This is a genomic window from Micromonospora sp. NPDC005710 (genome assembly GCF_040630995.1).
In the GTDB taxonomy this organism is placed as follows: domain Bacteria; phylum Actinomycetota; class Actinomycetes; order Mycobacteriales; family Micromonosporaceae; genus Micromonospora.
The window spans coordinates 1-57,671 of the sequence record NZ_JBEXYP010000029.1; the positions used below are offsets into that span (position 1 = coordinate 1).

At 70.0% G+C, this 57,671-nt stretch carries 32 protein-coding genes (1 of these 32 running past the window's edge); 24 read left to right on the top strand and 8 right to left on the bottom strand.

What is annotated here, in order from left to right:
* Positions 1 to 165 precede the first annotated feature (165 nt).
* Entirely contained in the window at positions 166 to 2,247 is a 2,082-nt protein-coding gene (locus tag ABZ406_RS27985) for a beta-galactosidase (protein ID WP_357767792.1), read from the top strand.
* Between the two features lie 151 nt (positions 2,248 to 2,398).
* Here the strand turns inward: ABZ406_RS27985 and ABZ406_RS27990 are convergent, their stop codons facing one another.
* The 6 genes from ABZ406_RS27990 to ABZ406_RS28015 form a co-directional block, all read right to left on the bottom strand.
* Complete coding sequence (locus ABZ406_RS27990) at positions 2,399 to 3,850, bottom strand: ricin-type beta-trefoil lectin domain protein (RefSeq protein WP_357767795.1); 1,452 nt, start codon at positions 3,848 to 3,850, stop codon at positions 2,399 to 2,401.
* Positions 3,851 to 3,993: 143 nt separating this feature from the next.
* Positions 3,994 to 5,112, bottom strand: a complete 1,119-nt coding sequence (locus ABZ406_RS27995) for an RICIN domain-containing protein (protein ID WP_357767798.1) — start codon at positions 5,110 to 5,112, stop codon at positions 3,994 to 3,996.
* An 83-nt stretch (positions 5,113 to 5,195) separates the two neighbouring features.
* Positions 5,196 to 6,353: a ricin-type beta-trefoil lectin domain protein gene (locus tag ABZ406_RS28000; protein WP_357767801.1), complete on the bottom strand. Its 1,158-nt coding sequence runs from the start codon at positions 6,351 to 6,353 to the stop codon at positions 5,196 to 5,198.
* Between the two features lie 604 nt (positions 6,354 to 6,957).
* A complete protein-coding gene (locus ABZ406_RS28005; RefSeq protein ID WP_357767804.1) occupies positions 6,958 to 8,424 on the bottom strand; it encodes a lectin in 1,467 nt (488 codons plus the stop codon).
* A 44-nt stretch (positions 8,425 to 8,468) separates the two neighbouring features.
* Positions 8,469 to 9,848 carry a glycosyl hydrolase gene (locus tag ABZ406_RS28010; RefSeq protein WP_357767807.1) on the bottom strand — a complete coding sequence of 460 codons (1,380 nt, stop codon included), beginning with the start codon at positions 9,846 to 9,848 and terminating at the stop codon, positions 8,469 to 8,471.
* Between the two features lie 539 nt (positions 9,849 to 10,387).
* Positions 10,388 to 11,524 carry an ROK family transcriptional regulator gene (locus tag ABZ406_RS28015; protein ID WP_357767810.1) on the bottom strand — a complete coding sequence of 379 codons (1,137 nt, stop codon included), beginning with the start codon at positions 11,522 to 11,524 and terminating at the stop codon, positions 10,388 to 10,390.
* A gap of 101 nt (positions 11,525 to 11,625) precedes the next feature.
* Here ABZ406_RS28015 and ABZ406_RS28020 point away from each other — a divergent pair, with 101 nt between their 5' ends.
* Positions 11,626 to 13,830 carry an alpha-galactosidase gene (locus ABZ406_RS28020; RefSeq protein WP_357767813.1) on the top strand — a complete coding sequence of 735 codons (2,205 nt, stop codon included), beginning with the start codon at positions 11,626 to 11,628 and terminating at the stop codon, positions 13,828 to 13,830.
* Here ABZ406_RS28020 and ABZ406_RS28025 read toward each other — a convergent pair.
* Entirely contained in the window at positions 13,820 to 14,851 is a 1,032-nt protein-coding gene (locus tag ABZ406_RS28025) for a LacI family DNA-binding transcriptional regulator (protein ID WP_357767816.1), read from the bottom strand. The genes ABZ406_RS28020 and ABZ406_RS28025 overlap by 11 nt on opposite strands.
* 448 nt (positions 14,852 to 15,299) lie before the next feature.
* Between ABZ406_RS28025 and ABZ406_RS28030 the strand changes: the two genes are divergently transcribed.
* From ABZ406_RS28030 to ABZ406_RS28080, 11 genes are all read left to right on the top strand, one after another.
* Positions 15,300 to 16,508 carry an extracellular solute-binding protein gene (locus ABZ406_RS28030; protein WP_357767819.1) on the top strand — a complete coding sequence of 403 codons (1,209 nt, stop codon included), beginning with the start codon at positions 15,300 to 15,302 and terminating at the stop codon, positions 16,506 to 16,508.
* Positions 16,509 to 16,576: 68 nt separating this feature from the next.
* A complete protein-coding gene (locus ABZ406_RS28035; protein ID WP_357767822.1) occupies positions 16,577 to 17,536 on the top strand; it encodes a sugar ABC transporter permease in 960 nt (319 codons plus the stop codon).
* Complete coding sequence (locus tag ABZ406_RS28040) at positions 17,533 to 18,393, top strand: carbohydrate ABC transporter permease (protein ID WP_355008324.1); 861 nt, start codon at positions 17,533 to 17,535, stop codon at positions 18,391 to 18,393. The genes ABZ406_RS28035 and ABZ406_RS28040 overlap by 4 nt, the downstream gene beginning before the upstream one ends.
* Positions 18,394 to 18,416: 23 nt before the next feature.
* Positions 18,417 to 19,946: an alpha-N-arabinofuranosidase gene (locus tag ABZ406_RS28045; protein WP_357767826.1), complete on the top strand. Its 1,530-nt coding sequence runs from the start codon at positions 18,417 to 18,419 to the stop codon at positions 19,944 to 19,946.
* 307 nt (positions 19,947 to 20,253) lie between these two features.
* The gene (locus tag ABZ406_RS28050; protein WP_357767829.1) at positions 20,254 to 21,546 is read left to right on the top strand and encodes a glycoside hydrolase family 43 protein; all 1,293 of its coding nucleotides are present in this window, start codon (positions 20,254 to 20,256) and stop codon (positions 21,544 to 21,546) included.
* A gap of 21 nt (positions 21,547 to 21,567) precedes the next feature.
* Positions 21,568 to 23,208, top strand: coding sequence for a ricin-type beta-trefoil lectin domain protein (locus ABZ406_RS28055; protein ID WP_357767832.1), 1,641 nt, complete (start codon positions 21,568 to 21,570; stop codon positions 23,206 to 23,208).
* A 219-nt stretch (positions 23,209 to 23,427) separates the two neighbouring features.
* On the top strand, positions 23,428 to 24,429 hold the full coding sequence (locus ABZ406_RS28060; RefSeq protein ID WP_357767834.1) for an arabinan endo-1,5-alpha-L-arabinosidase: 1,002 nt from the start codon (positions 23,428 to 23,430) through the stop codon (positions 24,427 to 24,429).
* Positions 24,430 to 24,448: 19 nt separating this feature from the next.
* On the top strand, positions 24,449 to 25,918 hold the full coding sequence (locus tag ABZ406_RS28065; protein ID WP_357767836.1) for a family 43 glycosylhydrolase: 1,470 nt from the start codon (positions 24,449 to 24,451) through the stop codon (positions 25,916 to 25,918).
* A gap of 77 nt (positions 25,919 to 25,995) precedes the next feature.
* Positions 25,996 to 27,576, top strand: coding sequence for a ricin-type beta-trefoil lectin domain protein (locus ABZ406_RS28070; protein ID WP_357767838.1), 1,581 nt, complete (start codon positions 25,996 to 25,998; stop codon positions 27,574 to 27,576).
* Positions 27,577 to 27,851: 275 nt separating this feature from the next.
* Complete coding sequence (locus tag ABZ406_RS28075; RefSeq protein ID WP_357767841.1) at positions 27,852 to 29,036, top strand: RICIN domain-containing protein; 1,185 nt, start codon at positions 27,852 to 27,854, stop codon at positions 29,034 to 29,036.
* 172 nt (positions 29,037 to 29,208) lie between these two features.
* The gene (locus ABZ406_RS28080) at positions 29,209 to 30,336 is read left to right on the top strand and encodes a LacI family DNA-binding transcriptional regulator (protein WP_357767845.1); all 1,128 of its coding nucleotides are present in this window, start codon (positions 29,209 to 29,211) and stop codon (positions 30,334 to 30,336) included.
* Positions 30,337 to 30,658: 322 nt separating this feature from the next.
* Here the strand turns inward: ABZ406_RS28080 and ABZ406_RS28085 are convergent, their stop codons facing one another.
* Positions 30,659 to 31,906, bottom strand: a complete 1,248-nt coding sequence (locus tag ABZ406_RS28085; RefSeq protein WP_357767848.1) for an MFS transporter — start codon at positions 31,904 to 31,906, stop codon at positions 30,659 to 30,661.
* A 438-nt stretch (positions 31,907 to 32,344) separates the two neighbouring features.
* Between ABZ406_RS28085 and ABZ406_RS28090 the strand changes: the two genes are divergently transcribed.
* The 11 genes from ABZ406_RS28090 to ABZ406_RS28140 form a co-directional block, all read left to right on the top strand.
* Positions 32,345 to 33,106, top strand: a complete 762-nt coding sequence (locus tag ABZ406_RS28090) for a response regulator transcription factor (RefSeq protein WP_357767851.1) — start codon at positions 32,345 to 32,347, stop codon at positions 33,104 to 33,106.
* Entirely contained in the window at positions 33,103 to 33,942 is an 840-nt protein-coding gene (locus ABZ406_RS28095) for an aminoglycoside phosphotransferase family protein (protein WP_357767853.1), read from the top strand. The genes ABZ406_RS28090 and ABZ406_RS28095 overlap by 4 nt, the downstream gene beginning before the upstream one ends.
* Before the next feature lie 165 nt (positions 33,943 to 34,107).
* Complete coding sequence (locus ABZ406_RS28100; RefSeq protein ID WP_357767857.1) at positions 34,108 to 37,335, top strand: amino acid adenylation domain-containing protein; 3,228 nt, start codon at positions 34,108 to 34,110, stop codon at positions 37,333 to 37,335.
* A complete protein-coding gene (locus ABZ406_RS28105) occupies positions 37,328 to 39,583 on the top strand; it encodes a beta-ketoacyl synthase N-terminal-like domain-containing protein (RefSeq protein WP_357767860.1) in 2,256 nt (751 codons plus the stop codon). Before ABZ406_RS28100 ends, ABZ406_RS28105 begins: the two co-directional genes overlap by 8 nt.
* Positions 39,583 to 39,849, top strand: a complete 267-nt coding sequence (locus ABZ406_RS28110; RefSeq protein ID WP_357767862.1) for a phosphopantetheine-binding protein — start codon at positions 39,583 to 39,585, stop codon at positions 39,847 to 39,849. Before ABZ406_RS28105 ends, ABZ406_RS28110 begins: the two co-directional genes overlap by 1 nt.
* A complete protein-coding gene (locus tag ABZ406_RS28115) occupies positions 39,849 to 43,262 on the top strand; it encodes an amino acid adenylation domain-containing protein (protein WP_357767865.1) in 3,414 nt (1,137 codons plus the stop codon). Before ABZ406_RS28110 ends, ABZ406_RS28115 begins: the two co-directional genes overlap by 1 nt.
* The gene (locus ABZ406_RS28120) at positions 43,259 to 46,141 is read left to right on the top strand and encodes a type I polyketide synthase (RefSeq protein WP_357767868.1); all 2,883 of its coding nucleotides are present in this window, start codon (positions 43,259 to 43,261) and stop codon (positions 46,139 to 46,141) included. The genes ABZ406_RS28115 and ABZ406_RS28120 overlap by 4 nt, the downstream gene beginning before the upstream one ends.
* Entirely contained in the window at positions 46,138 to 48,126 is a 1,989-nt protein-coding gene (locus ABZ406_RS28125; protein ID WP_357767871.1) for an amino acid adenylation domain-containing protein, read from the top strand. The genes ABZ406_RS28120 and ABZ406_RS28125 overlap by 4 nt, the downstream gene beginning before the upstream one ends.
* Before the next feature lie 257 nt (positions 48,127 to 48,383).
* Positions 48,384 to 51,572, top strand: coding sequence for a hypothetical protein (locus ABZ406_RS28130; RefSeq protein WP_357767873.1), 3,189 nt, complete (start codon positions 48,384 to 48,386; stop codon positions 51,570 to 51,572).
* Between the two features lie 3 nt (positions 51,573 to 51,575).
* On the top strand, positions 51,576 to 55,436 hold the full coding sequence (locus ABZ406_RS28135; RefSeq protein ID WP_357767876.1) for a hypothetical protein: 3,861 nt from the start codon (positions 51,576 to 51,578) through the stop codon (positions 55,434 to 55,436).
* A 5-nt stretch (positions 55,437 to 55,441) separates the two neighbouring features.
* A protein-coding gene (locus ABZ406_RS28140) for a hypothetical protein (protein WP_357767879.1) crosses the window boundary here: on the top strand, positions 55,442 to 57,671 show its 5' portion. It continues 1,628 nt past the right edge of the window; 2,230 of the gene's 3,858 nt are visible here — the first part of the coding sequence; it begins with the start codon at positions 55,442 to 55,444; its stop codon lies beyond the right edge, outside the window.

A 57,671-nucleotide genomic window follows, 5' to 3' on the forward strand; every position in this document is an offset into this window, starting at 1 on the left:
GCCAGCGCCGCGAGCGCTGGCCGACCGACGGCTCACCCACCCGGATCCGAGGGGATGGCATGCGCACGGAATTTCAACTGGTGTTTCCGGTGGTAGCCGGTGCCACACGGCTGGTGTACGGCGTGCGGCGGTCGAAGCTGTCGACCGCGGGTGTGGAGGTCGGCGATGTCTGACCTCCCACCGCGGGTGCTGTTCGGTGCGGCGTACTACCACGAGTACCAGCCGTACGACCGGCTCAAGACCGACCTCGACCAGATGGCCGCGGCCGGATTCACCGTCATCCGGGTCGGTGAGTCGGTCTGGTCGACCTGGGAACCGGAGGACGGCCGATTCGACCTCGGCTGGCTTCAGCCGGTCCTCGACGGCGCCCACGAACGGGGGATCAGCGTGGTCCTCGGCACACCCACGTACTCGGTGCCCCCATGGCTGGCTCGCCGGTACCCGGAGATCGCCGGGGAGCTACGCACTGGTGAGCGGATGGGATGGGGCGGCCGGCAGGAGGCGGACTACACCCATCCCGCCTTCCTGTTCCACGCCGAGCGGGTGGTTCGCGCGGTCACGGCCCGGTACGCCGACCATCCGGCCGTCATCGGGTTCCAGGTCGACAACGAACCCGGCCTGTGGCTGTTCCGCAACCACGGCGTCTTCCAACGGTTCGTCGACGAGTTGCGCCGCACGTACCAGAGCGTCGAGACGCTGAACCGGGAGTGGGGTCTGGTCTTCTGGTCGAACCGGCTGTCGACCTGGGAGGACCTGTGGCGACCGGAGGGCAACACGCATCCCCAGTACTCGCTGGCGTGGCGGCGCTTCCAGGCGCGACTGACCACGGAGTTCATCGCCTGGCAGGCCGGCATCGTGCGCGAGTACGCGCGCGCGGAGCAGTTCGTCACCACATGCATCGACTACGGGCGGCCGGCTGTCGAGGACGAGGAGTTGGCCGGTCGGCTCGACGTGACGGCGGGTAACGCCTACTACGAGGTGCAGGACGCACTGGCGCTTCCCGACCCCCGAACGCCCAAAGACAGGTTGGAGGACGGGGCCTGGACGATCTCCCAGCGCGCCGACCGCATGTGGAGCTCACGCCAGGAGCCGTTCCTGGTCACCGAGACGAACGCCAACCACCGGATCTCCCCGCACAGTCGCCCCGCCTACGACGGGCAGTGGCGACAGGCCGCCTGGGCCCTCGTCAGCCGCGGTGCACAGATGATCGAATACTGGCACTGGCACACCATCCACGCCGGCGCGGAAACCAGTTGGGGCGGCATCATCCCGCACAGCGGGCGACCCGGACGTACCTACCGGGAGATCGCCCGCATCGGTGAGGAACTCGCCACCGCCGGCGACCTCGTCGCCGGGCTGATCCCCGACGCCGATGTGACCCTGCTGCACTCCTCGCCGAGCAGGTGGCTGATGCAGGAACACCCGCCGCTGGCCCGGCAGGACGGCAGCGGCGACCGCGATTCCTACCACGCGTTCTTCGACGTCTTCCACCGCGGGGCGTTCGACGCCGGACTGCAGACCCGCATCGTTCACGCCAGCCAGCTGACGGCTCAACCCGTCGAGCAGGCTGTCGAGGACCATCCGGTGCTCGTGGTGCCGGGGCTCTACGTCGCCGAGGACGCCATCCTGGACTGGCTGAAGGCGTACGCGCACGCCGGCGGGCACCTCGTTGTCGGCCCGCGCACCGGCTACAGCGACGGCGAGACGCGGGCGCGCCTCGACGTGCAGCCCGGGCGCCTCGCCGACGCCGCCGGAGCGTGGTACGAGGAGTTCTCCAACCTGCTGACCGACGTGCCGGTGATCGCACGGGACAGCGGACTGACCCTGGACGGGCAACCGGCCGCGACCCGCTGGCTGGAATGTCTGATCGCCGAGGACGCGACGGTGGTGGCCGGCTACGACCACCCACACTTCGGGCAGTGGGCGGCCGTCACCACAAGGGTGGCCGGACGCGGACGAGTTACCTGCGTCGGAGCGCTGCCAAACGTCGACCTCGCCCGCGCCATCATGCGTTGGCTCGGCCCCGCACGATCACCCGAGTGGTGGGTCACGCCCGAATCCGTGACCAGCACCGGAGCGACCGCGCGCACCGGGCAGCGGCTGAGGTTCCTGCACAACTGGTCGTTCACACCGGTGGACGTCCGGATCCCGGTCGCGGTCACCGACGTGCTCGACGACACCGCGTACGCCCCGGGAGACGATCTGCGGTTGGGGCCCTGGGACGTGCGCGTCCTCGTCGAGGACTGACAATTCCTGCGGACCGAATCGCCCCGGGTCGGTGGTTTCCCACCAGAACCGGGGCGATTCGGCAGCTACACGTGTGGTGGGGCGGGTCGACGGGTGACGACCGGGGGCCGGGTGCCGCGCCGACGGCACCCGGTCCGGCGTCACCGGCGAGTTACTGTCGGGTCCACTTCTGGTTGTTGCCGCCAGTGCAGTTCCAGGTCTGCACTGTGGTGCCGTTCGCGGTGCCCGCGCTGGTCACGTCCAGGCAGAGCCCGGACTGGCGGCCGACGACCGATCCGTTGCTGTTGAGGGTCCACTGCTGGTTGGCGCCGCCGTTGCAGTCCCAGATCTGCACCTTGGCGCCAGCGGTGGTGGATTGACCGGGGACATCGAGGCATTTGTTCCCGTACACCTGTAGGGCGCCGTTGGGCAGCGCTACCCAACGCTGATTGCTTCCGCTGTTGCAGTCCCAGATCGCCACCTGCGTGCCGTTGGTGCTGCTGGCCCCGGGTATGTCGAGGCACCTGTTGGATCCGACGCCCCGCAGCACGTTACCGGAGCCGGTGGGCGGCGTCGTCGGGCCGTCGAGTCCCCAGCCGTGCCGGAGCCGGTCGAGCCCGGACTGGTTCGTGATGGTCAACGACAGGTTGGTGCCGCTGCCGGTCAGTGACGTGATGGCGCAGGAGGCGTTGAAGCAGGGGCCGGGGCCCTGGGTCTGGTTGGCTTCCTTGACGCCGGTCCAGAGCAGCGAGCCCATGCCCAACTCTCGCACCGTGTCGGTGAGCGCGTAGAAGTACGACACGTTGTTGTTGCCGTCGCGGGGGCCGTTGTAGTTGACGCCGGTATTCATCGGCACGCCGAACTCGGTGAGGATCGCCCGGTCGGCGTACCCGCACAGGCGGGCCTTGAAGCTGTTGATCCACTCCGCTGCGGTCGGGTGGGTCTCGCCGCCCAGCGTGTACATGTGGATCGACAGCAAGGTTCCGTTCAGCCGGGAGTCGGCGCCCACGGCGCACAGGTCGATGTCCGACCAGAGCCCCGGCACCACGATCCGACCGCGCGGGATGCTCGAGTAGCGCTGCAGGAACGCGGCCGCGAGGTTGGTCAACTCGGTCGCGCTGTACCCCCACGGTTCGTTCACGATGTTGAAGTAGAACCGGCTGTTGCTGCCGTACTTGGCGATGACCGTGTCCCACATCGTGTAGAACGCGTTCATGTCGCTGATCCGGCCGCCGCTCGGAGGCCAGGGTGCGATCATCACGTTCATGCCCATCGCGCTGGCCGCGTCGTACGCCGCTGTCAGGCTGCCCCACCACGGCGACGACGTGGTCTGTGGGTTGATCCCGAATCGGACCGTGTTCGAGCCGAAGCTCTGGAATCCCCTGAGGATCGCGGTGGCCTTCGTATAGGTCGTCGCGTAGTTGTCCGACTTGGACAACCCGATCGGGACGTTCTCGTCGTACAGGAAGTTGTCCCTGGTGTCGGCCCAGTTGACCCCGCGGAACTGGCTGGTGGCCGCCTGCGCCGGTGCGCTGGGCGCTACGTAGAGACCGAGTGATCCCAGCAGCACGGTGGCAACCGCGCCGATCGAAGCAAGACGCCACAGGCGTCTCCGTACAGTCATGTCATCCTCCAAGTCGGTAGCCAACTTCACCTCAGGCTCGGCACCATGTCGCGGGTCACGACGGAGACGCTGTGGTGGCCCTGAGGGGGTTTCGTGCGGCTGGTGATCCAGCCGATGAGTGGCACCGCTGTCGCGGGCGGCGCCTATCCGAGGCGCCATTGTTGGTTGGTGCCGTTGTTGCAGGACCAGAGTTGGGCGAGGGTGCCGTTGGCGGTGGAGCCGCCGCTGACGTCGAGGCAGAGGCCGGATTGGGCGCCGGTGATGGTGCCGTTGGTGTTGACGTTCCATTGCTGGTTGGCGGTGCCGGTGCAGTCCCAGATGATGACTCGGGTGCCGTTGGTGGTGCCTTGGCCGGCGGCGTCGAGGCATTTGTTGCCGTAGACGGTGAGTTGTTTGCCGGAGGTGTGGGTGAAGCGTTGGTTGGTGCCGTTGTTGCAGTCCCAGATGGCCAGTTGGGTGTCGTTGGTCTGGGAGGCGTTGGGGACGTCCAGGCACTTGCCCGCGCCCACCGCGCGGAGGGGACCGCCGGTGACCGGCGGGGGCGTGGGGGTGACACCGTTGAGCGCCGAGGTCAGTGGGCCGAACCATTTCGCGGCGATCTTCTGGTTGCCGGAGCTGTTCGGGTGGACCCCGTCGCCGGTGTCGGTGGAGGTGTTGAAGCCGGTCCACTGGTCGACCACCGTGATCGGCGAGGCCGCTGTCGTCTTCGACGCGGCCCAGGAGGGGATCACATTGTTGAGGTTGACTACGCGCTGAGCGCACTGCGAGCAGTTGCTCGGGTTCATCGGGAGAATCTTCGCGACGAGGACCTTCATGCTCGGGTTGCTGGCCCGCATCTGGTCCACCAGGCGGCCGAAAGCGCTCAGGATGGTGGCCGGAGCGATGTTGCTCCAGACATCGTTGGTGCCCAGGTGCATGACGACGACGTCGGGCCGGGTGGCGGACAGCCAGCCGGGCAACTGGTTCTGATTGGCGATGTTGGTGGCGAGATAGCCGCCGTGGCCTTCGTTGTCGCCGTCGTACGCGACGCCGCAGCCCTGACCGGGGAGTGTGCCGACGAAGTCGACGTCCCTGTAGTTGGCGTTCTGCAACTGATTCCAGAGCAGAGCGCGCCAGCAGCCCGGGGAGCCGGTGATCGAGTCGCCGAGCGGCATGACCCGTACCGGTGCGGCGGCTTGGGCCGGCCCGACCGCGACAAACGCGGTGGCCAACAACAGCGCGGCAAGAAGTCCGTGAAAATAGAGAGGGAATCTACGAAGCATGGGACAACTCCTGGCGAGTCACGTGAGGGACCTGAACTGTTCGGCAGGGCGTCCACGACGCCCTTCCGAGCCTGCTGTCCTCGCTATCCGAGGCGCCATTGTTGGTTGGTGCCGTTGTTGCAGGACCAGAGTTGGGCGAGGGTGCCGTTGGCGGTGGAGCCGCCGCTGACGTCGAGGCAGAGGCCGGATTGGGCGCCGGTGATGGTGCCGTTGGTGTTGACGTTCCATTGCTGGTTGGCGGTGCCGGTGCAGTCCCAGATGATGACTCGGGTGCCGTTGGTGGTGCCTTGGCCGGCGGCGTCGAGGCATTTGTTGCCGTAGACGGTGAGTTGTTTGCCGGAGGTGTGGGTGAAGCGTTGGTTGGTGCCGTTGTTGCAGTCCCAGATGGCCAGTTGGGTGTCGTTGGTCTGGGAGGCGTTGGGGACGTCCAGGCACTTGCCCGCGCCCACCGCGCGGACCGGCCCACCCGTGACCGGCGGGGGCGTCGGCTGGCCGGTGGAGCCGTAGGGGCACTCGCTGAGGTACCGCGAGACGCCAGTGGAGTCCGCGAGTGACGGGCACAGGAACGGCGCGTAGCGGTCGTCGTTGTCGAGGAAGACCTTCAGCCAGGGGATCTCCCGCCGGGTCACCTGGGAGTTGCCCCAGGTGGGGAACGCATGACCGCCACCGGTGAGCTCGACGTAGGCGCCCTTCGTGGTGGCCGGCTTGGTGGCCCACAGGCTGTTGATCGAGGAAGGGGTGATGGTGCCGTCGTCCCGTGCGCCCATGATCAGCGTCGGTACTCGTACGTTGGACAGGTTCTGCGAGAACGAGGCCGGCGCGAGGGGTATGGCCGCCTTCAGCGAGGGGCGGCGCATGGCCGCGCTGATGGCGCCGCCGCCACCCATGGAGTGACCGAGCACGGCGAGCCGGTTCGGGTCGACCCGGTCACGAACCGCGCTCTGCCCGGTGAGGTAGTCCAGCGCGGCCAGCAACTGGGTGCCCCGGGCGGTGTCGAAGTCGTTCGGACTGTTGGTGTCGATGCCGATCACCACGAAGCCGAAGGACGCCAACCAGGGCCCCATCCAGGCACCCTCGGCGGCCCAGGAGGCGGTGTAACCCGGCACTGCGGCGATCGCGCCCCAGGTCCCCTGACTCGTGTCGGTCGGGTAGTAGATCTTCCCGCCGTTGAAGCCGAAGCCGCGCGGCACGGTGATCTCAGCAGTGGCGAACGTGCCGCGGTTGGCGGCGACGCTCTGCACCGTGGGATTCGGCCCCCGTTGGTACGAGGCTGCAGCAGCGGAAGTGGAACTGTCCAACACGGCGGTCCCGGCCATGGCTACGCCCAGCATGGCTGCAGCCGCGCCTGCGCCGATGCGCCAGCTCCGCCGAGATGCGGATCTGACACCCTGCCCGGCCCCGCCTCCGCTCGGGACCCCGGGCCGCGGATCGCCACTCGACACTGGTTGATCCTGTGATCTCTCGTCAGGCAGGTTCACGACGTCCTCCGATCGAATGAGCGCTGCGCCTCGCCACGAGTCGCGATCGTTGCGCCCGTTTTGCGCGATGACATTTGCGGTTACATCGATATCCATCAACATGCTCGCCGATCTGTTGGCCCGTTGTCATGTCGGTCCGGAAGCTGCTATGGGCACGCAAAAGTGGCCGTCCCGACAGTCATGAGAAGACGGTTCCGGCGGCGGGCAGCTGCCCCGTTGTGGCGCACATTCGGCGATACGGATTCCGCGCCGCTAGGGGAATCGACGGTCGGGGTCCACCAACCGTTGCCACACGCCTGAACTGCAGGAGTAGCGAGGGGGCGGTACTTCCGGGCCATGCCGAACACGCATGGCCCGGAAGGCCCCGTCACCTCAGGTTCGGTACCTCGTCGCGGGTGACCACGTACGAGCTGTTGTAGACGGTGTTGATGAACGACGGTGAGTTGATGCTGCTGTCGCTGATGAAGCTCGTGTGCCAGGTGTTGAACAGCACCCACCGACTGCCGGAGGACTGCAGCTGCGCCGGGTCGGGGATGCGGCCGTTCTCGTGCAGTGCGATCGGAACCGAACCGCCGTACACGTTGCGAGCGGCGTTGAACATCGACGTCAGCGGCCCGTGGTCCCCGGCGTACGTGTCGGCGCCACCGATGTCGACGTACTGCTTGCCGGGGTACCACGCAGAGTTGGGGGAGCCGTTGAACGGGTGCAGGTAGACCAGGTTGTGCACCCCTTGGGCGCGCATGAAGTTGTAGGTGTAGGCCCACAGCCGGTTGTACTGGCCAGCCCCCTCCATGCTCCACCAGAACCAGGTGCCGCTGGCCTCGTGCCAGGGTCGGAACAGGACAGCGCCACCACCGTTCTGGATGATCTTCAACTGGTTGGCCCACGCGGTGAGCCGTTGGTTGAGCCGGCCGTTGTCGGCAGTGCCGGAGGTGAGCGCCGCGTTGATGTTCGCCCGCATCAGGGAGCCGTCATAGCCGTCGGTGTTCTGCGCGGGCGAGCCCATGTGGTAGCCGACCATCGGGATGCCGCCGGCGTTCCACCAGGCCAGCCCGCGGGCACCGAAGTCCGGAGCGTCACCCATGTCCTGGCCGCGGACCGCCGGGTACTTGCCGGAGGCGTTGCGGATGATGTTCATCTCGTAGTCCGGGCCACTGACCCAGGTCGACTCCTGCTGGCCGGAGAGGATGTGGTTGCCGTACTGGCTGTAGACGTAGCACAGCAGCCGGCGCGCGGAGGCGGTGGCGTTCGGGTCGACGGGGGCGACGTTGCAGCCGCCGGGGGTGGGCGGTGGAGTGGTCGGGTTGCCGCCGCCCTGCGACCAGCGCTGGTTGGCCTGGCCGTTGCAGTTCCAGAGGGCGACCAAAGTGCCGGCAGCGGTGGCGGCGCCGGAGACGTCGAGGCACAGCCCGGACTGCACGCCGGTGATGCTGCCGTTGGAGTTCAGCCGCCACTGTTGGTTGGCAGCCCCGGTGCAGGACCAGATGATCGCGGCGGTGCCCGCGCTGGTCTGGCCGGCCTCGGCGTCCAGACACAGGCTGTTGTTGAAGACGCGCAGCTCACCGGCGTCGGTGAAGGTCCAGGTCTGGTTGGCCTGGCCGTTGCAGTCCCAGATCTGCACGCGCGTGCCGGTGGTGGCGGAGTTGCCGACGACGTCGAGGCAGCGTCCGGACGCGGCGCTGGCCAGCCGCCCGGTCGACGCGGCAGCGGCATTTCCGGCGGTCAGCCAGACCGCGGACAGGCTGACGCCGGCCGTGGTCAACACGGCGAACAGCAGGCTCATCCACCGGGTGCGGCGTCGCCGCGTCGGCGGGGCGGGAGGAGCGAGTGCCATGTCAGTACTCCAAGGGGTGGGGTGCGGTGGCGTGGGGCGGGGGATCAACGAAGGTTGGGGACCTCGTCGCGGGTGACGACGTAGTTGTGGTTGTAGACGCGCCGCAGGAACGTGACGTCGTTACGCTCGGTGAGCCAGGTGCCGTTCCAGGTGCTGAACAGCACCCAGCGGGTGCCGGTGGACTGGAGCTGGTCGGGATCGGGGATGGGGCCGTTCTCGTGCAGGGCGATCGGGACGGTGCTGCCGACGATGGCGCGGGTGCGGTTGAACAGCGGCGTCAAAGGGTTGTGGTCGTTGGCGTAGGTGTCGGCGCCGCCAATGTCCACGTACTGCTTGCCCGGGTAGAACGAGGCGTCGGGTTCGCCGTTGTACGGGTGCAGCCAGACCAGGTTGTGGATGCCCTTGGTACGGGTGAAGTAGTCGAACTGGAACCGCCACAGACGCTGGAACTGGCTGCCGCCCTCCTTGCTCCACCAGAACCAGGTGCCGCCGGCCTCGTGGTAAGGCGCCCACAGGACGGCGACGCCATTGGACTGGAGGCGCTGCAGTTGGGCTGCGGCGGCGTCGAGCTCGGAGAGATAGGAGCGGTTCTCTGCCGTGCCCGGCGTGAGGGTGGCGTTGATGGACGCGGTGCCGCCGTAGTTGCACGAGCTGGTCGCCGGTGCGCCGACATGCCAGCCGATCAACGGGATGCCGCCTGAGTTCCACCAGGCGAGAGCCCGGTCAACGGCGCCGGGGCGGTCGCACATGTCCAGGCCACGGATCGCCGGTTGCTTCCCGGTGTTGGTCTGAATGTAGGTGAACTCGGCCTCGCTGCCGTTGGTCTCCCGCTGGCCGGACAGGATGTGGTTGCCGTACTGGCTGTAGAGGTAGCACAGCAGTTTGCGAGCTTGAGTGGTGGCCTGCGGGTCAACCGGAGTGGCGGTGCAGGTGGGCGGCGGGGTGGTTGGGCCGCCGGACTGGCTCCAGCGCTGGTTGGGCTGGCCGTTGCAACTCCAGACCACGACCCGGGTGCCGTTGGTCAGGTTGTTGCCTTCGACATCGAGGCACAGGCCGGACTGGGTAGCCGTGATGCTGCCGTTGGTATTCAACCGGAACCTCTGGTTGGTCTGTCCGGTGCAGTTCTGGATGGCGAGCGGGGTGCCGGCCGTGGGGCTGGGCAGGTCCAGACATCTGGTCTCGTTGAAGGTGCGCAGTTCACCCTGGCTGGTGAAGACCCACCCCTGGTTCTGCTGCCCGTTGCAGTCCCAGATCGTGACCGGGGTGCCGGCTGTGGGGCTGTTGCCGGACACGTCGAGGCAGCGCCCTGACGCGGCACTGACCAGCGGGCTGCCGACCGCCGCCGAGGCGGTGCCCGCTCCCAGCAGTACCGCCCCACCGCTCGCGGCCACCAGGGCTGCGGCGAGCATGATTCTCCATCTCATGACGTTCTCCTCTTGGGTTTCGGGGGTGTCCGTCCCGTCCGACTCATCGGGGTTGCGACGTCGCGAACCAGACGTGCCCGTGGGTCCAGCCCACGAAGCAGTGCGGATAGGTGCGGGTAACTCGATACGAGTTACCGGAGGAGGCTGTTCATCCTGTCGCTGGACGGGTCGATCGTGCCGATACCAGCGTTGACAACGCTGTCACGGTGGGCGGCGAGCAGTCAGTGCGGCTGACATGGCACCCGCAAACCCTCGGCCGCAGGTCGATCACGGCGATCCGGACTGTGGCCGGAATGACGAAGACCGGCGTGGGAGGCAGGTCGTTTCTGCGCCGAAGAGCCGTCGCGACGTCCGGCTCCGTTCGCCGGGCTGCGACGGCGAGGCCGTCGTTAACATGCCGGAATCATGTTCTTAGTTCATGCACGCTGTCAAGTATGTCTATGCATCGAGGCGTTGCAACCCCGGTAAAACCCCGCCGTTGCTTGACTGAATCAACAAATGATGACCAGACCGCACCCCGGATACGGAAAGGGCGCTGGTCAGCGGGCCAGGATGCGGTGCTGGAGGGCGATGACGGCGGCGCCGCGAGCCCATTCGCTGAAGGTGAAGGGCTTGACCACCACGTCTACGGGCGTCGAGGTCCAGTGGGTGTGGGCCGTGAGCGCCGCGTCGAAGGCCTCGGCGCACACGTCGTACATCGCCACCGCCTCGCCGGACAGGATGACCAGCTGCACACCGGTGATGTTCGCGACCGTGGCGACCACCTGCCCAAGGGCGTGGCCGGCCTCCTCGAAGATGCGCCGGGCCGCCGGCTGGCCTTCCCGCGCGAGGGCCAGGCACGCCTCGAAGGTCAGGTCCGAACGGTCGAGGGTGGTCGCGACGGCGCGACGGATCGCCGCCGAACTGCCGTAGGCCCGGGCGCAGCCGCGATGGCCCATCTCGCAGAGCGGGCCGTTGTCGTGGATCGACAGATGCCCTACCAGGCCCGTACCCCGCCCGGCGGCACTGACAAGGCGGTCGCCGATCACCAGGCCGCAGCCGAGACCGGCACCCACCGTAACCAGCGCGAATGAGCTGCGCCCCACGCCGGCACCGAACCACTGCTGGGCGGCGGTCAGCGCCCGTACGTCGTTCTCCACCACCGTCGGCAGGCCCGTGGCCGCCGCGACGAGGTCGCCCAGGGCCACATTCCGCCAGCCGAGGAACGGAGAGGTGGGCACGACAGGGTTTCCTCCGGAGGCCGTGCCAGCCAGGCTAATCCCGACGGCCGCAGCCGGCTGCCCCGATCCGGTCAGGTCCCGCACGGCCTCGCCGATGCGGGCCACGACGTCATCAACGTCGTGGCTGATCAGAGGACGGCGCAGCTCCCGCTGTATCTCGGCGCGAAGATCGGTGCGGACAGCGAACAGCTCGTCTTCGGTCAGTTTGACACCGATCAACGCCGCACGAGCCGGATCGACTGCCAGCGGCTGGGAGGGACGACCCATCGTGCCGCGATCGCCGACCGGCTGATGGAGCAGGTAGCCGTTTTCCAGCAACGGTTTGGTCAGCTTCGTCACGGCGGACGGGGACAGGTCCAGCCGGCGTGCCGCCTCCGCCCGCGACAGCGGCCCGTGCACCAGCAACTCGACGAAAACCGATCGCATGCCCTCGGTCAGATGCGCATCGGACAGCACCTGGACATCTTGGACAGGTTTGTTGATGATGTCAAGGAATGAGCGCGGCCTGCTGGCGGATCGGCTGGGTGTTCCGCGGGATTTAGTTCACGGAGGACGTAGTGTCGCTGGTGTCCCTTGATCAGCACGGCCAGTTGTGGGCACTCAACACTCGCGACTCTACCTACGTGATCGGTGTCGAGGTCGACCATCTGACCGGCGATGCGCTGGTGCTGCAAAAGTACTGGGGGGCATTCCTACCGCCGCAGGCTGCCCGGGAAGCCGCCGCCATGTCGGCCGGGCCAGGCAGCCCGTCGGGCGCTGGACGGCACGTGACCAGCTTCTCCCGACCGGCCGAGATCGAGGAACTGCTACCGGTCGACGGCGGCCTGCGGTGGGGTCTACCGGCCCTCCAGGTCGCGGTGGATCAGGTGCGGTCGCTGGAACTGCGGTTCGTCAGCGCCAGCGTCGTCTGCGAGGACGAGGCGGACCAGCTCGACATCACACTGGAAGACGGCACCTTCCCGATCGACGTCGTGCTGCACGCGAGGGTGTGCGCCGACTCGAACGCCATCGCACGGTGGGTGACCGTACGGCACCGTGCCGGCAGCGACGCGGCAGTGGAACTCAGTCGCCTGGACTCCGGCAGCTGGTTCATCCCGGACGCCGAGGACTACCGGTACCGGGCGGCGTGCGGTGCGTGGGCAGAGGAGAGTCAACTCCAGCAGGGCCGGCTGCCGGTGGGTGAGTTGACCTTTACCAGCAGGCAGGGCATCACCGGCCACCATGCCAATCCCTGGATCATGATCGACGCGGGAGACGCCGGTGAGGAGCACGGTGAGGTCTGGAGTGTCGCCCTGGCCTGGAGCGGCAGTTGGCGGATGACCACCACCCGCCGGCCAGAGGGCGGGACCGCGGTGGCCGCCGGATTCGGTCACGAGGGGTTGCGGTGGACGCTTCCGGCCGGGGCCGAGCTCGTCACCCCGCCGATCCTCGGCCTCTACAGCGCCAGGGGGTTCGGTGGCACCAGCCGCAGCTGGCACGACCACATCCGTCGGCACATCCTTCCCACCGGCGACGAGGTCCGCCCGGTGCTCTACAACTCATGGGAGGCAACCAGCTTCGCGGTCACCGAACCGGAACAGCTCTCGCTCGCCCGGTGTGCGGCCACCCTTGGCGTCGAGTTGTTCGTCGTCGACGACGGATGGTTCGGCCGGCGCGACGACGAGCACAGTTCGTTGGGCGACTGGTGGCCGCACCGAGAACGGTTCCCCGACGGGCTAGGAAGCCTGTTCGACGGTGTCCGCGCGCTGGGTATGAAGGCCGGGCTGTGGGTGGAACCCGAGGGCGTCAGCCCGGACAGCGACCTCTACCGGGCGCACCCGGACTGGACACTGCACCTCGAGAACCGCCGCCGTGACCGCAAACGCCACCAACTCGTGCTCAACTTCGCCCGTACCGACGTGCGTGACTGGGCCCTGGAGTGGCTCGACCGGCTCGTCACCGACCTACGCCTCGACTACCTCAAGTGGGACATGAACCGGCCGTTCACCCAGGCTGGCTGGCCCGACCAGCGCCAGGGCCACGACCGTGTCTGGATCGAACACACCCGGCACGTCTACCAGGTCATGGCCCATCTGCGCGCCCGTCATCCGGGACTGCGGATCGAGTCGTGCGCCGGTGGGGGCGGCAGGCTCGACCTTGGCATCCTGCACCACATCGACCAGGCTTGGCCGTCGGACAACACCGATCCCATCGACCGGCAGACCACGCAGCACGGCATCTCCCAGCTCTACCCGGCCAACGTCATGTCCGCGTGGGTCACCGAATCACCGAACGGGAACGTCGGTCGGAGCACGCCGTTGCGCTACCGCTTCCACGTCGCTATGGCCGGCGTACTCGGAATCGGCGTAGACCTTGCCGGTTGGTCCGCCGCCGAGCTGGACGAGGCTCGCGCGCTGGTCGAGCAGTACAAGACGGTACGCCGCACCATCCAACACGGTCAGCAGTACCGGCTCGGCGGACGGCCCGGCGCCGAGCGGTCCGCGCTGCAGTACCTGCTCGACGACCAGGTCGTGGTGCTCGTCTACAACCCGCACGGAAACGCCAAGAGTGGCCCCCGGTGGTTGCGGCTGACCGGCCTGGATCCGGACGCGGTCTACGAGGTTGCCGTCGGGGGCGACACCGACGGCGTACCCGGACGGCTGGCCGCCGACTCTCGCTGGCAGGGCAGCACACTCATGGCCGTCGGCATCCGCCCCACCGCCTGGGAGCCCATCGGCGCCGACCACCGCAGCGACCTGATCGTGCTGCGGATCAGGAGGTAGCGGAGACGTCGGTTAGCGTGCTCTGCCGGGGCATGAGCCGGTGGGCTGCGCGGAGTTCCACGCCGGGCACCGGCTCGGTGCTGCCGATCCGCATCATGAGCCGGGCGACAGCGAGTTGGGCGATGGCCTTCTTGTCCGGCGAGATGGTGCTGATCGTGGGCCGTCCATACCGTCCGTCCTCGATGTCGTCATAGCCGATCACGGCGATGTCCTCGGGGACGCGTAGCCCGCGCTGGAGTGCGGTGTGGATGGCGCCCGAGGCGACCAGATCGCTGTAGCAGAACACCGCGTCCGGCGGGTCTGGCCGGTCCAGCAGGGCGGTCATGGCGGTGGCGCCGTCGACCCGGTTGAAGCGGGTGGTGCTGATGATCAGTGATTCGTCGACCGGCAGACCCGCGGCCGCGTGGGCGGCCCGGAAGCCTCTGGTACGTAGCTGGGCCGCCTCCCCGGTGGGGTAGGGCTGGTCGCCGATCGCGGCTATCCGGCGTCGCCCGATGGCGATGAGGTGCCGGACTGCTTCGGTGGAGGCGGCCACGTCGTCGATGCCGACGTGATCGAAGGTGCCGTCGGAAGGGCGTTCGCCGAGAACCACCAACGGCAGGGCCGGATCGCGGAGCGAGAGATCCGCCTGGGACAGGCCCAGCGGGCTGATGATCATGCCGTCGAACAGGAAGCGCCGTGGCCCCCGTCCGATCAGTTCCGCTTCGTGGTCGCGGTCGCCGTCAGTCTGGTCGATCAGCACGTTGTAGCCAGCCTTGCGGGCCGCGGGAATGATCGCTTGGAGTAGTTCCGCGAAGTACGGAGTGTCAAGATACGGCACCACGACGACGATCTGTCCGGACCGACCTGCGGCCAGGTTGCGGGCGAGGACGTTCGGGCGGTAACCGAGTACGGCGATGGCACGCTCGACCTTGCCCCTGGTGGCGTCGGTGACCCGGGCATACCCATTGACCACGTTGGACACGGTGCGGGGTGAGACGCCGGCTAGTTCGGCGACGTCCCGTAGCGTGCTCTCCCCCATGGACGCCTTCCCGCCGGGCGGGTGAACGGTCTCCCGCAGTGACGATCGTATTTCCATCATGTTGTCTCTTGCCAGAGCCAGAGCCCCGGTGCATAGTCCTTTGCAGCGCTGCAATGTAACCTACATGACACATCATCATCGATGCGCCGTTACCTCGCTTCTGCCAACAAACTCCCCAAGTAGCGCGCTCGCCGCAGCCTTGAGCCGTACCCCGCGCACGGCCATGTCGCCCTGCTCGAGAACGCGGATGGCGCGCGATCCGGGTGTTCGAAGTCCCTTCAGGAGGCTCGCAGCAATGGGTACCAGCAAACATCTGCCCGCAGTCGTTACGGCTGTGGCGGTCGTTCTCGGCCTGACCGCCTGCAGTGGTGGTGACGACGGTGCTGCCACGCCCCGCGCGAAGCCCACAAACTGCACGAACAAGATCGTTCACGAGGACGCGAACCGTGTGTCGGTATGGGCCTGGTACCCGAACATGGCGAAGGTCGTCGACAACTTCAACAACGCCCACGCGGACGTGCAGGTCTGCTGGACCAACGCCGGCCAGGGTCAGCCGCAGTACGAAAAGTTCCAGACCGCGATCTCGGCGAAGAAGGGTGCCCCCGACGTCGTCATGCTCGAATCCGATCAACTGGTCGGATTCGAGATCCAGGACGCGCTGGTCGACCTCGCACCGTTCGGTGCCGCCGAGGTTAAGAAGAACTTCAGCGAGGGCGCTTGGAAGGATGTCTCGCAGGGGTCGGCCGTCTATGCCATCCCGGTCGACGGCGGTCCGATGGCCCTGATCTACCGCACTGACGTGTTTCGGAAGTACGGCGTCACGGCTCCGCCGATGACCTGGCCGGAGTACGCCGAGGCGGCGGCCAAGGTGAAGGCGGCCGGCGGCCCGGTCTTCGGCGACTTCGGCAGCAACGTGCCGGCCGTCACCACCGCGTTGATGATGCAGAAGGGCGCGCAGCCGTTCACCTACAGCCTGTCCGACAAGCAGAACATCACCATCAAACTGGACGACCAGGCCACCAAGGATGTCCTCACCTTCTGGGGTGACCTGGCCAAGGACGGCCTGGTCGGCAAGGAGGACCAGTTCACCACCGACTACATCTCCGGCATGGTCGGCGGCAAGTACGCCACCTATGTCTCGGCCGCATGGGCGCCCGGCTACCTGACCGGTGCGGGCGTCGGCGGCGGCACGGAGAAGGGCACCTGGGCCGTGGCCCCGCTGCCACAGTGGGACCCGGCCAACCCGGTCGAGGTGAACTGGGGTGGCTCTACCTTCGCGGTCACCAGCCAGGCGAGTGACAAGGCAGCCGCGGCCAAGGTCGCGATGGGCCTGTACGCCGACGAGCCGTCGCTGACCGACGGCTGGAAGTCGCAAACCATCTTTCCGCTCAACACCGGCGTTCTGACCTCCAAGGAATTCGTCGAGGCCAAGAGCGAGTTCTTCAACGGCCAGACCGCAAACAAGGACGTCTACATCCCGGCCGCGAACGCATACCGGGGTGCCGTCTACAGCCCGTTCACCGTCTACTACTACGCCCAGCTCCAGGCCCAGATCGTGAAGATCAACGCAGGTCAGACGACCGGTGCGCAGGCCGCTACCGATCTGCACAACGACATCGTCAAGTACGCCAAGACCCAGGGCTTCACCGTCCGTTGACCCGCCCCGGGCGGTCGCCGCAACCCGCCGACCATCCGGGCCCATCTTGGTCAGAAGGGAGATGCTCTGTGGCCGGCATCATCGACGCCAGACCGAGCGCACCCCGCGCCGTCGTAGCCGATCCGCTCGGCTCGCCACCGCTTCGCCGCCGGTCCTCTCAACGTGGCGTCCTGGGCTGGCTGTTCATCCTCCCGTTCCTCGTCGTGTTCGTGGTTTTCCTGATCGGTCCGTTGGCGTACGCGGGCTACCTCAGCCTCTACACCAAAGGGCTGGCGACGGGCACGACGTTCGCCGGTCTCGACAACTACACCCGCGCATTTGGCGACCCGTCGTTCCACAAGGGTCTGTGGTTCGTCCTACGGTTCAGTCTCGTGGTCATCCCGCTGCAGATGATCGTGGCGCTGGTAGCGGCCCTGGTGCTCGACGAGGTAACCGGCCGCCTGGCGCGCTTCTCCCGGCTGGTCATCTTCCTGCCGTACGCGATCCCCGCAGTCCTCGGCGCATTGATGTGGGGCTTCCTCTACAGTCCCAGCTTCGGACCGATCGAGCAGATCGCCTCGGCGTTCGACGTACGGGCGCCGTTCCTGCTCAGCCAGGGCAACATCTTCTACGGCCTGCTCAACGTCGTCACGTGGCAGTGGGCCGGCTACTACATGATCATCATCTATGCGGCGTTGCGCAGTATCGACTCCTCGGTCTACGAGGCCGCTCGGATCGACGGGGCGAACGCCCGCCAGATCGCGATCCGGATCAAGGTGCCGCTGGTGACCTCGGCGCTGACCCTCATCCTGATCTTCTCGCTGATCGGCACCCTGCAGTTCTTCGCCGAGCCGCAGATCCTCGGCCCGATCGCCAACGGCACCGTTACCCCGGACTTCACCCCGAACATCTACGCGTTCAATCTGGCGTTCCGCTATGCCCAGTTCAACTACGCCTCGGCGATCTCCTTCGCGCTGGGCTTCGTGGTCTTCGTGGCGGTCGCCATCTTCATGATCGTCACGCGCAAGAAGGGGAGCATCTTCACGTGAGCGACGTGCGGCGAAGGCCCCGCCACGTCTGGGCGAAACTGCTGCTGCTGGCGATGGTGTGCTACTTCCTCGTGCCCGTCTGGTGGCTTGTGGTGGCCAGCACCAAGGACGCTCAGGGGCTTTTCTCCGGCTCTGGTGCCCTGTGGTTCTCGGGCTTCCACCTGTTCGACAACCTGGGCGACCTGTTCACCTTCAACAATGGTGAGTACCTGCGCTGGCTGGGCAACTCGGTGCTGTACGCGTTCGCCGGCGGCGTCGGCTGCACGATCATTTCGGTGCTGGCCGGTTACGGCTTCGCCAAGTTCGACTTCCGTGGCCGCGGCATCGTCTTCGCGCTCGTCCTGGGCTCGGTCATGGTCCCGCTCACCGCGCTGGTCATTCCGACCTTCGTCATGATGAGCAACGTCGGGCTCACCGACACGATCTGGGCGGTGATCCTGCCATCACTGCTCAGCCCGTTCGCCGTCTACCTCATGCGGGTCTACGCGGCCGTCTCGGTGCCGGACGAACTGCTGGACGCGGCGCGCATCGACGGCGCCGGCGAGCTGCGCACGTTCCTGCGGGTGTCGCTGCCGCTGATGCGCCCCGGCGTCGTCACCGTGCTGCTGCTGTCGGTGGTCGGCACCTGGAACAACTACTTCCTGCCGCTGACCATGCTGTCCAGCTCCAAGCTCTATCCCCTGACCGTGGGGATCGGGCTGTGGTCGCAACTGGCCAGCTCCAACAATGGCGGCGGCCAGTCGCTCTGGAATCTGATCATTGTCGGTTCGCTGGTGTCGATCATTCCGCTGGTCATCGCCTTCCTCACCCTGCAGAGGTACTGGCAGGGCGGGCTGGCCGTAGGCAGCCTCAAGTGACGCGCTCGAGCTCTGGGAGATCCGTGTTTGCCGCCTCGTTCAGCCTTGACCCGTCCTACACCATCGCGCCGGTGTCCCGGCGTACCTTCGGGTCCTTCGTCGAGCACATGGGGCGATGTGTCTACACCGGCATCTACGAACCGTCACATCCGACCGCGGACGTTGACGGCTTCCGTGGGGACGTGTTGGACCTGGTCCGTGAACTCGGGGTCTCCCTCGTGCGTTATCCCGGGGGCAATTTCGTCTCCGGGTATCGCTGGGAGGACGGCATCGGACCGGTAGACGCCCGGCCGGTCCGCCGCGACCTGGCCTGGCACAGCCTGGAGACAAACGAGGTTGGGGTCGACGAGTTCATGCGGTGGGCGGGCAAGGCCGGCGTCGAGGTGATGTACGCCCTCAACCTGGGCACCCGCGGCGCGCAGGAGGCGCTCGATGTCCACGAATACCTCAACCACCCCGACCGCACCCGCCTGGCCGAGCTGCGCCGGGCCAACGGCGCCGAGAAGCCGTACGGGGTCCGGATGTTCTGCCTCGGCAACGAGCTGGACGGGCCCTGGCAGACGGGACACAAGACCGCCCAGGAGTACGGCCGGCTGGCGGCGCAGACGGCACGTGCGCTGCGCTCGGCCGAACCGGAGCTGGAACTGGTCGCCTGTGGCAGTTCGAGCTCGTCGATGCCCACCTTCGTGGCCTGGGAGTCGGAGGTGCTCGAGCTGGCATACGACGCGGTCGACTACATCTCGGCGCACGCCTACTACGAGCCGGTCGACGGCGACATGGCCAGCTTCCTGGCCTCATCGGTGGACATGGACCACTTCGTGCACAGCGTGGTCTCCACCGCCGACAGCATCGGCGCCCGGCTCAAGAGCACCAAGCGCCTGAACATCTCCTTCGACGAGTGGAACGTCTGGTACCTCCGCGAGTTCCAGGCCCGGCAGGACACCGGATCCACCGAGTGGCCGGTGGCGCCGCGCGTCATCGAGGACTGCTACACAGTCGCGGACGCCGTGGTGGTCGGCAGCCTGCTGATCTCGCTACTGCGGCACAGCGACCGGGTGACTGTCGCCTGTCAGGCCCAACTCGTCAACGTCATCGCACCCATTCGCACCGAACCCGGCGGCGCGGCCTGGCGGCAGACCATCTTCTACCCCTTCGCCATCACCTCCCGCCTCGCCCGAGGCGAGGTGCTGCGGGTGGAGCCACGCTGCCCGACGTACGACACCGCGCGTTACGGCGCGGTGCCGGCACTCGACGCGGTCGCCACCCACGACGCGGACACCGGTGACGTGACCGTCTTCGTGGTCAACCGGCATCAGTCGCAGGCGGCGACACTGAACGTTCCGGTGACGAGCTTCGGCGCCGCCCTGCGGGTGGCGGAATCCTGGACCATCGCCGACGACGACCTCTTTGCGGTGAACACGTCGGACTACCCCGACCGGGTGGTCGCGCGGCCTGCGGACGACGCCGAAGTGGATGACGGGGTGCTTCGCGCGACACTGCCGCCCGTGTCGTGGACCGCCATTCGGCTCTGCGCGTCAAGCCAAGATTGTTAACGCTAACGCTGTAGATCGGCCGTATTCAGATACTGCAAGAGGGCAATCGTAAATAAGTATTGACAGCCATCTATGTGAACGTTAACACTATGACGAAACACAATCTCAACATCTTCGAAACGTCTCCGTCGACGCCGTGCCTTGGCGTCGGCGAACGCGGAGATCCCCGTTCGAGCCGGCCACCGAATCCCCAGAGAGGTAGATCGCTGTGCCACTGTCCCGGAGAGACTTCACCCGCCTTGCCGCGTTGAGCACGCTGACCGCCGTCGGCGGCGGAACGGCCGCTTTGACTGCGCCATCAGCAGCCTTGGCGGCCAACAGCGCGTACGTGTTCGGCTATTTCAAGGAGACGCCGAACGAGAGCGGCGACAGCTACGCGCTGCACCTGGCGGTCAGCACCGACGGCCTGAACTGGCGTCCGCTGAACCAGAACAACCCCGTGGCGACCCCGACCGCAGGCACGCTCGGACTGCGCGACCCGTTCATCCTGCGCAAGCAGGACGGCACCTTCGTCGTGCTGGCCACCGACCTGCGCGGGCGCATCTTCAACCAGAACAACCAATACCTACACGTCTGGGACTCAGCCGACCTGCGCAGCTTCACCAGCTACCGCCGAATCCGGATGCACGGCCTGGCTACCCACACCTGGGCACCAACCGCCTTCTGGGTGCCGTCGCGCAACCAGTACGCCATCGTCTACTCCGCTAACAACGGCGCCGACGTCTTCATGGTCAACTACACCTCGGACTTCCGGACGGTGAGCACCAACCAGGTCTACTTCAGCCCCGGCTACCCCGTGCTGGATGCCGACATCGTGGCCGACGGCTCAGCCTTCTACATGTACTACAAGAACCTGTCCAACGGCCTCATCTACGGCGCCCGGTCGTCGAGCGGCGCGCCGAACAGCTACACCAACTACACCAGCGGCCTGCGGCAGGGCAATGCCATGGAGGCGCCCCTGCTGATCAAGAACAACACCGGCGGCGGCTGGCGGTTGTGGGGCGACTCGTTCAGCCCGGTCAACAACGACTACTACGCCTGGTCCACCTCCAACGTGGCGGGCAACTCCTGGACGCTGCTCAACCAGCGCGACTACACGCCACCGCTGAACGCCAAGCACGGCTCGATTGTCGGCATCACCTCGGCCGAGTACGACGGACTCGTGTCCCGTTGGGGCCTGCCGGCCTGGGTCCGGCTGAAGTCGTACAACTTTCCCGACTACTACGTGCGGCACGCCGGCGACGTGGGTCGGATCGACGCCTACCCGTTCGACCCCCACCAGGACCAACTGTGGCGCATGGTCGCCGGCCTGGCCGACTCTGCCGGCGTGTCGTTCGAGTCGGTCAACTCACCCGGTCGCTACCTGCGGCACAGCGACTACGTGATCCGGCTGGGGGCCAACGACGGCACTGCGGCCTTCCGCGCCGACGCGACCTTCCAGCGGGTTCCCGGCCTGGCCGACTCCACCTGGTCGTCGTTCCGGTCCTACAACTTCCCGGACCGCTATCTCCGCCACTCCAACTACGTGCTGCGCATCGACCCCCTCAGTTCGAGTTCCAGCGCCAGTGACCGACAGGACGCCACGTTCCGCGTCTCCTGATCCACGAAGGTAGAGGTACCTGTGAGATCACGTATACGAACGCTGCTGGCCGTCCTGGCCGCTGCCGCAACCGTCGCGGTGGGCGCCGTGCTCGCCCCCGTCTCGCCCGCCTCGGCGGCGCCCGGCAGCCCGGCCGTCCGCCCGCCCCTGGGCTGGAACAGCTGGAACACCTTCGGCTGCAACATCAACGAAGCCAAGATCCGCGGTGCGGCGGACGCCATGGTCAACTCCGGCATGCGCGCGGCCGGCTACCAGTATGTGGTGGTCGACGACTGCTGGCAGGCGACGACTCGCGACGGGGCCGGCAACCTGCGCTCCGACCCGGCGCGATTCCCGTCCGGCATGCGGGCGCTCGGCGACTACATCCACTCCAAGGGCCTCAAGTTCGGCATCTACCAGGCGCCTCGTGAGGAGACCTGCGCCCAGTACTTCAACGCCATCGGCGGGGCCACCGGCGCGCTCAATCATGAACAGCAGGACGCCAACACGTTCGCGTCCTGGGGCGTCGACTTCCTGAAGTACGACTGGTGCTCGCCCTGGGGCACCCTGAACGATCAAATCGCGGGCTTTACGAAGATGCGCGACGCCCTGCGCGCCACAGGACGGCCGATCGTCTACTCAATCAACTCCAACAGCGCGCACTCCAACACCGGCCCGTCCTACAACTGGAGCCCGGTGGCGGACATGTGGCGCACCACCGAGGACATCACCGATCGGTGGAGCACCGGCTGTCGGGCCGACTGCTTCATGGGCGTCACCGAGATCCTCGATGTCCAGGCGCCCCTGGCAGCTTGGGCCGGCCCGCAGCACTGGAACGACCCCGACATGCTCGAGGTCGGTGTCCGCGGCACATTCACACCTACTGAGAACCGTGCCCACTTCAGTATGTGGGCGATCATGGCCGCACCGCTGATCGCCGGCAACGACATCACCACGATGTCCACCGACGTCCGCGATGTACTGACCAACCCTGACGTGTTGGCAATCAACCAGGACAGCGCGGGCCGCCAGGCCCAGCGGGTCCGCGACTTCGGCGACACCGAGGTGTGGGCCAAGGCCCTCAGTGACGGCTCCGGCGCGGTCGCCCTGTTGAACCGCTCGGGCAGCACCGCGACGGTGTCCACCACCGCCGCCGAAATCGGCATGCCAACGGCCGGCAGCTACACCCTGGCCGACGTCTGGACGAAGGCGTCCCGGAACACCTCCGCAGCGATCAGCGCGACCGTCCCGCCGCACGGCGTGGTCATGTACCGGGTCCGGACCGGCTCGTCGACACCCACGACCTCCTTCAGCCTGCGCGGCGCAGGATCCGGTCGCTGCCTGGACCTGCTCGGCGGCGCGCCGACCGACGGAGCCCAGGCGGTCATCTGGGATTGCAACGGCGGCATCACGCAGGTCGTCACCGCGGCTTCGGGTCAGCTCCGCATTGGCGGTAAGTGCCTCGACGCCGAGAGCAACGGCACCGCGAACGGCACCAGGGTCATCCTCTGGACCTGCGGCGCGGGCACCAACCAGCAGTGGACGATCCAGGCCGACGGCACCATACGAGGGGGACAGTCGGGCAGGTGCATCGACGTCAATCAGGCCGCAACAACCAACAACAGCCCTCTGGTCCTGTGGACCTGCTCCGGCGCGGCCAACCAACGCTGGACCCGCGTCTGACGGAGAGAGATGGCCGGCGGTGGTTGCCGCTCTCCATCCCGGAAATCGAATCGCACCCAACGATGAACGCCAATTGGGATCCACGAACGCGCCGACTGGCGTGTGACGCACCGCGCCGACACTGCCCGCGATCGGGCTGCCCGGCGCCCGACCTGAGGACCTGTCGTGACAACTTCGGTTTCGCCCGTACAGAAAACACCCACCCTCCGCCGTCTGGCTGTGCTGTCCCTGTCCGTCGTCGCTCTGGCCGCCGGCGGGGCCGCGGCGACGCAAACCTCGTCCGCCGCTTCGCTGAGTGCCGCGCCGCAGGCGGCAGCAACGCCCACCACACCGCCCGCGTCCTACCCGAATCCGGGCACGGTCACCGGTGACGTCGGCGTGCACGACCCGACCATCGTGGCCCGCCCGGGCGGCGGCTACCTGCTGGCCCACACCGGCAACAACATCGCCCTGAAGACCTCCACTGATCGAACCGCGTTCCGCAACGCCGGTGCGGTGTTCCCCAACGGCGCGTCGTGGACCACGACGTACACCGGCGGCAGCCGCAACCTGTGGGCACCGGACCTGACCTACCGCGACGGCCGGTACTGGCTGTACTACTCCGCCTCGACGTTCGGCTCCAACCGGTCCGCGATTTTCCTGGCCACGAGCACCACCGGCACCTCCGGCAGCTGGACCAACCAGGGCCTGGTGATCGAATCGCGGACGTCGGACAACTTCAACGCCATCGATCCCAACCTGGTCGTCGACGCCTCCGGCACCTGGTGGCTCAGCTTCGGATCGTTCTGGTCCGGCATCAAAATGGTGGCACTGAACCCGTCCACGGGGAAACGCTCCGATGCGACAGTGCACAGCATCGCCGGCCGCAACGGAGGCGCGATCGAAGCCCCGGAGATCGCACGGCACGGCAACTACTACTACCTGTGGGTGTCGTTCGACCGATGCTGCCAGGGTGCCGCGAGCACCTACCGGGTCATGGTGGGCCGGTCGACCTCGATCACCGGACCGTACGTCGACCGCAGCGGCAAGGCGATGACCGCCGGCGGTGGCACCCAGGTGCTGGCAGGCCACGGCAACATCCACGGACCCGGTCACCAGGCGGTGTTCACCGACACCGACGCCGACGTCCTCGTCTACCACTACTACGCCAACAACGGCGCCTCGCTGCTGGGCATCAACCTGCTCGGGTACGACGCCGCCGGCTGGCCGTTCGTCTACTGACCGGAAAGGAGATCCGACGATGCGCAGAATCCTGGTCACCGGGGTGGTGGCGATGCTCGCCGCGGCGGGCACGGCGATCGCCACCCCGGCCGCCGAGGCTGCCACGGTGCAACCGAACGTGTCGTACGTGCTGGTCAACCGCAACAGCGGCAAGGCCCTCGATGTCTACAACCTGGCCACCACCGACGGCGCAGCGATCAACCAGTACACCCGCAACGACGGCGCCTGGCAGCAGTGGCGGTTCCTCGACTCCGGCAGCGGCTGGTACCGGCTGCAGTCCGTGCACAGCGGCAAAGTGCTGGACCTGCCCACCGCCGCCGACGGCGTCCAGCTGGTGCAGAACACCGACCGCAACGACTCCCGGCAGCAGTTCCGGCTCGCCGACTCGGCCGGCGGTCAGGTCCGGCTGATCAACCGCAACAGCGGCAAGGCCCTCGAGGTGTGGGAACGGTCCACCGCCGACGGGGCGAAAGTCTCGCAGTACCAGGACCTCGACGGCACGAACCAGCAGTGGCAGCTCGTCGCCCTCGGCGGCGGTGGCACCCGCACCTTCACCAACCCGATCAAGCGCAACGGCCCCGACCCGTGGCTGCAGTACCACAACGGGTACTACTACCTGGCCACCACGACGTGGAACTCCACCATCACCATGCGCCGATCGACGACGCTTGGCGGCCTGGCCAGCGCACCCGACCAGGTCATCTTCAACCTGGCCGGGCGGGCCAACGGCTGCTGCAACATGTGGGCGCCGGAGTTCCACCTGATCAACGGTCCGAACGGCAACCGCTGGTACTTCTACTACACCGCCGGCCGGAACGTCCCCGACTACAACCCCACCCAACGGCTGCACGTCCTCGAATCGGCCGGCACCGACCCGATGGGCCCGTACACCTTCAAGGCCGACCTCGGCGGCGACTGGTCCCTCGACGCCAGCGTGCTGAAGGTCGGCAGCAGCCTCTACCTGATGGCGACCTACGGCGGCGACGGCGCCGGGCAGAGCAACTCCATCCAACGGCTGTCCAACCCCTGGACCCTGCAGGGCTCACGGTCGAGGCTCTCCTCGCCGACGCTGTCCTGGGAACGCCAGAGCGGGGCGGTCAACGAAGGGCCCGAACCGCTCTATCACAACGGCAAGGTGATGGTGGTCTACTCGGCCTCCGCGTGCTGGGGTCCGGACTACAAGCTCGGGTTGCTCACCCTGACCGGCACCGACCCGTTGAACCCGGCCCACTGGACGAAGAAGTCCACCCCGGTGTTCCAGCGCAGCGACTCGAACGGTGTGTTCGCGCCCGGCCACAACGGATTCTTCAAGTCGCCGGACGGCACGGAGGACTGGATCGTCTACCACGCCAACGACTCCGCCTCCGGCGGGTGCGACATGAACCGCTCCACCCGCGCCCAGAAGTTCACCTGGAACACCGACGGTACGCCCAACTTCGGGACGCCGGCGCGGCTGGGCACGACGCTGACTGGGCCATCCGGCGAATAGCACGAGCGCGAGGACCGGTCGCGCCGCTACGCCCAGTGCGCGACTCTCGCCCCTCCTACCCCCTTAGGGAGAACAACGTGCGTAAACCGTTCCGCATCGCGCTCGCCGCGGCACTCGTCGCCGCTGCCGTACCCGTGGTCCTGGCGATCGCCGCGCCGGCTCAGGCCCTGGACAACGGGCTCGCCCGCACCCCGCAGATGGGCTGGAACGACTGGAACAGCTTCGGCTGCAACGTCAACGACAGCCTGATCCGGCAGACCGCCGACACCATGGTGTCCAGCGGCATGGCCGCTGCCGGATACTCGTACGTCAACATCGACGACTGCTGGTCGGAGCGCAGCCGTGATGGCAGTGGCAACCTGGTGCCCGACGGCGCCAAGTTCCCGAACGGGATGAAGGCACTCGCCGACTACGTCCACGGCAAGGGCCTCAAGATCGGCATCTACTCCTCGGCCGGCACCACCACCTGCGCTGGCTATCCCGCCAGTCTTGGCTACGAGCAGCGCGACGCCAACACCTGGGCGTCGTGGGGGATCGACTATCTCAAGTACGACAACTGCGGTGACCACGGCGGGCAGAGCGGTCAGCAGCGCTATACCGCCATGCGTGACGCGCTGGCCCGCTCGGGCCGGCCGATCCTGTTCGCGCTGTGCAACTGGGGCCAGGACAACGTCGCGCAGTGGGGAGCCGCGACCGGCAACTCGTGGCGCAACACCGGTGACATCCAGGGCAACTGGAATTCGGTGATGGGCATCCTCGACTCCCAGCCCGGCTACGCCGGCGCGTCGAAGCCAGGTGCCTGGAACGACCCGGACATGCTCGAGGTCGGCAACGGCCTGTCCGACACGGAGTCGCGCGCCCACTTCAGCCTGTGGGCACTGCTCAACGCGCCGCTGATCGCCGGCAACGACCTGCGCACCATGAGCGCGACCACCCGGTCGATCCTGACCAACACCGAGGTCATCGCCGTCAACCAGGACTGGGGCGGCCGGCAGGGCAACCGAATCGTCGACAACGGCAACTCCGAAATCTGGACCAAGCCGATGTCCAACGGGTCGATGGCCGTCGTGTTGCTCAACCGCGCGTCCAGCGCCGCCACCATCTCCACCTCCGCCTCCCAGATCGGGCTCGGCGCCGCGTCGAGCTACTCGGTGCGCGACCTGTGGGCGCACACGAGCACTACCACCAGCGGCACCATCAGCGCCTCAGTGCCGGCACACGGCGCGGCCATGTACATCGTGACCGGCGGCGGCACCACCGACCCAGGCACCAGCTTCGGACTGCGCGGGCAGGGGTCGGGCCGCTGCCTGGACATCACCGGGGCGTCGCAGATCAACGGCGCGTTGGCCGAGATCTGGGACTGCAACGGCGGCGCGAACCAGCGATTCACCCAGACGTCGGCAGGCGAGCTGCGGGTTTACAACGGCACCAAGTGCCTGGACGTCTACAACCGGGGCACGACCAACGGCACTGCGGTCGAGATCTGGGACTGCAACGGCCAGTCCAATCAACAATTCCGGCTCAACGCCGACGGCACGGTAACCGCTGTGGGCGCCAACAAGTGCCTGGACGTCAACGGTGCCGCCACGGCCAACGGCACGCGCGTGCAGATCTGGGACTGCGCAGGCGGCAGCAACCAGAAGTGGACCCGGCAGTAACTCGCGGCAAGGCCGGCGGCGCGGCATCCGGTCCGGCGAAGTCCGTACCTGCCGGCCACCGCAGATCCGTCTTTAGTTGCCGCGGAAACACGGAATGCCACCCCTAGTCGAACACATCGTAAGGAGCGATCCTCATGCAGAGACGCGATTTTCTCAGGTTAGGCGTTGTCGGAGCGGCGACAGTGGGCGCGGGATCCGTATTCGGTACCTGGCCGGCAAGCGCCGACACGGTCGGTCCGCTCCGGGCCGCGCCGACCACGCCGTTCGCTGTGGGCGTGCGCCAGTACAACTGGATGCGTGGCACCCGCCGGATCACCACCTTCGTCTATTACCCCGCCGCCGGCACTCCCGGGGGTAACCCCATCAACAACGCCCCCGTCGCCCTGGGCGTCTTCCCCGTCTGCGCCTACCAGCACGGCCTCGGCGGCACCCCGCAGGGCGCCCTAGCAGTCATCCGCCCGCTGGCCGCGGCCGGCTTCATCGTCCCCGCCGTCAGCGTGCCCACGGTCGGCATCGGTGACACGTACAACGGCGAACTGCCCAGGGACAACTCTGAGGCCATCACCCGCACCCTGGCCCTGAACACCGCCAACGATCCGTTGGCCGGCCACATCGACACCACCGCCGGCGTCGGCATGTCCGGGCACTCCATGGGCGGAATGACCACCCACGCGATGCTGACCGCCTTTCCCGACCGCCGGATAAAGGCCGCGGTCCCGATGTCCTGCGTGGATATGGGAAACCCGAGCGGCGCGGTCGGCGCCAACGTGCTGTTCATCCACGGTGACCGTGACCCCACCTGCCCGTACTCGTCGGCCCGCCAGGCATATGCGGAGCTGCCCGCGACCAAGGCGTTCCTCACCTTTGTCGGCGGCGACCACGGCAACTTCTTCGGTAATGCCCTATCGATGCGAACCTTCATCGACTGGATGCGGTGGAGCCTGTACGACGACACCACCGCCCGCGACCGCCTCACCGCCGACGCGACGTCATCCACCACGAGATGGGAGTTCATCCCCGGCTCGACCCCGCCGCCGCCAACCACGAGCTACTACACCCTCGTGGCCCAGCACAGCGGTAAGGTCGCCGAGATCACGGGCGCCTCCACCTCCGTCGGCGCCACCCTCGCGCAGTGGTCGAGCAACGGCGGACAGCACCAGCAGTTCACATTCCTCGACGCCGGCGGCGGCTACGTCCGCATCAAGGCCCGCCACAGCGGCCTGGTCCTCGAGTGCGCCAACAACACCAGCGGCGCCGATATCACCCAGCAGCCCGACACCAACGCCGCCCGCCAGCAGTGGCGCATCGCCGACCAGGGCGGCGTGGTCAGCCTCACCAACCGGCAGTCCGGCCTTGTGATGGACGTGTGGGAACGCTCGACCGTCGACAGCGCCCGCATTTCCCAGTACGCCGACTCCGGCAACCCCAACCAGCGTTTCACCCGTCGACCCGTCCAATGACGTGATGAGGACGCCCGCGTTGGCGGCCCGGCACTTATGACCAGTCGAAACCTGCCGCCCCGGCCGCCGGCCTGCGCCGGAACCGGGGCGGCGGCCGGGTTGCCGAGACCTTCTCGGCGGCCATCTTCCGGAGCTGGACCATGAACGAACTGAGGTCGAGGAGGGGTGGTTTGTGGGTGAGGTGAACGGCCCCGAGGTGGTGGGAGGCCCGGGGTCGGAAATCTCGACCCGACCTGGCGGGCGGCCCATCATGCGTGACGTCGCCAAGCTGGCGGGGGTGTCTTCTCAGACGGTTTCTCGGGTGCTTAACCGGCAGCCACACGTGTCGGCCAGGACTCGGCAGCGGGTGTTGGATGCGATGCGGAAGTTGGACTATCGGCGAAATCTTGCTGCTCGTGCGTTAGTCACGAGGCGTTCTGGCACGTTGGGGATTATCGGTTACGAGAGTCCGCTGTTCGGGCCAACCTCGATGTTGTATGCAATTGAGGGTGCGGCCCGGGCGGCGGGCTACTTCGTGAGCGTTGCCAGTGTTCGTTATCTGGATCGTCGGTCGGTGCTCGACGCGGTCGACTGGCTGTGCCAGCAGTCGGTCGAGGGGGTCATCGCCATCGCGCCGAAGTCGGCGATGGCTGGCGCGCTGGCTGAGGCATCACCGGGGATGGCCTGCGTGACAGTGGGTGGAGGCAGCATCGATGCGGTGCCGAGTGCGCGGATCGACAACGTCGCCGGGGCGCGGCTGGCTACCCGGTACCTGCTCGACCTCGGGCACCGCACCGTCCACCACGTGGCAGGTCCGGACGACTGGCCTGAGGCCAGCGAGCGGTTACGGGGTTGGCATGAGGCGTTGCGTGAGGCGGGTCGGCCGGTCCCTGCCGTGATGTCCGGGGACTGGAGCGCTCGGGCGGGGTACGAGCAGGGCGAGCGGCTTTCCGCCGATCCGCGCGTGACGGCCGTCTTCTGCGCCAGTGACCAGCTGGCTCTCGGCGTGCTCAGGGCACTGCACGAGGCCGGTCGGCGGGTCCCCGAAGATGTCAGCGTAGTGGGTTTCGACGGGACACCCGACGGCGCGCACTACCTGCCGCCGCTGACCACGGTGTGCCAGGACTTCGCTGAGCTGGGCCGTCTCAGCCTGGGGCTCCTGCTGTCCCGACTTGAGCAGCCCGAGCGAATCTCGACGTCGAGACGGCAGCTGCTCGTGCCTGAACTGCTGATCAGGCGTAGTACGGCGCCATCTCCCGACCCGCGCGGCAGCGGTGACCCAAGACCGTCGGGCGTCACGGCGGCCCGGCCCTGCGCGTAGGGCGTGTCCTGCCGATTCAGCCCGTGCTGGGAGGCTCGGGCTTGGTGCGCCGCGTTCACCGGCCCCGGCGGACAACGCGCCGTGTACGGCTCGGGCGAGAACACCCACGACTGGACCCTCACCGGCGCCGCGACCGAGGGCAGGACCATCCTCGGCCGCAGGCCCGCCGTCCATCCGATGAGACGACCCAGCTACGGCCAACCACGCACGAGGTCGTTAGATCGGCGATCTGGGAGCGGCTCGTCCGATCTGGCTCTCGATGGCTGTTCCGGTGCGGCGCATCTGCGCCTGCGGTTGGAGATGGGCCTCGGCCTCGGCAGCGTCAGGTCGTGGAGACCGGGACCGTCTCGCTGACCAGCGTGACAGCGCTCCGGTTGGCGGCCGGAATGATCAGCGCCGATCCGACGAGCGCGGCGACGGCGATGCCCAGCCATCCCCAGAAGCCGAAGGCGATGACCAGGCCGGAGAGTGCCGCCGGGCCGATGATGTTCTGCGTGATCACGTGCAGGTCGAACGCCCCCAGGTACTCGCCCTGAGCGTGCTCGGGGGCGAGGCCGAACGCGAGCCCCCATCCGGAGGCGGCCTGCATCACCTCGGCCACGGAGAGGATCAGCACGGCGGCGACGATCGCCACGGACGCCAGGGCCACGTTGTCGTCGAGCGCTGTCACCGCCAGGACCGCGCAGCCGCCGGCCAGCCAGTAGCCGGAGCGCCGGGCGAGCCGACCAGCGCCGTGCACGGTGTCCGCGCCCCGGCTGGCCCGTACCTGGAAGAGGATGACGAACGCGGTGTTGATGATCAGCAGCAGAGGAATCAGGAAGTGCGGCAGGTCGGTGCGGTTGAGCGCCCAGAGCGGCAACGTCACCAGGATGATGCTGACGTGCGAGGCGAGGATCGTCGAGACGCCGATCACCGCGAGGAAGCGTGGGTCGCGGACTGCGGCGAAACGCTTGAAGCCCACCGGTGCGGGACGCGGCGGCACGTCGGGCAGGCGGGTGACGAGCAGCGCGGCGCCGGCCATCAACGCGGCAGTGGTGAGGGGGATCAGCACGAGCAGCCGTTGGCTGAGAGCGGCGACGGCCGCCACGCCGATACCGATGCTGAATCCGATGTTGAACACCGACCGCATCATGGCCTTGAGCTTCACCCGCTCCTCGGCGGGCACGAGGTTGCCGATGAGGGCCCCGTTGGTCGGGCCGGTGCCGTACTCGAGGAAGCCGACGGTGACCACCAGCGCGAAGAAGGCGGTCGCGCTGTCGACGAGGCTGTAGAGCCCGAATCCGACCGCCAGCGCGGCGAACAGGATGACGAGCAGGCGGCGGGCGCCCACCCGGTCGGCGATCACACCGAACAGGACCGACGAGAGGAAGGCGGACAGGCCGGCGGCCGACAGGCCCAGGCCCACCTGCCGGGCGTCGAGTCCGACACGCAGCGTGAAGTAGACGACGCTGCCGCTGAGGAAGACTCCCTTACCGATGGACTCGGCCAGTCGGATCGCGATCAGCTTCCTGCGGAGCGGGTCGGTCGGTACCAGGCCGGCGAGAACGTCGGTCACTCGTGACAAGGACATGGGTCAATCCTGGCGACGGCGGTGTCCGGCGGACAGGGCGACAGGTGTAGCGCGTACGGGACGACGTCCCGGGTCGGCCGGGAAATTCCCCCGTGGACTCCCGGGTCGGCGGCGCGTCGGCCGCCCGCGAAAAGGTCCGCTGTGGACGGCCTCGCCAGGGCCCAGGACGGAAATTTCGGTTCGGTTTCTCGATGGGTCAAAAGGCTGACCGAGCCCGTTCCCGGGATCACTTCTTGTGTTGTTCTGTTGGCCGTGAGTAGATGTTCATCACGACGCGGGCTCGGGGCTACCGCGGCGTTTCCCCGCGCGACTAAGACACCGCGGGCCGTTCGGACGGGGTGAGGTGGATAAATGGTCAGCGTTGGCTCGGCCTCGGAACTGACTCGGAACACGAGGCGGCATCCGGAGGAAGTCACGGCGGAGACACAATCCGACGCGGTGACGGTGGTCCTGGCCGACGCTCAGCCGGTGGTGCGCAAGGGCCTGCACGCCCTGCTGTCGCCATCGGCTGAGGTCGCCGTGACAGGTGAGGCGGCGTCCGCGCGGGAGGCGATGGCGCTGGCCACCGCCACACGTCCCGACGTGCTCGTTCTCGACGTCGAGCTGCCAGGGTTCCAGGCGGGGGTGACGATCCAGGAGATCAACCGGGTGTCGCCCTCGACAGCGGTGTTGGTCTTCACCGCGGTCGAGGACGAACACGCGATCCTCGCGGCCATGTGGGCGGGCGCCCGGGGTTACGTGCTCAAGAGCTGCCCGGGCGACGGCATCGTCCGGACGATCCTGGGCCTCGCGACGGGTGAGGTCATCCTCGGCCCCCGGGTGGCCGACAAGCTCATCGGGCAACTGAGCCTGGAGCCCCGTAACCAGCAGCTCTTCCCGGAGCTGACAGCCCGTGAGCGGGAGGTGCTGGAATTGATTGCCTCGGGTATGCGCAACGTGGCGATCGCCGCGAAGCTGAATCTGTCCCCGAAAACGGTCAGCAATCATATTTCCACTATCTTCAGTAAATTGAACGTTTCTGACCGGTACGAGGCGATCGAGGTCGCTCGTCGGGCGCGGTTGGGGCGCCCCGGGCCGCCCGGCTTCCACGCACCACTGGTGCCCGGTGGCAGCGTTCTGCTGGCCGGCAGACGTGGTGTCGCGGCGCCGGGCGCGGCCGCGTACGCCGGCGCGCGGTCGGTGCGGGGGTGCGCGGGATGAGCCTGGACCTGGACGCGATCGCCAACCGACTGGAGCCACGGTTCGGCCGGGCCGCGCACCGCTGGGTGGGCACGCTGCGCCAGCGGCTCGACGACCTCGTCGAGCAGTGGGAGTTAACTCTCGGTGACCAGCTCAAGTCCGGCAACTCCTCGGTGGTGTTCCGGTGCGTGGGCCCGCTGGGCGACGCGGTGCTCAAGCTGTCCCCGGACAGCTACGCCGTGCGGGAGGAGGTGGACATGCTGCGCCAGTTCGCCTCCAGCGGGCGGGTGCCGGCGGTGCGGGAGTCGGCCAAGGGCGCGGTCCTGCTCGAGGCGATCCACCCCGGCACCCTCGTGGAGAAGATGCCGCAGCCGCCCTCACCGCGGGAGTACGCCGCCTTCCTCACCGATCTGCACGGCGCGGGCGACCCGGCTGCCGCTCCCCGTCAACTGGCGGACTGGATCGACGTGCTGTTCAACTCGGCGACGCGCCGGGGCGCCGACCTGAGCGGGTCCAAGCGGCTGCGCGACGACCTGTTCGCGGTGCCCACCGACACCGTGCTGCTGCACGGGGACCTGCACCTCGGCAACGTACTCAGCGGCGGAGGCAGGGGCCTGGTGGCGATCGACCCGATGGCGTGCGCCGGCGACCCCTGCTTCGACGCCGTGGACTACGTGCTGGAGGGTCTGGACCGCGCGGAGATGGTGCGCCGCCGCGACGAGCTGGCGAGCGCTGCCGGCATCGACGTGGGCCGGCTCGACGCCTGGTGCCGGGTGACTGCCCCGATCGGCGCCACGTACGTCAGCAATCCCGTGCACTCCGCCGAGTTGGCGGCCTTCGGGCGCGGCGAGTACTGAACGGCCGACCGCGGCCCCGGTCCGACGGCAACCCGCGTCGGGCCGGGGCCGCGCCATGCCCGGGGACCCGCGTCGACGTGTCGCCGACGCGACCGGGAGCTTTTCCTGGTGGGGCAGGAGTACGTGCTCTGCCGCGCGGGACGTGCCGGGCCGCACGATCGGTGCATGGTTCGTACCGGTCGTGCTTCCTTCGCCCAGGAACGCCTCTATTTCCTCGATCAGCTCCAGCCCGGAAACCCGGCGTACGTGGTGGCCTTCGCGGTGCACCTTCGCGGTGCGCTGCGACCCGAGGCCCTCTGCACGGCCCTGACCCGGGTGGTTGCCCGGCACGACGCGCTGCGCACCACGTTCGCGGTGGTCGACGGTGTCCTCACCCAGCGGGTGTCGTCGACGCCCGGTGTGGACGTCGACATCACCGCCGACGGGTGGGTCGATCGCGCCACCCAGGAGGCCCACCTGCGGACGCTCGTCGCCGAGCAGGCCCGGCAGCCCTTCGACCTCGCCGACGGCCCGGTGGTACGGGCCTTCCTGCGCTCCTGGGGCCCGGACGAGCACGGCCTCGCGGTGCTCGTGCACCACATCGCCTGCGACGGGTGGTCGGTGGGTCTGCTCCTGCGGGACCTGGCCGCCGAGTACGACGCCACTGTCGACGGCTCGGTGGCCGCCTACGACGAGCCGGCCGAGTCCTACCTGGCGTACGCCGAGCGGCAGCACGAGACGTGGCGGCGGGACAGCTCGGGCCTCGACTTCTGGCGTGCGGCGCTGGTCGACGTACCACAACTGGCGCTGCCCACCGACTTCCCCCGCCCGAGCGTGCTCGGCACCACCGGCGCGGTGCTGCGCCGCCCGGTCGAGCCGGAACTGGTGCGGCGGCTGGGGGAGTGGGGACGGGCGCGGGGCGTGACGCTGTTCGCGGTGACGCTCGCCGCGTACGCCTCGGTGCTGTCCCGGTACGCGCGTCAGGACGAGGTGGTGGTCGGCGTTCCGGTGGCGAACCGGATGGACGACGCCGAGGAGCGCCTGGTCGGTTGTCTGGTCAACACGCTGCCGATCCGGCTCGACGTGTCCGGCCGTCCGAGCTTCACCGAGCTGGTGGACCGGGCACGACGGACCAGCATGGCGGCCTTCGCCAACCAGGACGTGCCGTTCGAGCAGATCGTGCGGGCCACCGTGGGTGAGCGGCAGCTCAGCCACGCGCCACTGTTCCAGACCTCGCTCACGGTGCAGAACTTCCCGTTCGCGTTCCCCGAGTTCGCCGGGGTACGGCTGACCGAGGTCGACGTCGAGATCGACGTCACGAAGTTCGACCTGGGCCTGACCCTCGACGTCTCCACCGACGTGCCGTTCCTGCGGGCCGAGTACAGCACCGAGCTGTTCACGGCGGAGACCGTCGGCACGCTGCTCACGCACTACCTGACGTTCCTGTGGTCGATCGTCGACGAGGAGCAGCGGGAGCCGTCCATGGTGGACGAGGCCGAGTGGGCGCAGCTCACCGAGGGGGTGAACCCGCCGCTCGCGTCGGGGCCGGTCACGCACCCGTCGGTGCTGCGTCGCTTCGCCGACCACGTGGCGGCGACCCCGGACGCGGTGGCCGTACGCCACCGGGACGTCGAGATCACCTACGCCGAGCTGGACCGGTGGGCCGGGCGGATCGCGGCTGGCCTGGCCGACCGCGGTGTCCGCCCCGGTGTCCGGGTGGGGCTGCTGCTCGGGCGTTCACCGGCGGTCGTCGCGGCGATCCTGGGCGTGTGGAAGCTCGGAGGCGTCTACGTGCCGCTGGACCCGGACTACCCGCGCCAGCGCCTCGAACTGATCGCCGCGAACGCCGGGATGGCGGTGCTCGTGGTGGACCCGGAGACCGCAGAGGCGGCCGCGGCGCTCACCCGCGACAGCGGGATCCTCCTGGCCGACGCGCACACCCTCGACGGAATCTCCGTGATCGAGGAGACCTTCCCCGGGCCGGACGACCCGGCGTACGTCATCTACACCTCCGGTTCGACCGGCGTACCCAAGGGGGTCCTGGTCGGGCACGGCGGCCTGGCGGCGCTGAACAGCCCGACCCCGGCGGGCCTGGACGTCACGGCCGCCGACGTGTGGCTGGCGGCCAGCTCGTTCTCCTTCGACGCGTCGGTGTGGGAGATGTGGGGCGCGCTGACCACCGGCGCCCGGCTGGTCATCGCCGACCGGGCCGACCTGGTGGACCGGGAACGGCTGGCCCGGCTGGTGCGTCGCGAGGCCGTCACCGTGCTGTTCCAGACCCCGGGCGCGCTCTACCGGTTGCTGCCGCCGTACCTGCGGGCGCTCGAGGAGGCCGAGACCTCCCGCATCCGCTACGTCGTCCTCGGCGGCGAGGCCCTGAGCTGGTCGCGGCTTGCGTCGCTGATCGCGGACGCGCCGGGTCTGCGAACGGTGTTCGTCAACATGTACGGCATCACCGAGGGCACGATCCACGTCACGATCTTCCAGGCGTCGGCCGCCGACGTGCCCCGGGTCCCCGAGGGGGCCATCGGCGTGCCGTTGCCGTCGGCGCGCTGCTACGTCCTCGACGAGGAGCTGCGGCCGACCGGCCTCAACGTGCCCGGCGAGCTGTACTGCGGCGGCGCGCTCGTGGCGCACGGCTACCTGGACAACCCGGAGCTGACCGAGGCGCGGTTCCCGCCCGACCCGTACGGCGGCGGGGTCATGTACCGCACCGGCGACGTGGTGAAGTGGGGTCTCGACGGGAGCATGGTGTACCTCGGCCGCAACGACACGCAGGTGCAGTTGCGCGGATACCGCGTCGAGCTGGCCGAGGTGGAGGGCGCCCTGCTCACCCACCCCGCGGTGCGGTCGTGCGCCGTGGCCGCCGAGGACGACGAACTCGTCGCGTTCGTGGTCCACGGGATCGGCCCGGACGCCGAGCACGACCTGCGGGCGCACCTGCGCGAGACCCTGCCGGCGTACATGGTGCCGTCGCGGATCCTGACCGTGGCGACCATCCCGCTCACCGCGCACGGCAAGGTGGACCTTTCCCGCCTGCTGACCGACAGCCGCGCGGCACGGACGGCCACCGCGCCGTCGCGGCCACCGGCCGCGGTGGTCGGCACGGGGTTGGAGGAACGGATCCGGGCCTGCTGGGTCGAGGTGCTCCGGCGGCCCGACGTCGGGCTGCACGACAACTTCTTCGACCTGGGCGGCCACAGTTTCGCGCTGATCGCGCTCCAGCAGCGGATGTCCGAGGAGGGTCTGGACGTCTCGGTGACCGACCTCTTCCGCTGCGGCACGATCGCCGGCTGCGCGGCGGCGCTCCAGCACACCGCGCCCGTCGTCGCGGACCCTAACGCGGCGCAGCGCCGCCAGGGCCGCGCCCTGCTGGCCGACCGGCGGCGCGGCGTGGGAGCCGGCCGTGGCTGAGCTGGACGACAGCGCCGCGGTGGCGGTGGTCGGCATGGCCATCCGGGTCCCCGGTGCCGAGCGCGACCTGGACCGGTTCTGGCGACACGTCCACGACGGTGTCGACGCCGTCAGCGTCTTCACGCCCGAGCAGCTCCTCGGTTGGGGCGTACCCAAGGATCTGGTGGAACGGTCGGGCTTCGTGCCGGCCCGCGCGGTGCTCACCGACGCGGACCGCTTCGACCACCGGCTGTTCAGCTACTCACCGTCGGACAGCGCCCTGATGGACCCCCAGCAGCGGATCCTGCTGGAGTGCGCCTGGGCGGCTCTGGAGCACGCCGGCCAGCCGCCGGTCGCCCCCGACGGCAACCGGGTCGGGGTATACGTCGGCACCGGGCTCAACGTCTATCTGCTGGACAACGTGTGGCCCAACGAGCGCGCGGTCGAGGCGGCCGGTGGCCTGGGCGTGATCATCGGCAGCGACAAGGACTTCGCCGCCACCCGGATCGCCTACAAGCTGAACCTTCAGGGGCCGGCGCTGACAGTGCAGACCGCCTGCTCGACGTCGCTCGTCGCGGTGCACCAGGCGACGCAGGCGCTGCTCACCTACGACGCCGACGTGGCACTGGCCGGCGCGGCCACCGTCGCCCCGCCGACCCGGCGCGGACATCTGCACGAGCCCGGCGGCATCTTCTCCGCCGACGGTCGGTGCCGCGCCTTCGACGCCGCCGCCGACGGGACGGTGCCGGGCGACGGAGCGGGCGTGGTGGTGCTCAAGCGCCTCACCGACGCGCTGCGTGACGGCGACACCGTGCACGCGGTGATCCGTGGCTCCGCGGTCAACAACGACGGCGCCCGCAAGGCCGGCTTCACCGCGCCCGGCCCGACCGGTCAGGCCGCCGTCATCGCGGCGGCGTTGGAGGTGGCCGACGTCGACCCGGACACCGTGGGCCTGGTCGAGACTCATGGCACCGGCACCGCGCTCGGCGACCCGATCGAGGTGGCGGCGCTGCGGCAGGTGTTCGACTCCGCCCGGCCCGACCGGGCACCCTGCGCGCTGGGCGCCGTCAAGTCGGTCGTCGGACACCTGGACACCGCCGCCGGGGTGGTCGGCATGATCAAGACGGTCCTGGCCCTGACGCACCGGACGATTCCCCCGATCGCCCACCTCCGTACGCCCAACCCGGCGATCCGACTGGACGGCTCGGTGTTCGAGCTGCCGACGACCGCCCGACCCTGGGCGCCTGTCGACGGCGTACGCCGGGCCGGGGTGAGCGCCTTCGGCATCGGCGGCACCAACGCCCACGTGGTGCTGGAGGAGGCCCCGCCGATCCCGGCCCGACCCCGCCGGCACGTCCCGCAGCTCGTCCTGGTCTCTGCGAAGACCGCTGCGGTGGCGCAGGACAGCCTGGACCGGGTCACCGCGTTCGCGGCGGGAACCGCCCCCGGGGACCTGGCCGACCTCGCGTACACGCTGCGGACCGGCCGCGCCGAGCTGCCCTGGCGGGCCGCCGTCCTGACCGGCGTGACCGACGGGGTCGCCCGGCTAGGCACTGTCGACGCGGCGGCTCGGGCGCGCGGGGTGGCGCTGCACCTCACCGGGGCCGGTGCGGTGACCGGCAACCGACCCAACTACGACGCCGACCCGGTGTACCGGCGGACCATCGACGAGGGCGTCGCGCTGCTGCGTGGCCACGACCTGGACGATTCGGTCCGGGAACGCGGCGACCGCCTGCTGGCCTGCGTCGGCCTGACCCGGTCGCTGCGCAGCCGGGGCGTCACCCCCCGCGCCCTGGCCGGTGACGGCATCGGCGCGGTGGCCGCCGCCGTCGTGGCCGGGGTGATGTCGCTCGCGGACGCGCTGGCGCTGCTGCGCGACACCGACGATCCCGGGGTACGCCTGCACCCCGCCGCTCTGCCCCTGCTCATCGACGGGCGGGCCGACGACAGCGCCTTCTGGCGGGCTGCGGCCCTCCGCCCTCCGACGTCGACGCCGCCTCCCGACGTGCCCGAACCGGTGCTCTGGATCGAGGTCGGCACCACCGTCACCCCGCACCTGGACGCCGATCAGCCGGCACTTCCCGCCAACCGGCATGCCCGCCTGCTGGCGACCGTCGGAGCGCTGTGGCAGCTGGGTCTCACCGACGCCTGGGATCCCGTGCACGACACCGGCCGCCGCCGGCTGCCCGCCCCCACCTACCCGTTCGCGGCCACCCGGCACTACCTGGACGCACCCGGAGCCGACCCGACCACAGAGAGGCGACACTGATGCGCGACGTACAAGACCGGACCTGGGTGGCCGGGTTCGAAGAGCTGTGGATGGAGGTGCTCGGCGTCGACACTGTCGACGACGACGACGACTTCTTCGACCTCGGCGGCCACTCACTCAGCGCGCTGCGCCTGAGCACCCTGATCCGCCAGGAACTCAACCTCGCGGTCATGTTCGGCCACGTGCTGGAAAACCCCCGCCTCGCCGACCTGCGCACTGTCGCGAGCGAGGTGCCGCTGGAGCGGCCGGCGGCGGAGACCGCCTGATGGTCGCCCCCGACCTCGCCGCCTGGGCACCGCTCGCCGCACGGGTGCTCGGCGGCACCCCCGAACAGGTGAGCGCGGTGGCCACCACCGAGTCGTTCGTCGCCCTGGGCGGCACCTCGCTCCAGGCCATCGCCCTCGTCGCGCTGGGCCAACGCGAGCTGCGGGCGGACGTGGACAGCGCCCGCCTGCTGTCGGCGCTGCCACTGGCCCAGGCCCTCGCCGGCGCCGTGGACTTCGTCGACACCGCGCCACCCGTCGTCGCGCGGCAGCCGGCAGAGCGGGAACTGCTGCCGGGTCAGCGGTCCATGCTGGCCGCGCACCTGCTGGACCAGGACGCGCCGTACCACCTGATGTTCACTGTGGAGGCGGACGGGCCCCTCGACCCGGCCCGGGTCCGGTGGGCGCTGCGCGAGCTGGCCACCCGACACGAGGCGCTGCGGACCCGCTTCGTGCGCGACCCCCGCCAGGCCCGGATCGTGCTGCCCGCGCCCTACGAGCCGCGCCTCCTGCACCAGACGCTGCCCGACGACGACGCGGTACGCGCCGTGCACGACCTGTACGGCCCGGCCGCCGCGCGTCTGCTGCGTCCGTTCGCGCAGCCGCCGGTGGTGTTCGTACTGACCCGAACCGGGCGGCGCGATCTGCTCACGATGCTGGTGCACCACACGGTCAGTGACGGCTGGAGCGTCGGACTGTTCGCGCGGGAGTTCGCCGAGTTCTACGCCGGGGACGGCCCGGCCGAGGCGGCCCCGTCGCCGGACTGGGTCGGCACCCGGCTCGCCGCGCAGGAGTCGTCCGGCGCGCTGGAGGCCGCGCTGACCCGGGTGACCGCGCGCCTGGACGGGGCACCGTGGACGGTGACGCTCCCCACCGACCTGCCGCCGGTCGCCGAGGCCGACGGGCGGGGCGCCCGGCTGCCCTTCCACCTGGACGACACGGCGGCGGAGGCGACGACCGGGTTGGCCCGGGAGTGCGGGGTGACCGTCACGTCGGTGGCTCTGGCAGCCTGGGCGCTGACAGTGTCCCGCCGCGCCGGTCTGGACGACCTGGTGCTCGGGGTGCCGGCGGCGGGCCGGTTCGAGGCGGGCATGGACCGCCTGGTGGGCCTCTGCACCCGGGTCGTTCCGGTCCGCTGCGCGGCTACCGACGACAGCACCGTCCGGGAGTTCGTCCGCGGGATCGCCGACGCCCTGGCCGCGGCGGTCGCCGACGCCGACGTGCCGTTCGAGACTGTCGTCTCCGCGCTGGGCGCCGGCGCCGACCCGGGACGGAACCCGCTGGCCCAGCTCGGCTTCGCCGCCCACCACGAGCTGGTGCCCGACGAGCTGGTGGTGGGCGACCGTGCCTGGCGGGTGCACGAGGGCCACTGCGCCGGCGCGGTGTTCGACGCGCTGCTCTACCTCCAGTCGTGGTCGGGTCGTCCCCGGTTCGCACTGGAGTACGCGACAGCTCTGCTGACCGCCGCCGACGCCGGGGAACTGGTCGAGTCGTTCCAGGCGGCGGTGCGGGAGCTGACCGCCGACCCGGACGCGACGATGCGGGACCTCACCACGCTCTCGGCGGGTCAGCGCGCCCGGTTGCGCGAGCTGGGCGCGGGCGGGACGTACGACACCGCCGACGACGTGTGGCACCGGTTCGCGGCGTACGCGGAGTCGGCGGGCGAGCGGTCCGCGCTCGTCGACGCGCACACCGGGCTGACGCTCACCTACCGGGACCTGCACGACGCCGCGGTCGAGCAGTCCCGTCTCCTGCACGGGCACGGGGTGCGTGCCGGCGACGCGGTGCTCCTGGAGGTGCCCCGCTCGGCCGCCGAGGCGGTGGCGGTGCTGGGCGTGCTGCGACTCGGCGCGCACTACGTGGCAGTGGACCAGCACGCCACCGCCGAGTGGCGTACCCATCTCGCGGCGACCGTCGCGGCGCGGGCCCGCCTCGGTGTGGGTGAGCCCTGGCCGGGAGTCGTCGACTGCCCGCTCGTCGATCCGCGGACGCCCGTCGGGGCAGACCCGGTCGAGGCGGCGCCGAGCGACCCGGCGCGCACCGCGTACGTCTCCTTCACGTCCGGTTCGACGGGCGTGCCCAAGGGCGTCGTCGTGCCGCACCGGGCGGTGCTGCGACTGGCCGACGACCCGGGGATGTTCGCCGAGCGGCCGGGTATGCGGATGCTGCGGCTGTCCCCGCTGGCGTTCGACGCGTCCACCCTGGAGCTGCTGGTGCCCCTGGCCACCGGCGACACGGTGGTGGTCTTCCCGCCGGAGGACCCGACGCCGCGCGGGCTGGCCGACGTCCTGAGCACCGCCGGGGTCACCCACGCCTGGCTCACCTCGGGCGTGTTCCACCTGGTCGCCGACCACCGCCCGGACGCGTTCGCCGGGTTGCGGCAGCTGTTCACCGGCGGGGGAGTGGTGTCGCCGCCGCACGTGCGCCAGGTGTTGCGGGCCTGCCGGGGCCTGCGCCTGACCAACGGGTACGGCCCGACCGAGAACACCACCTTCACCACCACGTACTCCGTCGAGCACGCCGACGCGACGCCCGACCCGCTGCCGATCGGTGCTCCGGTGCACGGCACCGACCTGTCCGTCGTCGACGCGTCGGGTCGTCTCGTCCCACCGGGCGCCGTCGGCGAACTGCTGGCCGGCGGCACGGGTCTGGCCGACGGGTACCTGGGCGACCCGACGAGGACGGACGCCTCCTTCGTACGCCACGACGGGGAACGCCGTTACCGCACCGGGGACCTGGTGCGCTGGGGCACCGACGGCCAACTGCGCTTCCTGGGCCGCAACGACCGCCAGGTGAAGATCGCTGGACACCGGGTGGAGCCGGTCGACGTCGAGCGCCGGTTGCGGGCGCAGCCGGGCGTCCGCGACGCCGTGGTCTTCCCCACCGGTGACCCGGCGAGCGGGGTACGCCTCTGCGCGGCGCTCAAGCCCGACCCGGACGGCGTCGACGTGGCCGCCGTGCGCCGCGCGGTGGAGCCCGACCTGGCCCCGTACGCCCGGCCGCAGCAGTGGGTGACGGTGACCGAGTTCCCGCTGGACCGCAACGGCAAGGTCGATCTGCGGGCGCTGGGCGCACTGGCCCAACCGACAGTGCCGCCGGAGACCTCGGCCGCGCCGCCGCAGACCTCGGCCGCGTCGGCCCGGGTTCCCGCCCAGCGCTCGACGTCACTGGCCGAGTTCGAGGAACTGGTGACGGGCGCCTGGGTGGAGGCGCTGGGCACCGACGACTTCGACGTCGACGAGGCGTTCTTCGACGTCGGCGGTGAGTCGCTGCGCCTGGCGATCGTCCGCCGGCTGCTCCAGGAGCGGCTGGCCGGCCGGACCATCCCGCTCACCGACCTCTACCGCTTCCCGACCGTCCAGACACTGGCCCAGCATCTGCACGCGCAGACCGAGAGAGCAGGCGCACCCTCATGAACGACGACATCGCGATCGTCGGTTTGGCCGGTCGGTTCCCCGGCGCCGCCGACGTCTGGGAGTACTGGTCGAACCTGGTCGCCGGGAAGACCACTGTCAGTGCGCTGACCCGGGGCGAGCTGCTGGCCGCCGGGGTGCCCGCCGACCGGCTCGACGACCCGGCGTACGTGCCGGCGCGCGGCGTCCTGGCCGACCCCGACCTGTTCGACGCGGCCTTCTTCGGCATCACTCCGAGGGAGGCGGAGACGATGGACCCGCAGCACCGGCTGCTGATGCAGACGGCGTGGGCCGCGCTGGAGTCGGCGGGGCTCGCCACCGAACGGCCGTTCGGTCGGGTCGGCGTCTTCGCCGGGGCCGGGTTCAACTACTACGCGATGCACCACGTGTTCGCCCAGCCCGACGTCGTCGAGTCGCAGGGGCTGCTGTCGGTCGTGTTGGGCAACGAGAAGGACCACCTGGCCGCGAAGATCGCGTACCGGCTGGACCTGGGCGGGCCCGCCATCACCGTGCAGACCGCCTGCTCGACGTCGCTGGTGGCGGTGCACCTGGCCTGCCAGAGCCTGCGCGGCGGCGACTCGGACGTGGCGCTCGCCGGTGGCGCCTGCGTGGCGGTGCCGCAGCAGGCCGGGTACCTCTACGAGACGAAGGGCATCATGTCGCCGGACGGCACGTGCCGGCCCTTCGACTCCTCCGCCGACGGCACGGTGCCCGGCAACGGGGTCGCCCTGGTGGTGCTCAAACGCGTGGCGGACGCCCGCCGGGACGGGGACACCGTGTACGCGGTGATCAAGGGGTCGGCGGTGAACAACGACGGTGGGATGAAGGTCGGCTACACCGCGCCGGGCATCGCCGGGCAGATCGACGTGCTGACCCGCGCGTACGCCTCCGCCGCCGTCGACCCGGCGACAGTGGGCTACCTCGAGGCGCACGGCACTGCGACAGAGGTCGGCGACGCCATCGAGCTGGCCGCGCTGACCGAGGTGTTCCGTCGCGGCGAGCGACAGTGCTCGATCGGCTCGGTCAAGGCCAACGTCGGGCACCTCGACGCCGCCGCCGGTGTCGCCGGTCTCATCAAGGCGGCGCTGGCCCTGCACTTCCGGCAGATCCCGCCGCTCGCCGGCCTGAAGCAGGCCCGGCCCGAGCTGCTGGACGGGTCGACGCCGTTCACTGTGGACACCGTCGCCCGTCGGTGGGAAGCCGCCGATGGTCCGCGCCGCGCCGCGGTCAGCGCCTTCGGTCTGGGTGGCACCAACGCGCACGTGGTGCTGGAGGAAGCCGACGGCCCGATCCCGCCGGAGCCACCGGCCGCCGACGGTCCCGCCGAGCTGATCGTGCTGTCCGGGCGGACCCCGGAGGCGGTCCGCGAGGCCGCCGAGCAGGTGCACGAGTACGTGCGGCAGCGCCCCGACCTGTCCGTGCGGGACGTCGCGGTGACGGCGCAGAGGTACCGCCGGCACTTCCCACACCGGTTGGCGGTGGCCGCGCGGGACGTCCCCGCGGCGCTCGCCGGGCTGCGCCGGGCGCGGGTGCGCGCGGCGGCCCGCCGACCCCGGGTGGTCTTCCTGTTCCCCGGGCAGGGCGCCGAGTTTCCCGCCATGGCGCGGGGCCTCTACGACCACTACCCGTCGGTGCGGGCCGACCTCGACCACGGGGCGGAGCTGCTGGCCCCGATCCTCGGACTGGACCTGCGGGACGTCCTCGTCGACGAGGACCCGCACGGGGTCGTGCACCGCACGGACGTGACCCAGCCGGCCCTGGCCCTGTACGAGGTGGCGCTCGGCCGACTGCTGCTGTCGTGGGGGATCCGCCCGGCGGCGATGATCGGCCACTCGGTGGGTGAGTTCCCGGCCGCCGCCCTCGCCGGTGAGCTGGCCGACGACGACATGCTGCGCCTGGTCGCCGCCCGGGGCCGGCTCATGCAGGACGCCCCGGAGGGCCACCTGCTGGTCGTGCTGGCCGGGCCGCGCACGGTGGAGGAACACCTCGCGGGCCTGGACGACCTCGACATCGCCGCGCGCAACGCGCCGGAGGTCACCGTCGTGGCAGGGCCGCCGGCCCCGCTCGCCGCGTTCCGCGGACGCCTGGAGGCGGCCGGGGTGCCCTGTCGGGCGCTGCCCGCGCAGCGCGCCTTCCACACCCGGATGATGGCCGACGCGGCCCGGCTGCTCGGCGTCGAGGCCGACCGGGTGCCCCATCGACCCCGCACCCTCCCGGTCGTCAGCAGCGTCGACGGCACGCTGCTCGACACCGGCCAGGCGCGTGCCGAGGGCTACTGGGCGGCACAGTTGCGCAGCCCGGTGCGCTACCACGACGCCCTGCTGACCGCGTTGGAGTTACCCGACCCCGTGCTCGTCGAGGTCGGTCCCGGCACCGCGCTGACCGGCATGGCACGGCAGACGCCGCAGGGACGGGGGGTGCCCGGATTCGCCGTACAGCCGCGACCGACGCCGCGGGCCGACGCCGCCGACATCCTCGCCGGACTCGGTGGACTGTGGACGGCCGGGGTGACGGTGGACTGGGCGGCGGTGCGCGGCGACACCCCGGCACGGCGGGTGGCGCTGCCGACGTACCCGTTCGCCCGTACCCGGCACTGGCTCGAGGTGACACCGCCACCGGCCCCGGACACCGTCGAACCGTCGCCGCCTCCCGCGGCAACCGGGGAGAGCACGGTGGTGGGCGAGATCGTGGAGCTGTGGGGTCGGCTGCTCGGCTCACCCGACATCGGGCCGGACACCGACTTCTTCACCGTCGGCGGCGAGTCCCTGCTGTTCATCCGCATGGTCAACCAGGTGCAGCGCCGCTTCGCCGTCCGCATCCCGATGGAGAAACTGTCCGCGCGACCCACGCCGCGCGCCCTGGCCGAGCTGGTGACGGCATGACCGACCACACCGACCTGGCACACGCGGCGGCGGTGGCGGCCGTGCTCGCCCACCGCCTCTCCGGCGCGACGTCGGTGAGGGTGCGCGCCCCGCACGGCGACCACACGCTGCACGTGCACCCGGACCAGACAATGACCGAGGTACGCGCGCAGACGCGGACACCGTCATCCGAGCTGTCTCCGGTTGACGTGGTGCTGGTGACACCCGGCCCACCGGGCGAGGCGGCGGGAACGGTGGGCCCGGTGCCGGTCTGGCTCACCGGCGACCACTGTCATCCCGCCCACCTCCAGGAACGACTGGACACCCTGAGCGGATGGCTCACCGCCCATCCCGACCGCCCGGTGCGCGAGGCGGTGCTCGTCGGTCCCCGGGAGCGGGCTGCGCTGCTCGGCTTCAACCCCGCGCCGACCCCAGCCCCGCGGACACCCGTGCACGAGGCGATCTGCCGGCAGGCGGAGCGCACCCCGGACGCCGTCGCGCTGCGCGGCGGGGGACGTGACCGCAGGTACCGCGACCTGCTCGACGAGGCAGCGGCGCTGGCCGGGCGACTGCACGCCGAGGGCGTGGGCCCCGGCTCGGTCGTCGCCCTGTGCACCGAGCGGAGCCCGGAGATGATCGTCGCGGTGCTCGGTGTCCTGCTGGCCGGAGCGGCGTACCTGCCACTGGACCCGTCGCACCCGAGGGCCCGGCTGGACCTGATGCTCACCACCGCTGACGCCGCGCTGGCGCTCGCCGACGAGGAGGGACGGGCCGCGCTCGGCGCCGGCGGAGCCCCGGCCGTTGCGGTGCGACCACTGACCGGCGCCGACCTGCCCACCTCGCCCGTCGACTGGCGTGGCTACCGTGCGCCGGAGGAGGTGGTGGACGGTCTGTCGTACGTCATCTTCACCTCCGGGTCGACCGGGGTGCCGAAGGGTGTGCAGATGACCCATCTGTCGCTGGCCAACCGGCTGGCGTGGATGCAGGAGGAGTACCGCATCGGGCCCGGCGACGTGGTGCTGCAGAAGACGCCGTACACCTTCGACGTGTCGGTGTGGGAACTACTCTGGGCCTTCCTGGCCGGCGCGACGCTGGTCACTGCCGAGGCCCAGGCGCACCGCGACCCGCAGGAGATGGCCGCCGTCATCGCGCGCGAGGCGGTGACCACAGTGCACTTCGTGCCGTCGATGCTCGCCCTGTTCGTGGAGGAGCCCGGGGTCGCCGCGTGCGCAGCCCTACGCCGGGTGATCTGTAGCGGGGAGGCCCTGCCGCCGAAGCTCGTCAACAAGCTCACCGCCACCCTGCCGACGGTGCGGGTGGACAACCTGTACGGCCCCACCGAGGCCGCCATCGACGTCACCGCTTGGCCGTGCCGCCGACCCGAACCCGACCCCACCGTCCCGATCGGCAGGCCGATCACCAACGTCACGGCGTACGTGCTGGACGACGACGGTGCGCTGGCCCCGCTGGGCGTACCCGGGGAACTGGTGGTCGGCGGTGACTGCCTGGCCCGGGGGTACGCCGGACGGCCCGACCTGACCGCCGAGCGGTTCGGCACCGTGCACGTCGCCGGGCGTCCCCAGCGGGTGTACCGCACCGGTGACCTGGCCTGGTGGTCACCGCAGGGTTACCTGAACTACGGCGGGCGCATCGACACGCAGGTGAAGATCCGTGGGCAGCGGGTGGAACTCGGCGAGATCGAGTCCGTGCTGAACAGTCACCCGCTCGTCGCGAACAGCGTGGTGCTGCTCCGCGACGACCTGGGTGCGGCCCCGACCCTGGTGGCGTACGTGGTGACCGAGCGGCACGCCGACGCCGGCGACGTCAGTGAGGCGGCGCTGCGGGCGTTCCTGGCCGAGCAGCTTCCCGACCACATGGTGCCGCTGCGCCACGTGGTGCTGCCCGAGTTGCCCGCCACCGCCAACGGCAAGGTCGACCGCAGGGCCCTGCCCGCCCCGCCGGCCCGGGTCCGCCGGCCGGTACGGGTCGGGTCAGCCTCGGCGTAGCCAGTGCCCGTGGTACCGGACGGTGTCGTGGCGCCACTCGTCGAGCGACAGCGCGGAGATCGTGGTGTCGGCGCGGCCGGATCAGATACCCGACGGGTGGTGCGCTGACGGGTTCGCGGCGCCCGCGCCGACCGTGATGTCAACTGCGCCGTTGGTTGTCCACGCTGTGGCGGCACTCGCAACGTAGGTAGCGGTCCGAGGAGATATGGGCAGCGGCTACCGATGTCGTCGCAGTCGGTGGAGGCAAGGGTGGGCGCATGGCCTTTTCGCCGTCGTTCGCCCTCACTCGTGCCGAGGACCAGCTCGTGTTGCAGGTGTCGGTCAGCAACCTGCAGCCGCAGCTGCGCCCCGGCCCACCGACCGGTTACGACCTCAAGCTGGTCGCCGGCGCTGCCCAGGGGCACCTGTGGGTGCGCTTCCCCCCGCAGCAACTCCTGGAGAACGCCGCCCGGGGCGCCAGCCCGCGACAGGTGCAGACCAAGCCGATCTTCACGCCACCCAGCGACGTGGTGCTCGTGGTGCGCCCGTCGGACGGTCCGATCGACCTGTCCGTCGCCGGTATTCTGGCCGCGATCTCCCGGCTGGAGATCGTCCCCGGTGAACAGGGCGGCGCGGTCGACCCGCTCGACGCCCGGCCACCCCGGCCGGCCACTTCGGCCTATCACCTGGTCGCGGCCACGATGGCCGGGCACGTCGGCCGGCCGGCAGACCCGGCCGCGGCAGAGGACCGGCGCCAGGACCGGGCGGCGCGCCTGGCCGCCGTCAGCCCACCACGATCCAGTGGTACGTCCAGCTCCCGCGCCGTCGACGCCGCGCTGGTGGCCGCCCCGCCGCAGGGCTTTCCGCAGGGGTCGCAGTTTCGCCTTCCCTATCTGCTCAACCTTCAGTCTCCCGGTGGTCACGTCCGGCTGCGGCACGCCGCAGCGGCCCGGGTGAACGCCGGCCGCACCGCCCTGTGGAGCACCCGGCTGGAGGTCACCTCGGTGGACTTCTCGGCCAGCGCCGAACTGCCACTGGCAGCGCGCTTCACCCACACCCCGCAGGGCGGTGCACCGCTGCCGGGGTGGGCCGACGACGTCAACGACGCACGGCTCAAGAACACCCTCAGGGCCGACCTGTGCGTCGAGGTCTCCGAGCAGTCGCGCACCATCGCGCCGGCCACCGTGCGGCGGCTCGCACTGAGCAGCCTCGGCGGCTGGCTCAGTGTGCGTGGTGACTGGCCCGACCCGCCGCCGGGCTCCACGCCCGAGCAGATCGCCGCCACCGTCGCGCAGTGGCACCACGACACGTCGATGGGCCGCGACCAGGCTCAACGGATCGTGGTGGTGGGCCGGCTCTACCCGTTCGGCCACCGGGCGATCTTCACCGAGGAAACGGTTCGGCGCTTCGAGAGCGGCAGCACCCGGGTCGCCGCGTTGCGCACCGCGGCGACCATCCTGGTCACCGATCCGCAGATGCCGTTCGTGCCGCCCGCCACGTCGGTGGCCGACGCGGGCGGCGACGCCCATCGGCGCTGGCCGTTCACCCGCGTCGATGTCGTCACCACTGTGACCCCGCCGCTGGAGGCTGTCCAGCCGACCGGTGGGATGACCGGCTCGCGGGTCCTGCTGCTGGATGCCGCCACACCATTCGCCTATCAGCTGGTCGGCTACGACCATGAGGGCAGCCCGGTGCCGTTCGCGCTGCCGCTGCTCTTCGTGCCCGGCACCGCCTCCGATGCGCACGCCCAGGCGTTGTGGGACACCCTCGGCGGCGGCGCACAGGTGCCCGAGAACGTCTTCCGGACCATTGAAGCCGGCGGGCAGCCGATCGCGGTCGCCCCGATGCCGGAGCCCGCAGCGGCGGAGAGCCGGTCGGCGGCCGACCTGGAGGTGCCGACCCCGGAGCAGGCCACGACGGTGCTCACCCGCACTGTCGACCTGGCACTGGATGCCGCCACCGGGTTGCCGGTCGCCCAACGGATCCTCGGGCGCATCGCCGCGCTGGACCGGTACGCGCCGGGGGCGAAGGAGGCGGTGCTGCAGTACGCCGCGCCGTACACGAAGGCATACTTCGACGGGGCGAACGCCCAGGGACAGGTCTTCCTGAAGCTGATCGACGGGTCGCCGGCGGTCGGCCTGGCGCAGCAGGCCACCGGCGGGCTGGCCGCCCTCACCCTGGGCACCTCGGCGATCTCCCGGCAGTTCGGGGCGCTGGCGGGTGCGGACCTGCCCACGCTGGCGGCGGGGGCGGTGGACCTGTCGTTCCTCAAGGACGCCGACAAGCTGCTGGGTCTGGCCAGGATCAAGGATCTGCTGCCCACCGACGAGGGCATCGTCCGGGAGCTGGGCAAGGCCTACAAGATGGTCAGCGACCTGGTCTACGGCGTCGCCTCGCAGGTGTTGACCTGGGACACCAAGCTCTTCGGCGACAAGCCGCAGGCCCGCTTCCACCAGGGCTTCGTGGTGTTGCGGCCGTTGCGGAAGAACCCCGGTGACGCCAACAAGGCCAACCTGAGGATCACCCAGACCACCGAGGTGGACACCATCCGGCTGGAGACCCGGTCCACCAGCGAGTGCCTGGTCGAGCAGGTGGAGTTGCAGATCCACTCCACCACGACGCCGGCCTTCGACACCGTGCCGCTGCTCAGCGTGCCGATCAGGAGCATCCGGTTCACCAGCAGGGACGCCGGCAAACCCGACGTCGACATCAAGCTGGGCGCGCTGCGCTACGGCCAGGTGCTCGCCTTCATCGCCACCCTGGCCGAGTTGGTCGACCAGGAGGGCTTCTCCGACCCGCCGGCGTTGACAGTGACCCCGACCGGGGTGCGTTCCGGCTTCAGCTTCCCGGTGCCGTCGCTGGCGATCGGCGTCTTCGCGCTGGAGAACATCGTCATCTCCGCCGGCGCCGAACTGAACTTCACCGGCGACCCGTACCCGCTCTCCTTCGATCTTGCCTTTTCCACGCCGGACAACCCGTTCCGGCTGACCATCGCCGCGCTCGGCGGGGGTGGGCACCTCGCCATCGGCGTGGCCACCACCGGTCTGATCAAGCTGGTTGGTGCCCTGGAGTTCGGCGCCTCGCTCTCGGTGGACCTGTTCGTGGCGCGCGGGTCGGTGGAGGCGATGGGCGGTGTGTTCTTCGACATCGACGCCAGCAAGGACATCGCCCGGATCGGCGGCTACTTCCGCATCCGCGGGGAGGTCGAGGTCCTGAGCATCATCAGCGTCTCGATCACCCTGACGCTCACCCTCGACTACGACCTCAACTCCAACGAGCTGTTCGGCTACGCCGAGATCGCCGTGGAGATCAAGGTGCTGTTCTTCAGTGAGTCGGTGGTGGTGCCCATGGAGCGCCGCTTCGCCGGCCCCAGTGCCGATCCGACCTTCGCCCAGCTGATGGCGCCGACCGGGCGGCCCGGCCCGCGCCCGTGGGACACCTACTGCGCCGCGTTCGCACAGGAGTAGACGATGACGTACAGCGTGCTCTGGACCGTTCTGCCGGCCGGCTTCGCCGACGGCAAGGCGCAGCTCAGCCTGGTCGCCGCCCCGCGAGGCCAGGGCATCACCACGATCGGCGGTACGCCGCTGGCGGACTGGCCGGCGGTGGTCAACGCCCTCGGGCCACTCTTCCTGGCCGACACCGGTGGCGGTGAGCCGCAGCCGTTGACCCGGCGCAGTGCCCCGGCCTCGTCGCCGCTGTGGACGGCGCTCTTCGGCCCGGCCACCAAGGTGCTCACCAAGGCTGGTGGACGCCGTGCGTTGGGAGCCGCCCGACCGGGGCCGGCCTTCGCCGCCACCGCGACGGCCCTGGAGCAGATGTACGGCAGCGTCAACGGCACCAACCCCACCGGCTCGCTGGGTGCCGACCATGTCGTGCGGCGGGCGATTGCCGCGCTTGCCACTGTGGACAGTGACCCCCGGGTGGCTCGGGCGCTGGGCCTCCCGCCCGGAAGCGCATTGCTCGCTCCGGCGGCAACGTCGAACGCGACGCTGGCCACCGCGATCCAGCGGCTGCGCCAGGAGGGCCACGAGGATCTCGCGATGGCGCTGCCGATCGCCGCCTACGCCCGGTGGCTGCGCCGCGCAGGCGGCCCCCGCCGGGCACCCGGCCCGGGTGGGCGGGCTGCCGGTGGGCCACTGACCGGGGTCAACTCGGTCGCTCAGGCCGACTTTCACCAGGTCTGCACCCTGCTGATGGCGCACCCCGCGCTCTCCGTACCGCTGGGTCTGCGCGTTGATCTCGAGATGGCGGCGTTCGACGGCGTGCGCACCGTCCGGGTGGTGGACGCGGCCGGTCAGCCGCTGAACGGCCCGGTGCCCCGCTCCCAGCCGTTCAGCGCGGTGGTCAGCGACCTGCCCGCGCGCCGGTTCACCATGGCCACCGAGCCGGACGCCCGCGCCGAGATCGTCGGCGGGCTGCTCAACCTGCGCAACCCGGCCACCACCTACGTGCTGACCAGTGTGGACGTGGCCAGCCTGAGCGGTCAGCTGGCGGCGGCGTCGACCGCGTCGGCGCGCTCCGGTGAGGCGCTGCCGGCCCGGCTGCCGGTGCGACGTGACGTCGGTCTGACCCTCGGCCAGCAGGCCCGCGCCGAGACGGTGGTCAGCCACGCCACCACCCGTACCGACGCGATCGCCTCGGCTGGCGTGCAGGCCCCGGCGGTGCTGTTCGCCGACGACGTGACCAACGGCTACCGGGTGGACGTGGCCACCGACGGCGGGCCGTTCCGGTCGCTGATGCGCCGCCGGGTGCGCTACACGGTGGGTGAGGTGACCATCGACGCCGACGACGAGGGCCGCACCGAAGCGGTGGTCGCCGCCCAGCAGGACGACGAGTTCGGTGTCGCCCGGCTCATCGTCGGCGAGGAGATCGCCGGGTGGGACGGTTGGGGCCTGTCGGTCGGCAAGCCGGGGCCGAAGGTGGGCGGTGACGGCCGCAACAGCCCCGAGGTGGAGGAGATCGACAGCGTCCTCGCGCCCGGCTACCCGCTGCGCGCGGAGATCACCGCCGCGCCGGGCACACTGCCACGGCTGCGTTACGGACGCAGTTATCAGCTCCGGGCCCGGGCGGTGGACATCGCCGGCACCGCGATCGATCCGGACGTCTGCGATCCCACCCAGGTGCTGCCCGCGGTCCGCTACCTGCGCCACGAGGCCGCCGGCTCGCCCACCCTGGTGCCGACCAGGCGCTTCACCGAGGGCGAGTCCCTGCTCCGGCTGGTAGTGCGCAGCGACGGCCAGGGCACCCCGCTGGGCACCTGTGAGCGGCACGTCGCCGCACCGGACAGTCCGCAGATGCTGGCCGAGCGGCACGCCATGTTCGACGCGGCCTTCGGGCCGCAGGCCACCCCGGCGGCCCGTGAGCAGATGTTCGCCGTCGCTCGCCTGGAGGAGGGCTCGTTCCTTGACCCGATGGTGCCCGGCCCGAACGGTGCGATGGTGCCCCAACCGGGCCTGCAGGTGGTCACCAGCGACCCGACCGGGCAGGTCAAGGGCACCCTGCCGGTGCCGCGTGGTCGGGCACTGCCCAACGGCGCCTACGTGGTGATAGACGCGCCGGCCGCCCTGTTGCCCTACCTGCCGGACCCGGCCGTCGCGGGCGTGGCCATCGGTGGCGTGCCGGGTGCGTCGCCAGTGGTGAGCATGGGGTACGGGGGCAGCTGGCCGGATCTGCCACCGGCAAAGCTGGTGGTCCGCCCGATGGCGGCCGGCCCCAGCGTGGTGCAGGTCTCGGTGAAGAAGTCCGGTGGCCGGTCGGTGATGACCGTCGAGGTTCCCCCCGGCGTGGAGCAGACCTTCGAGCTTTCCAGCACGCTGCACCCCGACCGTCTGGATCACCTCGCCGTCGGCGCAGCCGACCCCCAGGACGCCCTCGACGGTCAGGTTCTGGGCCTGTCCTCCCGGCAACCGGTCACAGTGGTGCACGCGGTGCAGAAGCCGTTGGTGGCTCCGGCCCTGCTCGGGCTGCCGACGGTCACCGCGACCGGCCCGACCGGGCAGGTCACCGTCACCGCCCAGGTGCAGGCGCACCGGCCGACCACCGGACGGGTGCACCTGGCAGCGTCCTGGCTCGAAGCGGTGGACGTCGGCACCGGCACCGTCGACCCGCAGTCACGCACCGCCACGCTCGCCCCGACCGACCTGGAGCGCGCCGGTGGGCCGGCGGTGCTGACCGCGTCGCAGTTCTTCGGCGACACCAAACATCGGGCGGTCACCTACCGACCAGTCGGGTCCACCCGGTTCCGGGAGTACTTCCCTCCGGTGCCGGACGGTGATCAGAGTCAACTGCGCGAGGGCACCCCGATGCTGGTGCACGTGCCCAACCGGGCTGTGCCGCCACCACCCGACGTGCACTCGGTGGTGCCGTCGTTCCGCTTCACCAGGGGCATGGAGTTCGGCGAGTGGACCAGCACCCGGGAGACGATGGGTGTGCGGGTGTGGCTCAACCGCCGATGGAACCGCACCGGTGAGGGCGAATTGCTCGGTGTGGTGCTCTTCGCCAGCCCTGCCGACGGTGACGTCGAGGAGGGCCGGGCGCTGTCCGGCCTGGTGACCCGTTGGGGCAGCGACCCGATCGAGGAGATCGGCCTCGGCGACCAGCAGCACTTCGTCGCCGACGACTTCGACACACCGGGTCAGGTCACCTCCACCGTCACGCTGCTGGACCCGGCCGCAAACGGCCGGCAGGTCACCGTGATCGGGCACCCGGTGCACTTCGACGCCGAGCGTGACCTGTGGTTCGCCGACATCGACGTGGACGTCGACCTCGCGGTGTGGCCGTTTCTGCGGCTGGGGTTGGTGCGTTTCCAGCCGCACTCGCTGCCCGGCTGCGCGGTTTCTCGGGTGGTCACCACCGATCTGGTCCAGTTGCCCCCGCACCGGCAGATCAAGGTGAAGAAGTTCGGGTCCACTGGAGTGCGGGTCAACGTCTTCGGCAAGCCCGCCGCCGCCAGCGAGTTCACCATGCGTCACGAGCGCCGGATGCCCGACCCGTTCCTGGTCAGCTCCGACATCGGCTCGGACATCGGCGTCCGGGCGCAGGAGGGCACCACCGGCGCGCCCGGTGACGGCTGGCGGGTCACCGCCCTGCCCGCACCGGCCGGTGGCATTGCCGCGATGCGCCTGGAGTGGGTGGCCGGCGGGGCGCCACCGGATCAGCTCATGCGCGAGCTGCGCGCCGGTCGGGTCGTGGTGCAGGAGCGCCAGCGCGGCTGGGCGGTCACCGGTCCGGGCGAAGCCCTGCGGACGGTGTACACCGAGGTCTTCGACCGCGCGGTGGTCGACCCCAACCCGCCGGCCCCCACCACTGCCGCGACCGACGGGAGTTGAGCACGGTGGACGTTTTCGGACTGCACATCCGTGATGAGATCCGCATCGATCAGGCGTTCGTCGACGCCCTGCAGCCCTCGACCGCCGACAGTGGTCGAGCGCTGGTCTTCATCGGTCGCCGGGTGGTGCTGCTCGGCGCGGTGATCCGCGGCTTTCGCAACGTCGTCATCGTCGGTGACGAGGTGGTGGGCGGCGGTCCGGCCGGTGCGCCCTCGCTGGCGATGCAGGTGCCCGGCACTCCCGCGCAGGGTGAGGAGGGTCTGTCCGGCCGCCGGCTGGTGATCCACGCCCGCCGGCTGACGGGCGTTTCCGCCACCAGCACCGGGCAGCAGGGCGGCACCGGTGTGACCGGCGACCCGGGCCCACCGGTCAACGACCCGAACGTCTCGCGGATCACCGCGCTACCGCCGCTACCTCCACCGCCCGACCCGCCGATCGGCGGGCATCCCGGTCTGCGAGGTCACCCGGGTGGCCCGGGAGGGGCCGGAGGTCCGGTGCACGTCTTCTTCATCGAAGCGTCCGGCACCATCACCTTCGCTGGGATCGGCGGGCCGGGTGGCGCGGGCGGTGACGGTGGACCAGGTGGGCCCGGCATTCCGAACGACCCGGAGAACCAGGGACCACAGGGGCCGCCGGGGGAGCCGGGTAGCGAGGGTGGCGCCCGCACCGCCGAGGTGCTGGCCCGCACCCCCGAGCAGTACGACGAGGGGCTACGACCGCTGCTCTCCGGCCGCGGTGGCGACCGCTGGGCCGAACAGCGCGGCCGGCAGGCATGGTACGAGTTCCGCTCCGGGAGCCTGATCGCGGCCGAACGGGAGTACGCCGCCGGCGAGCGGCTCCGCCCTGGCACCATGGCACCACAGGTGCGTGCCCTGATGGTTGATCACCGCACCGAGATCGGCGTGGAGCGCGACCTGGGGCTGGACCTGGTGCCGGCTGTCGACTTCTACGCCGGGCAGTGGCGGGCGGCGGCGGACGCCCTCCGGGCAGCGCTGTTCGCGCCCGGCGACGGTTCGGTGCTGCTCACCGGCGACCAGCAACGGCTGCTGCGGGCCCGGGAGGCGATCCGCACTCAGTTGACCGCGCTGCTGGGCGACCAGGGGCCGCTGGAGGAGACCATCGGGGACAGCGCCCGGCGTCGACGGGCAGCCGCCGAGCGGGCCCAGCGGGCCTGCGGGGAGCTGATCGGCCAGAGTGTGCTGCGCATCGAGGAGCGGCTGGGCGAGCTGACCGTCGCCGAGGCGCTGATCTCGTACGGCTCAGGCGCTGTTTCCGGGTCTGACCTGGTCGCGGCGATCGCCCAGGTGCTCGGCGCACCCGACCCCACCCAGCCGCAGGGCGCCGTCGGGCTGCTGTTGCCGGCGGACACCAACGTGCTGGTTGACGCCGCCACCGCCGCTGGTGGCCCCTACCTCGCCGGGCAGCCCACCACGACCCAACTGGCCGCGGCCGGTGTGGGCCTGGCCGCGCACGCTCAATGGGCCCAGATCGGCACTGCCGGCTCCGGGCGGGTCGTGCACCTGCGCCGGGTCGCCGCCGACCTGCGCGCCGCCCAGGGTGACGAGCCCCTGCGGGACCTGCTGATCGAGATGACCGAGGCCTGCCACAGTTGGCGGTTGGCGACGCTGCGGCTGCGGCAGATCGCTGGCACGACGGCGGCCATCGACGACCTCAAACGACGCGCGCGGGAGGCGATCGGGGACCTGGACTCGGTGGACACCGACGACCGGCCGGCCAAGTCGCCGGTGTCACGACTGCTGCGTGGCCTGGTTTGCCTCTTCGACGCACTGGACCACTGGAGCCAGCGGGCCCAGCGGGCGTTGAAGCTCTACACAGTGGACCGTGGCAACCCCGGCAGCATCTCGGGACAGACCGCGGCGCTGGCCTTCCCGGACGTGGATCTGGACCTGGACGAGAAGGTCACGCCCGACTTCCCGGTGGGTGCCTACGACCTGATGATGAACGCCATCTTCAGCAGGGACCCGGTGGCGGAGCGCGACCGGCACCGCGCCAAGGGGCGGCCACTGGCAGTCCCGGACGGCACCCAGGTGATCCACAACGCCTTCTCCGTCGGCACGCACACCGCGGCGATCAACCGGTTCGTCAACGCCAAGTCGCTGTGGTTCGACCTGCCGCTGGCCACGCTGCCACCCGGGCTGGCCGAGTTGAAGGTGGTCGGGGTCACCGTCAACCTGCGGGGGATGGCCGGCAACGACAACAGCCTGCCGATGACGA

Bases quoted from the DNA above. Each gene is read 5' to 3' on its own strand.
- ABZ406_RS28065 (WP_357767836.1), top strand. From the start codon at position 24,449: ATGCGCAGAATCCTGGTCACCGGGGTGGTGGCGATGCTCGCCGCGGCG.
- ABZ406_RS28025 (WP_357767816.1), bottom strand. From the start codon at position 14,851: ATGGGGGAGAGCACGCTACGGGACGTCGCCGAACTAGCCGGCGTCTCA.
- ABZ406_RS28135 (WP_357767876.1), top strand. From the start codon at position 51,576: ATGACGTACAGCGTGCTCTGGACCGTTCTGCCGGCCGGCTTCGCCGAC.
- ABZ406_RS28115 (WP_357767865.1), top strand. From the start codon at position 39,849: ATGGTCGCCCCCGACCTCGCCGCCTGGGCACCGCTCGCCGCACGGGTG.
- ABZ406_RS28120 (WP_357767868.1), top strand. From the start codon at position 43,259: ATGAACGACGACATCGCGATCGTCGGTTTGGCCGGTCGGTTCCCCGGC.
- ABZ406_RS28130 (WP_357767873.1), top strand. From the start codon at position 48,384: ATGGCCTTTTCGCCGTCGTTCGCCCTCACTCGTGCCGAGGACCAGCTC.
- ABZ406_RS27990 (WP_357767795.1), bottom strand. From the start codon at position 3,850: ATGACTGTACGGAGACGCCTGTGGCGTCTTGCTTCGATCGGCGCGGTT.
- ABZ406_RS28085 (WP_357767848.1), bottom strand. From the start codon at position 31,906: ATGTCCTTGTCACGAGTGACCGACGTTCTCGCCGGCCTGGTACCGACC.
- ABZ406_RS27985 (WP_357767792.1), top strand. From the start codon at position 166: ATGTCTGACCTCCCACCGCGGGTGCTGTTCGGTGCGGCGTACTACCAC.
- ABZ406_RS28110 (WP_357767862.1), top strand. From the start codon at position 39,583: ATGCGCGACGTACAAGACCGGACCTGGGTGGCCGGGTTCGAAGAGCTG.
- ABZ406_RS28095 (WP_357767853.1), top strand. From the start codon at position 33,103: ATGAGCCTGGACCTGGACGCGATCGCCAACCGACTGGAGCCACGGTTC.
- ABZ406_RS28100 (WP_357767857.1), top strand. From the start codon at position 34,108: ATGGTTCGTACCGGTCGTGCTTCCTTCGCCCAGGAACGCCTCTATTTC.
- ABZ406_RS28125 (WP_357767871.1), top strand. From the start codon at position 46,138: ATGACCGACCACACCGACCTGGCACACGCGGCGGCGGTGGCGGCCGTG.
- ABZ406_RS27995 (WP_357767798.1), bottom strand. From the start codon at position 5,112: ATGCTTCGTAGATTCCCTCTCTATTTTCACGGACTTCTTGCCGCGCTG.
- ABZ406_RS28010 (WP_357767807.1), bottom strand. From the start codon at position 9,848: ATGAGATGGAGAATCATGCTCGCCGCAGCCCTGGTGGCCGCGAGCGGT.
- ABZ406_RS28005 (WP_357767804.1), bottom strand. From the start codon at position 8,424: ATGGCACTCGCTCCTCCCGCCCCGCCGACGCGGCGACGCCGCACCCGG.